The 56,863-nt window shown below is 68.7% G+C and carries 56 protein-coding genes; 31 read left to right on the forward strand and 25 right to left on the reverse strand.

The window, feature by feature from the left end:
• Positions 1-191: 191 nt before the first annotated feature.
• The gene (locus AB4Z27_RS14495; RefSeq protein ID WP_092296121.1) at positions 192-614 is read right to left on the reverse strand and encodes an organic hydroperoxide resistance protein; all 423 of its coding nucleotides are present in this window, start codon (positions 612-614) and stop codon (positions 192-194) included.
• A 61-nt stretch (positions 615-675) separates the two neighbouring features.
• Positions 676-1,146 (reverse strand): MarR family winged helix-turn-helix transcriptional regulator, encoded by a 471-nt coding sequence (locus tag AB4Z27_RS14500; protein ID WP_441592678.1) that lies wholly within the window; start codon positions 1,144-1,146, stop codon positions 676-678.
• A 183-nt stretch (positions 1,147-1,329) separates the two neighbouring features.
• On the opposite strand from AB4Z27_RS14500, the gene AB4Z27_RS14505 reads away from it, so the two are divergent.
• Positions 1,330-2,799, forward strand: coding sequence for a DegQ family serine endoprotease (locus AB4Z27_RS14505; RefSeq protein WP_092296115.1), 1,470 nt, complete (start codon positions 1,330-1,332; stop codon positions 2,797-2,799).
• Between the two features lie 224 nt (positions 2,800-3,023).
• A complete protein-coding gene (locus AB4Z27_RS14510; RefSeq protein ID WP_092296112.1) occupies positions 3,024-3,350 on the forward strand; it encodes a hypothetical protein in 327 nt (108 codons plus the stop codon).
• A 60-nt stretch (positions 3,351-3,410) separates the two neighbouring features.
• Here AB4Z27_RS14510 and AB4Z27_RS14515 read toward each other — a convergent pair whose 3' ends face one another.
• The 5 genes from AB4Z27_RS14515 to AB4Z27_RS14535 all read right to left on the reverse strand — a co-directional run bounded on the left by AB4Z27_RS14515 (position 3,411) and on the right by AB4Z27_RS14535 (position 9,487).
• On the reverse strand, positions 3,411-4,901 hold the full coding sequence (locus AB4Z27_RS14515) for an MFS transporter (protein WP_092296256.1): 1,491 nt from the start codon (positions 4,899-4,901) through the stop codon (positions 3,411-3,413).
• A 92-nt stretch (positions 4,902-4,993) separates the two neighbouring features.
• Positions 4,994-5,491 (reverse strand): MarR family winged helix-turn-helix transcriptional regulator, encoded by a 498-nt coding sequence (locus AB4Z27_RS14520; RefSeq protein WP_441644662.1) that lies wholly within the window; start codon positions 5,489-5,491, stop codon positions 4,994-4,996.
• An 81-nt stretch (positions 5,492-5,572) separates the two neighbouring features.
• Positions 5,573-7,576, reverse strand: coding sequence for a transglutaminase TgpA family protein (locus AB4Z27_RS14525; protein ID WP_441592676.1), 2,004 nt, complete (start codon positions 7,574-7,576; stop codon positions 5,573-5,575).
• Positions 7,573-8,550, reverse strand: coding sequence for a DUF58 domain-containing protein (locus AB4Z27_RS14530; protein ID WP_092296103.1), 978 nt, complete (start codon positions 8,548-8,550; stop codon positions 7,573-7,575). Before AB4Z27_RS14530 ends, AB4Z27_RS14525 begins: the two co-directional genes overlap by 4 nt.
• Positions 8,551-8,563: 13 nt before the next feature.
• Positions 8,564-9,487 carry an AAA family ATPase gene (locus AB4Z27_RS14535; protein WP_441644663.1) on the reverse strand — a complete coding sequence of 308 codons (924 nt, stop codon included), beginning with the start codon at positions 9,485-9,487 and terminating at the stop codon, positions 8,564-8,566.
• 225 nt (positions 9,488-9,712) lie between these two features.
• Here AB4Z27_RS14535 and AB4Z27_RS14540 point away from each other — a divergent pair, with 225 nt between their 5' ends.
• The gene (locus tag AB4Z27_RS14540) at positions 9,713-10,558 is read left to right on the forward strand and encodes a phytanoyl-CoA dioxygenase family protein (RefSeq protein WP_092296097.1); all 846 of its coding nucleotides are present in this window, start codon (positions 9,713-9,715) and stop codon (positions 10,556-10,558) included.
• A gap of 66 nt (positions 10,559-10,624) precedes the next feature.
• On the opposite strand, the gene AB4Z27_RS14545 is transcribed toward AB4Z27_RS14540, so the two are convergent.
• From AB4Z27_RS14545 to AB4Z27_RS14575, 7 genes are all read right to left on the reverse strand, one after another.
• Entirely contained in the window at positions 10,625-10,801 is a 177-nt protein-coding gene (locus tag AB4Z27_RS14545; RefSeq protein ID WP_177219928.1) for a hypothetical protein, read from the reverse strand.
• A 162-nt stretch (positions 10,802-10,963) separates the two neighbouring features.
• Positions 10,964-11,701, reverse strand: coding sequence for a GntR family transcriptional regulator (locus AB4Z27_RS14550; RefSeq protein WP_092296094.1), 738 nt, complete (start codon positions 11,699-11,701; stop codon positions 10,964-10,966).
• A gap of 132 nt (positions 11,702-11,833) precedes the next feature.
• A complete protein-coding gene (locus AB4Z27_RS14555; RefSeq protein WP_092296092.1) occupies positions 11,834-12,856 on the reverse strand; it encodes a 2Fe-2S iron-sulfur cluster-binding protein in 1,023 nt (340 codons plus the stop codon).
• 12 nt (positions 12,857-12,868) lie between these two features.
• The gene (locus tag AB4Z27_RS14560; RefSeq protein ID WP_092296089.1) at positions 12,869-13,348 is read right to left on the reverse strand and encodes a GlcG/HbpS family heme-binding protein; all 480 of its coding nucleotides are present in this window, start codon (positions 13,346-13,348) and stop codon (positions 12,869-12,871) included.
• A gap of 32 nt (positions 13,349-13,380) precedes the next feature.
• Positions 13,381-14,829, reverse strand: coding sequence for an aldehyde dehydrogenase family protein (locus tag AB4Z27_RS14565; protein WP_092296086.1), 1,449 nt, complete (start codon positions 14,827-14,829; stop codon positions 13,381-13,383).
• Positions 14,830-14,894: 65 nt separating this feature from the next.
• Positions 14,895-15,614 (reverse strand): TenA family transcriptional regulator, encoded by a 720-nt coding sequence (locus tag AB4Z27_RS14570; protein WP_441644664.1) that lies wholly within the window; start codon positions 15,612-15,614, stop codon positions 14,895-14,897.
• A 145-nt stretch (positions 15,615-15,759) separates the two neighbouring features.
• On the reverse strand, positions 15,760-16,686 hold the full coding sequence (locus AB4Z27_RS14575) for an ornithine cyclodeaminase family protein (RefSeq protein ID WP_441644665.1): 927 nt from the start codon (positions 16,684-16,686) through the stop codon (positions 15,760-15,762).
• Positions 16,687-17,017: 331 nt separating this feature from the next.
• On the opposite strand from AB4Z27_RS14575, the gene AB4Z27_RS14580 reads away from it, so the two are divergent.
• From AB4Z27_RS14580 to AB4Z27_RS14595, 4 genes are all read left to right on the forward strand, one after another.
• Entirely contained in the window at positions 17,018-18,556 is a 1,539-nt protein-coding gene (locus AB4Z27_RS14580; RefSeq protein ID WP_092296077.1) for a hypothetical protein, read from the forward strand.
• 43 nt (positions 18,557-18,599) lie between these two features.
• Complete coding sequence (locus tag AB4Z27_RS14585) at positions 18,600-18,953, forward strand: 2Fe-2S iron-sulfur cluster-binding protein (RefSeq protein ID WP_255370861.1); 354 nt, start codon at positions 18,600-18,602, stop codon at positions 18,951-18,953.
• On the forward strand, positions 18,944-19,249 hold the full coding sequence (locus AB4Z27_RS14590) for a ferredoxin (RefSeq protein ID WP_092296074.1): 306 nt from the start codon (positions 18,944-18,946) through the stop codon (positions 19,247-19,249). Before AB4Z27_RS14585 ends, AB4Z27_RS14590 begins: the two co-directional genes overlap by 10 nt.
• Positions 19,250-19,350: 101 nt before the next feature.
• Positions 19,351-19,644 carry a 2Fe-2S iron-sulfur cluster-binding protein gene (locus AB4Z27_RS14595; protein WP_441644694.1) on the forward strand — a complete coding sequence of 98 codons (294 nt, stop codon included), beginning with the start codon at positions 19,351-19,353 and terminating at the stop codon, positions 19,642-19,644.
• A 24-nt stretch (positions 19,645-19,668) separates the two neighbouring features.
• Here the strand turns inward: AB4Z27_RS14595 and AB4Z27_RS14600 are convergent, their stop codons facing one another.
• A complete protein-coding gene (locus AB4Z27_RS14600) occupies positions 19,669-20,490 on the reverse strand; it encodes an IclR family transcriptional regulator (RefSeq protein ID WP_092296068.1) in 822 nt (273 codons plus the stop codon).
• Between the two features lie 172 nt (positions 20,491-20,662).
• Between AB4Z27_RS14600 and AB4Z27_RS14605 the strand changes: the two genes are divergently transcribed.
• Positions 20,663-21,640 (forward strand): LysR family transcriptional regulator, encoded by a 978-nt coding sequence (locus tag AB4Z27_RS14605; RefSeq protein WP_255370860.1) that lies wholly within the window; start codon positions 20,663-20,665, stop codon positions 21,638-21,640.
• A gap of 69 nt (positions 21,641-21,709) precedes the next feature.
• Here the strand turns inward: AB4Z27_RS14605 and AB4Z27_RS14610 are convergent, their stop codons facing one another.
• A complete protein-coding gene (locus tag AB4Z27_RS14610; protein ID WP_092296065.1) occupies positions 21,710-21,988 on the reverse strand; it encodes a hypothetical protein in 279 nt (92 codons plus the stop codon).
• A gap of 164 nt (positions 21,989-22,152) precedes the next feature.
• On the reverse strand, positions 22,153-22,704 hold the full coding sequence (locus AB4Z27_RS14615) for a YggT family protein (RefSeq protein WP_092296062.1): 552 nt from the start codon (positions 22,702-22,704) through the stop codon (positions 22,153-22,155).
• Between the two features lie 174 nt (positions 22,705-22,878).
• Between AB4Z27_RS14615 and AB4Z27_RS14620 the strand changes: the two genes are divergently transcribed.
• Both AB4Z27_RS14620 and AB4Z27_RS14625 read left to right on the forward strand, forming a co-directional pair.
• Positions 22,879-23,331, forward strand: a complete 453-nt coding sequence (locus AB4Z27_RS14620) for a MarR family winged helix-turn-helix transcriptional regulator (protein WP_092296060.1) — start codon at positions 22,879-22,881, stop codon at positions 23,329-23,331.
• A 123-nt stretch (positions 23,332-23,454) separates the two neighbouring features.
• Complete coding sequence (locus tag AB4Z27_RS14625; RefSeq protein WP_441644666.1) at positions 23,455-24,204, forward strand: glycine zipper 2TM domain-containing protein; 750 nt, start codon at positions 23,455-23,457, stop codon at positions 24,202-24,204.
• A 7-nt stretch (positions 24,205-24,211) separates the two neighbouring features.
• Here AB4Z27_RS14625 and AB4Z27_RS14630 read toward each other — a convergent pair whose 3' ends face one another.
• The 3 genes from AB4Z27_RS14630 to AB4Z27_RS14640 form a co-directional block, all read right to left on the reverse strand.
• The gene (locus AB4Z27_RS14630) at positions 24,212-24,928 is read right to left on the reverse strand and encodes a dienelactone hydrolase family protein (protein WP_092296054.1); all 717 of its coding nucleotides are present in this window, start codon (positions 24,926-24,928) and stop codon (positions 24,212-24,214) included.
• A gap of 229 nt (positions 24,929-25,157) precedes the next feature.
• Positions 25,158-25,586 (reverse strand): hypothetical protein, encoded by a 429-nt coding sequence (locus AB4Z27_RS14635; RefSeq protein WP_092296051.1) that lies wholly within the window; start codon positions 25,584-25,586, stop codon positions 25,158-25,160.
• Between the two features lie 251 nt (positions 25,587-25,837).
• The gene (locus AB4Z27_RS14640; RefSeq protein ID WP_441644667.1) at positions 25,838-26,398 is read right to left on the reverse strand and encodes a phospholipase D family protein; all 561 of its coding nucleotides are present in this window, start codon (positions 26,396-26,398) and stop codon (positions 25,838-25,840) included.
• Positions 26,399-26,610: 212 nt separating this feature from the next.
• Here AB4Z27_RS14640 and AB4Z27_RS14645 point away from each other — a divergent pair, with 212 nt between their 5' ends.
• Positions 26,611-26,817, forward strand: coding sequence for a dodecin (locus tag AB4Z27_RS14645; protein ID WP_092296046.1), 207 nt, complete (start codon positions 26,611-26,613; stop codon positions 26,815-26,817).
• Here AB4Z27_RS14645 and AB4Z27_RS14650 read toward each other — a convergent pair.
• From AB4Z27_RS14650 to AB4Z27_RS14665, 4 genes are all read right to left on the reverse strand, one after another.
• Positions 26,792-27,598 carry a tetratricopeptide repeat protein gene (locus AB4Z27_RS14650; protein WP_441644668.1) on the reverse strand — a complete coding sequence of 269 codons (807 nt, stop codon included), beginning with the start codon at positions 27,596-27,598 and terminating at the stop codon, positions 26,792-26,794. The two genes, AB4Z27_RS14645 and AB4Z27_RS14650, sit on opposite strands and share 26 nt — an antisense overlap.
• A gap of 16 nt (positions 27,599-27,614) precedes the next feature.
• Positions 27,615-29,918, reverse strand: a complete 2,304-nt coding sequence (locus AB4Z27_RS14655) for a TonB-dependent receptor (protein ID WP_441644669.1) — start codon at positions 29,916-29,918, stop codon at positions 27,615-27,617.
• Between the two features lie 114 nt (positions 29,919-30,032).
• Positions 30,033-31,709 carry a ShlB/FhaC/HecB family hemolysin secretion/activation protein gene (locus tag AB4Z27_RS14660; protein ID WP_441644670.1) on the reverse strand — a complete coding sequence of 559 codons (1,677 nt, stop codon included), beginning with the start codon at positions 31,707-31,709 and terminating at the stop codon, positions 30,033-30,035.
• A gap of 136 nt (positions 31,710-31,845) precedes the next feature.
• Entirely contained in the window at positions 31,846-33,141 is a 1,296-nt protein-coding gene (locus AB4Z27_RS14665) for a collagen-like triple helix repeat-containing protein (protein WP_441644671.1), read from the reverse strand.
• A 484-nt stretch (positions 33,142-33,625) separates the two neighbouring features.
• Between AB4Z27_RS14665 and AB4Z27_RS14670 the strand changes: the two genes are divergently transcribed.
• From AB4Z27_RS14670 to AB4Z27_RS14765, 20 genes are all read left to right on the forward strand, one after another.
• Positions 33,626-34,720, forward strand: a complete 1,095-nt coding sequence (locus AB4Z27_RS14670; protein WP_441592668.1) for a collagen-like triple helix repeat-containing protein — start codon at positions 33,626-33,628, stop codon at positions 34,718-34,720.
• 443 nt (positions 34,721-35,163) lie between these two features.
• Positions 35,164-35,358: a Flp family type IVb pilin gene (locus tag AB4Z27_RS14675; protein ID WP_092296028.1), complete on the forward strand. Its 195-nt coding sequence runs from the start codon at positions 35,164-35,166 to the stop codon at positions 35,356-35,358.
• Between the two features lie 213 nt (positions 35,359-35,571).
• Positions 35,572-36,033 (forward strand): TadE/TadG family type IV pilus assembly protein, encoded by a 462-nt coding sequence (locus tag AB4Z27_RS14680; RefSeq protein ID WP_441644672.1) that lies wholly within the window; start codon positions 35,572-35,574, stop codon positions 36,031-36,033.
• 61 nt (positions 36,034-36,094) lie between these two features.
• Entirely contained in the window at positions 36,095-36,964 is an 870-nt protein-coding gene (cpaB, locus tag AB4Z27_RS14685; RefSeq protein WP_092296023.1) for a Flp pilus assembly protein CpaB, read from the forward strand.
• Positions 36,965-37,037: 73 nt separating this feature from the next.
• Positions 37,038-38,399 carry a type II and III secretion system protein family protein gene (locus tag AB4Z27_RS14690; RefSeq protein ID WP_369823445.1) on the forward strand — a complete coding sequence of 454 codons (1,362 nt, stop codon included), beginning with the start codon at positions 37,038-37,040 and terminating at the stop codon, positions 38,397-38,399.
• A gap of 4 nt (positions 38,400-38,403) precedes the next feature.
• On the forward strand, positions 38,404-39,636 hold the full coding sequence (locus AB4Z27_RS14695) for a pilus assembly protein (protein WP_441644673.1): 1,233 nt from the start codon (positions 38,404-38,406) through the stop codon (positions 39,634-39,636).
• Between the two features lie 30 nt (positions 39,637-39,666).
• Positions 39,667-40,983, forward strand: a complete 1,317-nt coding sequence (locus AB4Z27_RS14700) for a CpaF family protein (protein WP_092296014.1) — start codon at positions 39,667-39,669, stop codon at positions 40,981-40,983.
• 1 nt (position 40,984) lies between these two features.
• Positions 40,985-41,911: a type II secretion system F family protein gene (locus AB4Z27_RS14705; protein ID WP_441644695.1), complete on the forward strand. Its 927-nt coding sequence runs from the start codon at positions 40,985-40,987 to the stop codon at positions 41,909-41,911.
• Positions 41,912-41,933: 22 nt separating this feature from the next.
• Complete coding sequence (locus AB4Z27_RS14710; protein ID WP_441644696.1) at positions 41,934-42,914, forward strand: type II secretion system F family protein; 981 nt, start codon at positions 41,934-41,936, stop codon at positions 42,912-42,914.
• Positions 42,915-43,712 carry a pilus assembly protein TadD gene (locus tag AB4Z27_RS14715; protein WP_441644674.1) on the forward strand — a complete coding sequence of 266 codons (798 nt, stop codon included), beginning with the start codon at positions 42,915-42,917 and terminating at the stop codon, positions 43,710-43,712.
• Complete coding sequence (locus tag AB4Z27_RS14720; protein ID WP_441644675.1) at positions 43,709-44,035, forward strand: DUF3613 domain-containing protein; 327 nt, start codon at positions 43,709-43,711, stop codon at positions 44,033-44,035. The genes AB4Z27_RS14715 and AB4Z27_RS14720 overlap by 4 nt, the downstream gene beginning before the upstream one ends.
• A 10-nt stretch (positions 44,036-44,045) precedes the next feature.
• Positions 44,046-45,758, forward strand: a complete 1,713-nt coding sequence (locus AB4Z27_RS14725) for a TadG family pilus assembly protein (protein ID WP_441592665.1) — start codon at positions 44,046-44,048, stop codon at positions 45,756-45,758.
• A 22-nt stretch (positions 45,759-45,780) separates the two neighbouring features.
• On the forward strand, positions 45,781-47,145 hold the full coding sequence (locus AB4Z27_RS14730; RefSeq protein ID WP_092296006.1) for a sigma 54-interacting transcriptional regulator: 1,365 nt from the start codon (positions 45,781-45,783) through the stop codon (positions 47,143-47,145).
• A 119-nt stretch (positions 47,146-47,264) separates the two neighbouring features.
• Positions 47,265-48,410, forward strand: a complete 1,146-nt coding sequence (locus AB4Z27_RS14735; RefSeq protein WP_092296244.1) for an exonuclease SbcCD subunit D — start codon at positions 47,265-47,267, stop codon at positions 48,408-48,410.
• Positions 48,407-51,460, forward strand: a complete 3,054-nt coding sequence (locus AB4Z27_RS14740) for an AAA family ATPase (protein ID WP_441644676.1) — start codon at positions 48,407-48,409, stop codon at positions 51,458-51,460. The genes AB4Z27_RS14735 and AB4Z27_RS14740 overlap by 4 nt, the downstream gene beginning before the upstream one ends.
• Positions 51,461-51,813: 353 nt before the next feature.
• Positions 51,814-52,521, forward strand: coding sequence for a 3-oxoacid CoA-transferase subunit A (locus AB4Z27_RS14745; protein WP_092296000.1), 708 nt, complete (start codon positions 51,814-51,816; stop codon positions 52,519-52,521).
• Between the two features lie 16 nt (positions 52,522-52,537).
• On the forward strand, positions 52,538-53,185 hold the full coding sequence (locus AB4Z27_RS14750) for a 3-oxoacid CoA-transferase subunit B (RefSeq protein WP_441644677.1): 648 nt from the start codon (positions 52,538-52,540) through the stop codon (positions 53,183-53,185).
• Positions 53,186-53,213: 28 nt separating this feature from the next.
• Positions 53,214-54,416: a 3-oxoadipyl-CoA thiolase gene (gene pcaF / locus AB4Z27_RS14755; protein ID WP_441592662.1), complete on the forward strand. Its 1,203-nt coding sequence runs from the start codon at positions 53,214-53,216 to the stop codon at positions 54,414-54,416.
• A 206-nt stretch (positions 54,417-54,622) separates the two neighbouring features.
• A complete protein-coding gene (locus tag AB4Z27_RS14760) occupies positions 54,623-55,354 on the forward strand; it encodes an SDR family NAD(P)-dependent oxidoreductase (protein WP_092295991.1) in 732 nt (243 codons plus the stop codon).
• A 103-nt stretch (positions 55,355-55,457) separates the two neighbouring features.
• Entirely contained in the window at positions 55,458-56,462 is a 1,005-nt protein-coding gene (locus tag AB4Z27_RS14765; protein ID WP_092295988.1) for a Bug family tripartite tricarboxylate transporter substrate binding protein, read from the forward strand.
• Between the two features lie 167 nt (positions 56,463-56,629).
• Here AB4Z27_RS14765 and AB4Z27_RS14770 read toward each other — a convergent pair whose 3' ends face one another.
• On the reverse strand, positions 56,630-56,845 hold the full coding sequence (locus AB4Z27_RS14770; protein ID WP_092295985.1) for a hypothetical protein: 216 nt from the start codon (positions 56,843-56,845) through the stop codon (positions 56,630-56,632).
• Between the last annotated feature and the right edge of the window lie 18 nt (positions 56,846-56,863).

The following is a 56,863-nucleotide window of genomic DNA, read 5'->3' on the forward strand; positions in this document are numbered from 1 at the left end:
CGCTGTCTATTTCATGGCGTTTGGCGATCTCACCATAGCCTGCCTGACCGTCCAGGTAGCTCTGGATAACTGTCAGCCTGAACTGCTCCGAGTACCGATACATGAAAACACCCCAAAAGTTGGTGTCCAACTTTTGGGGTGCAGTTCAAATTTGCCGGCGTTTTTGTTTGTGATCGCAACTACAGTCAAACTCAGACTACCGTGAGCGTTACCTCGATATTGCCGCGGGTGGCATTCGAATACGGGCAGACCTGGTGTGCGGCTTCCACCAGCTTCTGGGCCGCTTCCTTGTCCATGCCCGGCAGCGAGATCTTCAGATCGGCCTGGATACCAAAGCCCTGCGGAATCTGGCCGATGCCGACGGCGCCTTCGATCTTGGCGTCCGGCGAGACCGTGATCTTCTGCTGGCTAGCCACGAAACGGATCGCGCCCAGGAAACAAGCCGAATAGCCGGCTGCGAACAGTTGCTCGGGATTCAGGCCATCGCCCTTGCCGCCCATTTCCTTGGGTACGGCCAGCTTCACGTCCAGTTGATTATCGGACGTCACGGCGCGGCCATCGCGGCCACCGGTTGCGGATGCGTGGGCGGTGTACAGGACTTTCTCGAGTTTCATTTGCATTCTCCTAGCGATGCCCGCTCGGGGGCGTTTTCAAAGTCATGCCGAAATCGGCAAATCAACCGTCGGACCGTGCATCCTCCAGCGTGGTCCGCATCTCATGCAGGCGCGCCGTCAATGTCTGGATCTCCTCGATCGAGCACTGCGTCGCGCACAACATCTTTTCCGGGATGCCTTCCGCCGATGCGCGCAGGCGCCGGCCGGCATCCGTCAGGCTGACCAGCACGCGTCGCTCATCCTCGTCATCGCGTGCCCGTGCTACGAACCCCGCCACCTCGAGCCGCTTGAGCAGCGGAGTCAGTGTTCCGGAGTCCAACGTCAACCGTTCTCCGAGCGCCGACACCGTCAGCTTGTCCGTCTCCCATAACACCAGCATGACCAGATACTGCGGATAAGTGAGCCCAAGCTCACCCAGGATCGGCTTGTAGATCTTGGTCATTGCCAGCGAGGTGGAATACAGCGCGAAGCAGAGCTGTTGATCCAGCCGGAGCCAGTCTTCGTTAGTGGAGGAGTTCGTTGCGTCAGCCATGGCTCTATCTTATACACAATTAAATTGTGTGCAAGATAAATTTTCTATCGTGACTATTGAGGATAGGTGACGCGGGMGAGATAGGTCGGAACTTTAAGTCTGGTTTAAGGATGGCTGCTTACGATGCTTCCATCGCGCCGCAACTCCTGCGTCCGCGCAAGAAGCCAACCAGAAGGAAAGACCATGATTCGCCAGACTTTTGCCCGCTCCGCCGTCGGTGTCGCCGCGCTCGTTGCGCTGGCCGGCGGTTATGCCTATCTCCAGAAGGACGCCATCACCCCCGGCTACGCCGCGCCGACGCCCGTCACGGCATCTGCCTCCGGCGCGCCCGTCGCCGTCGCCACGCCAGCCGACTTCTCGGGCATCGTCGACCAGTACGGCCCCGCCGTGGTGAACATCAGCGTGACCGCGCGCGCCCAGCGCACCTCCGCGCAGGCGCCGCAGGGCATCGACCCCGACGATCCGCTGTTCCAGTTCTTCAAGCGTTTCGGCCCGCAGTTCCAGGGTCCGCAAACCAGCCAGCCGCAGCTTGTGCGCGGCCTGGGCTCCGGCTTCATCGTCAGCTCGGATGGGCTGATTCTCACCAATGCTCACGTGGTCGATAACGCCACGGAAGTCACCGTCAAGCTGACCGATCGTCGCGAATTCAAGGCCAAGGTGCTGGGCGCCGATCCGCAGACTGACATCGCCGTGATTCGCATCGATGCGAAGGACTTGCCCACCGTGCGCCTTGGCGATCCGTCGAAGATCCGCGTCGGCGAGCCCGTGCTGGCCATCGGCTCGCCCTACGGTTTCGAGAACACGGTCACCGCCGGCATCGTCAGCGCCAAGTCCCGCTCGCTGCCGGACGACACCTACGTGCCCTTCATCCAGACCGATGTGGCGGTGAACCCCGGCAATTCCGGTGGCCCGCTGTTCAACCAGCGGGGCGAAGTGATCGGCATCAACTCGCAGATCTATAGCCAGACCGGCGGCTACCAGGGCCTGTCGTTTGCGATTCCGATCAACGTGGCGACGAAGGTGCAGGAGCAACTGGTGGCGCATGGCAAGGTCACGCGCGGCCGTCTCGGCATCTCGGTGCAGGAGGTCAACCAGGCGCTGGCCCAGTCCTTCAACCTACCCAAGCCGGCAGGCGCGCTGGTCAATGCGATCGAGCCGGACAGCCCCGCTGCCCGCTCCGGCCTGAAGGCAGGCGACGTGATYGTGCAGCTGGGCGACGACGTCATCGACCATTCGGGCGATCTGCCCGAGCACGTCGCGGACATGAAGCCCGGCACGCAGACCCAGCTCAAGGTCATCCGCAAGGGCGAGCCGCTGACGCTGACCGTCAAGGTGGGCACGGCCCAGGAAGGCGCCGTGGCGCAGAAGACGAATGGCGGCGATACCGGCGGCAAGCTTGGCCTCGCGGTGCGCCCGCTTACGCCGGCCGAGAAGCGTGACAGCGGCATCGACGGCGGGCTGGTCGTGGAGAACGTGGCCGGACCGGCCGCGCGCGTGGGCATTCAGCCGGGCGATGTCATCCTGTCGCTGAACGGCACGCCGATCAGTTCAGCAGAGCAACTTCGGGCCCTGGTGTCGAAGTCCGGCAAGCAGGTGGCGCTGCTCGTGCAACGCGACGACGCCCGGATTTTCATCCCCCTCGACCTCGGCTAACCGGGTCYGAAAAACCGGGTTTACGGTGCCCGGTTTACGTATACAGGCCGTATACCGTAAACCGGTATACGGCCCGCAAACCCTTGCCAGAGGCCGCATTCAGGGCGATAAAACATCCCAAAAACGCGTTTGAGCAGGTATGATCTCGACTGCGATGCATGAAGCGCGTGGTGGCCAAGGCCGCCACGTCTGGTTCTTGCTGAATCGACAGAACAAGGAAGTCTATGCAGTTGGATTTCACCCGCGCCCCCATCTCGCCGGGTACCGACCGAACGCGGCGCTTGACGCCTGCCACCACCAAGCCGACGACCCCGCGTCGCCGCAAGAAGGAAGCCGCTCCACACTGGGAGCGCGGCTACCGTTCTCATTTCTACCGTAGCGAACGCGGCGACAAGCTCGGTGAGGTCCACCTTTCCGATCGCGGCGAACTCCCCGTGGTCTACCGCTGGGCGGCCGGCAACTACTCCGGCGCAGAGGGCTCCCTGGCCCATGCGCGTGCCCGCGTGGAAGAAACCATCGGCTTCGGCATGCGCCAGCTGTCGCTGTTCTGACGGGCGGACACGCCTCCCGCCCCTAGTCGTATCCTCAACGCGCCGTCCCCAGTCTGGGCGCTAGTCCAGCCGACGCTGCGCGAACATGCCGATAGCCGCCACCAGCGCGAGCACGGCAATCAATCGATAGAGATCCTCGCAGGCAATTAGCCGCGCCTGTTGATCGGCAATTGTCGCCAACTGCGCCAGCGCGCCCACGTGCGCCTGCCCCGTATCGAAGCCGCGCGCCATCAGCGCCTTCTGTGCCGACTCCAACCACTGCGCCGCCTCAGCGGGACGTTGCCCGATGGCATTGGTCAAGCTGGTATGCACCGCGAACTGCCGGTTCTGCAGCAGCACGGCGCCGAGCGCCGACGCGAACGAGCTGGCAATCTGCCGCATCAGGTTCTTGCTGCGGTAGCCGTGGGCAAAGTCATCGTCGTCGGCCAGCGAGCGGAACGTCAGTCCAGCAATCGGGATGATGACCATCACGCCGAACAGCCCCTTGCCCACCAGCCCGGGCAGCAGCGCGACCGGTCCGACATCGGGTGGCATGATCGAAAACCACGCCATCGCGCCCGCCATCAGCAACAGGCCCGCCACCATGACCGGCTTCTTGTGCGTGAGGTGCCGCGCCACGCGCAGATAGCACCAGATGCCGGCGAGGCTGATGGTGGCGGCCAGCGTGTTGAGCCAGCCTGTGGTGGCCAGCGGGAAGCGCAGCGCCTGTTCGGCGTAGATCGGGAACACGTAGCCGCTCAGGTTGCTGATCATGTAGTAGACGAAATACATGGCCAGCCCCGTGAGGTAGACGGGATGGCGCAGCGCACGCAGTCGCAGCACCGGCGTGGCGTGGTGCCACTGGTGCCACAGGAAGCCGGCGAGCAGCGCCAGGGCAAGCGCGGCGACCAAGGCTACGCGGGCGGGATGCGAGAAGAGGTCGAAGCGCGCTTCGGTCAGGGACGCCTGGAGCGCCACGATGGCCACGCCGAACAGCAGCAGCGGACCGAGCGCCGGGCCGCCCACATCTTCGCGGGGTTCGGCGTCGGGCAGCAGCAGCCAGGCGCCGAGCGTGGCCAGCGCCGCGAACGGCAGCACGCCATAGAACACATCCTGCCAGACCCCGCGCTCGACCAGCTCTGCCGCGAACGCCGGCCCGAGCGCCGAGGCGCCGAAGATCCCCAGCATGAAGATACGCGTGGCGCGCGGCCGATCAGCCGGGCCGAACATCAGGTTCACGAGAATCCGGCAGCTGGTGAACAGCGCGCCGCCGCCCACGCCTTGCACGAAACGGGCGGCCACCATCTGCGCGAGGCCGGTGCTGGTGGCCGCGCCGAGCGTGCCGGCCATGAACAGCAGCAACGACCCTGTCAGGTAATAGCGATAGCCGAACCGCTGCGCCAGCCACTGCTGCTTGAGAATCATCAGCATGCTGCCCACGGCATAGGCGGCCTGCACCAGCGCAAAGCTGCGCGGGTCCGCATCGATGCCGCCGACGATATGGCTGGACGCGAACACGAACATGATGTTCTCGAGGAACTCCACGCCGGTGGCCAGCGCGAGCAACATCATCAGCAACGTCTGGCGCTGCGGTCGGCTCAACAGGCGACTCAGCGCGCCGGGCCAGCGGGCGCCGGCGCCCTTGCCCTGGGGGGCGGGCAGGTTCACGACCGCTGCGCGTCGAGYGCCGCGAGATTCTGGTGCAACTGCRCAAGGTCGCGCGTCACGTCGGCCAGCCGGTCCTTGCCCAGCGGCGCCCAGGCCTCGCCATAGGCGGCATGCACGGCGGGCGCGGCGCGCTCCAGCAACGCCCGGCCTTCCGCCGTCAGCGTCAGTTCCAGGCTGCGCCGATCCTGTGTCGAGGTCTTGCGCTGCACCAGGCCGCGYGCCTCCAGGCCGTCGATCAGGCGCGTCATCTGGGTGCGCGTGGCGTCGATGGCGACGCCAAGTTCCGACGGCATGGTCGGCTGTCCGCCATCGGCGACCAGCAGGCTCATGACCAGGTACTGGCCCATGTCGAGCGCGTGCGGCGCCAGTGCTCGCTCGATGTGATGYCGGAGCAATCTGGCGGAACGGAGCAGCAGGCGGGAGGCGAGCATGAGATCGCGCGGGGCTTCCGGATATTCCGCGCAAAACCGGGTGATACGCTGTTCGAACGGCATTTGTTACATCCGATATAGTTACGAACGTAACTATATGCGCGAGATGCGGGAATGGCAACCGGCCGATGGTGCGCGGGACGGCTAGCGCACCTGCCGCCGCACGAGCGTCAGCGCCCTGCGCATGCGCGCCATCGCTTGCAACCTGCCTGCGGCGTCCGGCGTACCGTAGCGCAGCGCGATGTAGTCGCGCGTGAATGCCTGCAAGGCGGTGGCGGCGCCCGGCAGCGCCTCGGCGGCGCGCATGGCGAAATCGGCCGGCCCTTCCGAAGCCCCGCGCGCGCAGCCATGACGCGCCAGCAAGGTGCAGAAGCGGGCATAGAGCGACTGGAGCGGATCGAGCCGCCGTTGCCGCAGCCAGAGCGGCAACAGCGCGACGAGGCTCAGCGTTGCCAGTCCGCCCGCCAGCAACGCTGGCAATTGGCCATCCATGCCAAGTTTCTGCAGCAGCCGGCCCTGTTGCGCGCGGTCGTACTGGAGCACCCAGCGCTGCCACGTATAGGTCAGTCCGTCGAGGCCCAGGCGCAGGTCCCGCAACCATGCCGGGCCGCGCAAGGCGCGTAGCGCCTCAGCCTCGTCGCCGCTCAGGGCGGCGTCCACGCCTTCTTCCACACGGCTCGGCGCCACGGCGCTGGTCGGGTCCACGCGCACCCATCCGCGCCCGGCGATCCACACCTCGGCCCAGGCGTGGGCGTCCGATTGCCGGATGATGTAGTGCCGGCCCATCGGGTTGTACTCGCCGCCCTGATAGCCCATCACGGCGCGCGCGGGCACGCCGGCGGCGCGCATCAGGAACACGAAGCTGCTGGCGTAGTGCTCGCAGAAGCCACGGCGGGTATCGAACAGGAAGCTGTCCACCTGCTGCTTGCCGAGCGGCGGCGGGGAGAGCGTGTAGGCGAAGGGCGCCGCGGCGAAGAGCCGCAACGCGGCCTGCACGCGCTGCCACGGGTCCGGATACTGCGCCATCCAGCTGGCTGCGAGTTCGCGGCTGCGCGGATTGCCGTCCGGCAGCGCGAGCGACAGCGCAAGTGTGCGCCGCGACAGGGGTTGGGGCGTTCCCGTCAGTGTCGAGTGGCCCCGGTAGCGCAGCGGCCGGTCCACCGGTGCGCGGGCGAAAAACTCATCGTCGGCGGAAACGCGGGCGTCGAGGCTGCCGGACACCGCAACGCCCCGGTCGAGCAGGTACAGCCAGGCCTGCTGGCTTGGCTCCAGCGTAACGTTGTACGCGCGCACGCCCGAGGGCGGTGGCGTGGCGTCGTCGCCGTCATCGTCGCGCAGCCCGGTGGCCGGGCGCGTGGGCCGCATCGACCCATCGGCGGGCCGCCACGCCAGTCCGTCATAGTTCCAGAGCACCAGCGCGCGCCAGTACAGCGCACTGGCGGGCAAGGGATCGCCGATGATATCGGCGCGGAACGCCACCTCGGGCGAGCGGATCAGCTCGCCGACGCTGCCGGGTTTCATCGTGTCCGAAATACCGGTGCGGCCCACCGGCTCCGACTGCGGCAGCCGCCACAGCGGATGGTCGAGCCGAGGAAACAGCACGAACAGGAACAGCGCCCACGGCAGGCCGATCAGCGCCATGCGGCCAAGCAGCGGCCAGATCGCCAGCCGCCCGCGCGCTTCCGGATGGTGGAGCAGCAGCCAGTTGCGCAGGATCCATGCGCCGATCGCCATGCTGTAGATCGCCAGCCAGAACGGCTGGTCGGCGAGGTAGAGCGTYAGCAGCAGGTAGAAGGATAGTTGGGTGACCARCGTGGCATCGGAYAGCGCCTTGGTTTCCAGCAGCTTGAGGATGACGAAGGCGCCCAGCAGCGCCACGCAGAGTTCGCGCCCGAGGCTGCCGCCCGAYTGCCATACGAGCGCGGCGGCGGTCACCAGTACCAGCACGGCCGATACGCCGAGCATCAGCTTCGATGGCAGCGGTGCGCGCTGGCGCCAGAGCAGCCAGCGCCAGGCCAGCAGCACCAGCAGCAGCAGGCTGACCGACACCGGCAGCGAGCGCGCCTGCGGCGCCAGCACCAGCGCGAGCTGGCCCATCAGCATCCCGTGTTCCTGATGCCCGAGCGGGCGAACTTCGTGCCGGGTCATGACGCGCGCCGCTCCGGCCACACGGCCAGCGCTTCCAGGCAGGCGCGGCGATGGGCGGCACCCTGGGCGGGCGGCAACGCCACGCCGGGCAGGCGCAGGCCGACCTCGAACTCGTCGCCGGCGGCCAGCACCCACGCGCACAACCGCGATAGCCGGGCCTCGGTGTCCATGCCCGGCGGCAGCGCATCCCAGTCGAGCCAGCAACCGGGCTGGCGCGGCGTGGTGCCGGTGCGGCTCAGCATGCGGCCCGTGCGGGCGCTGTGCTTCCAGGCGATGCGGTGCAGCGGGTCGCCGGTGCGATAGCGGCGCAACTGGTCGATGCCATCGTCCGACGCGACGGATAGCGTGCCGTCCTCGGCGTCGTCCGGGCGGGCCACCTGCGGCAGCGGCGGGGCGTTCGGCTCGGGCGCCGGATAGACGAAGGCCACCAGCGACAGGTCCGCATAGCTCCACACGCGAAACAGGCCGAACGGAAAGCGGCTGGAAAACGTGACGCGCGGCAGCTTCATGCGCCCGCGCGCGGTGGCCGGCACGCGGAGCGGCAAGGTGCCCCGGCTGTCGCCATCAATGGTCAGCGTGGCGGTTTCGGATTGCGGCGTGCGGGCCTCCAGGCCGATGCGGGCGGCTGGGTCGGCGTTGTCCACGTTCAGTGCGAAGACCGCCACATCGCCCACGAAGGCCGGCGAGGCGGCACCCGTGGACACCGCCAGTTCCAGCAGATTGCGATAGGCCATCCACATGCACGCCATGCCGATGCCGGCGAGCAGGAACGTGAGCGCGAAGCCGAGGCTGATGTTGTAATTCAGCGAGGTCAGCAGCATCGCCACGAGCAGCACGCCAAAGCCGGCCCCGCTGCGCGTGGGCAGGATATAGAGATGGCGCCGATCGAACGTCACCACGCCATTGACCGGCCCATGCTGCCGATGCAGCCAGGCGGTCAGCGGACGATGCGCGGTGGCGGAGGCTTGCCGCATGGCGGGACGGAAATCAGGGAATGGCGACGTTGGACAGCAGGCGGTCGAGCACCCCGGCGCCCTGGCCCACGCCATGGCCGGACGGCAGCAGCCGATGCCCCGCCACTGCCGCAAACACGGCCTGCACGTCCTCGGGAACCACCATCTCGCGCTGCTCCAGCAGCGCCCACGCCCGTGCGCAGGCCAGCAGCGCCAGCCCCGCACGCGGCGACAGGCCGGCGACGAAACCCGGTTCCGCGCGGGTGGCCTGCACCAGCGCCAGCACGTAGTCCACCAGCGCGGGGCTCGCGTAGACCTTGGCGGCGGCGGCCTGCAGCGCCATCACCTGCTCGGCGTCCATCACGGCAACGGGGCGCTGATCGTCGGCACCGCCGAGGTACAGCACCCGCTCGAAGGCCGGATCGGGGTAGCCGAGCGAAATCCGCATCGTGAAGCGGTCGAGTTGCGACTCGGGCAGCGCATGCGTGCCGATCTGCTCGAGCGGGTTTTGCGTGGCGATGACGAAGAACGGCGCCGGCAGCGCGTGCGTGGTGCCGTCGTGGGTCACCTGCCGCTCGGCCATGGCTTCCAGCAGTGCGCTCTGGGTTTTCGGGGGCGCGCGGTTGATCTCGTCGGCGAGCACCAGCTGGGCGAAGATCGGGCCGCGATGGAAACGGAACTCGCTGGCCTCGCGCAGGAAGACTGACACGCCGACCAGATCGGCCGGCAGCAGATCGCTCGTGAACTGCACCCGCTGGTATTGCAGGCCCAGCGTCTGGGCCAGCGCATGCGCGAGCGTGGTCTTGCCCACGCCCGGCACGTCCTCCAGCAGCAGGTGGCCGCCGGCCAGCATGCAGGCCAAGGCAAGGCGCACCTGGCGCGGCTTGCCCAGCACGATGCGGCCTAGCTGGGTTTGCGCCTCGGCGAGCGAGGCAACGATCCTGGGTCGGGCGGTCACGAGTTGCCTCCGGTGACGTGGCTGCGGGTGCAGAGTGCGGCCATTGTAGCGGCGTCGGGGTCGCATCGGACAGTGGGYTGCCGCACGCTTTCAGGGCGACAGATGTCCTGTTGTCTCATGCGAAATGGGCGGTATCGCCCGCCAGCCCGCGCCGGATCTCGCCGCTTCTGGCATCATCGATCTGTTGGCGCCTTGCCACTTTCAGAATGGTCTCATCCCTCCACGATGACTGCCTCGCAACACCGCGCCTCAGGCGCCTCGGCTTCCCTCGATTTCGACTCTTCCGCGCCCCTGGCCGACCAGGCCGGTCTGGCCAGCCTGGCGCGTGAATTCCACGCGGGCGGCTACATCGTGCTGCGCCGCTTTGCCAGCGAGGCCATGTGCGCCGCGCTGGAGGACATGACCCGCAAGCATCTGGCCGCCGCCGTGCCGCCGGTGGAGTTCGAGGCCGATCTCGGCTATCCCGGCGCGCCCACCTCGCGCAAGGCCGAAGGGGGCGGTACGGTACGCCGGCTGCGCCAGGCCTATGGCCGTGACGAGGTATTCCGCCGCTGGGCCAGCGATCCGCACGTGGTGGCCACGGTGGAGGCGCTGCTGGGCGAGCCCGCCCGCCTGACGCTGGCGCACCATAACTGCGTGATGACCAAGCATCCGCATTTCGGCAGCCAGACTGGCTGGCATCGCGATACACGCTACTGGTCGTTCGTAAAGCCCGAGYTGGTCACGGTTTGGCTGGCGTTGGGCGATGAAGACGAGCGAAACGGCGTCTTGCGTGTGATTCCGGGTTCGCATCAGGCCAAGCTGGCGCCGGAGCAGCTCGATCCGGCCGARTTTCTCATCGAGGCGCATCCCAATAGCCAGAGCCTGCTGAAAGGGGCGATGCCCCTGACGCTGCATCGCGGCGACGTGCTGATGTTCGACAGCCGCCTGTTCCACGCGGCSGGCCGGAATGACGCCGAGACGGTCAAGCTGTCGGTAGCGTTCGCTTACTTCGGTGCGAGCAACCGGCCGCTGGCCGGCACGCGGTCCGCCGAGTTCGGCAGCGTGGAGCTGCCGCCGGCCGCCTTGTAGACGTCCCTTCCCAGAAACACAAAAGCCGCCTGATGGCGGCTTTTTCATTGGCGCGCGTGGTGCGCGTCAGGCGGCGTTGCCGCGAGTCGTGCCCGAACGGAACAGGGCAAACAGATCGGCCAGACGGACGGGCAGCAGCGGGGTGGCGTGCCGAACCGCATCGCGGCGGGCAAAGTGCTTGCGGAGTTGCTCGCCGACCGGACGGCTGAGGTACGAAGCATCCGGGTATTGCATGATGGTCATTCCCTATTGTGGTTAACAACAGCCTACAGTATACACCGCGATGGTGCGGCGCGCCATTTGCTGGTGCGAACGGGGAATGCCATGCGCAGACGCCCGYGCGAGGGCGGGCGTCCGTGCACCGGAATGTGGCCGGAATGTGGTGTCGAGGTCAGGCGGCGGAGATTACGCGCCCTTGTCAGGCGTATCGACCGGCGCGTTTGCCGGGGTGCCGTTCATGTTTTCGACAGCTTTCGCCGCGCTGAACACATGGCGCGTGGCCAGCAGCGCRGCAAGGTCGGCATCGCCGGCAATCACGGCCTGGAGAATCTGGGCATGCTCGTCCCAGTTCAGGCGCGCGCGGCTCAGGTTGGCCGGCGCGAACAGCAGCCCGGTGCGCTCACGCAGCGAACGCATCATGTCCTGCAGCACGCTGTTGGCGGCGATATTACCGAGCAGTTCGTGGAACTTGGAGTTGAGTTCGACGAAGCGCTCGGTCTGGCCGCTGTTCACGGCGTCGTTGCCTTCCTTGAGAACCTTCTCGATTTCCAGGATCAGCGCGGGGTCGCGGCGTTGTGCCGCGAGCTTGGCGTTGAGACCTTCGAGGGTGGCGCGCACCTCGACCATTTCGCGGGCGATATTGGGCGACAGACGCGCCACCGATGCCCCACGGCGCGGCTCGATCTTGACCAGCCCTTCCGCCGCCAGCGCGCGCAGCGCCTCGCGCACCGGAATGCGGGACACGCCCAGCTCCAGCGACAGCGTGTTCTCCACCAGCCGCTCGCCGGGATCGTACTGGCCGTCGAGGATGCGCTGCCGCAACGTATCGGTCACAAGCGCGAAGAGCGGGGAATGCTGGGCGCCCAGGCTGGCAGCCGGGGTGTCCGGATTCGGGCTGAAGGCACTGGTGGTGGCGTCGTTCATGGTCGGGATCGGCCGTGGAAATCGTGGATCGCGCAAGAAACTTGAGCGTTGAAGCACCGGCCCATTGGGATGCATGGGCCCGGCGTGAATGCCACTATTGTATACCGTCAACCTTTGCGACCAGACATTCCACTACATCGTCGGATGCTGAAAAGTGAACCCGTCGGCATACAGGAACGGGACCTGCGCGCCGAGTCCGGTGAACAACTGCTTTGCATCGTGGATCATGTTCGGCGAGCCGCAGAGATAAATCGCATGCTCGGACAGGTCGCCCAGGTCCGCCGCCACGGCTTCGTGCACATAGCCGCGCCGGCCCTGCCAGTCCGCGTCCGCGCGGGACAGCACCGGCACGTACTGGAAATCGTAAAGCCGATCGCCCCAGGCGCGGATCTCGTTGTCGAGGTAGAGGTCCGATGCGGACCGCATGCCCCAGTAGAGCCACACCGGCGGGCAATCCGGGTCATCCATCAGGGACTCCAGCATGCTCTTGATGGGCGCGATACCGGTGCCGGTGGCTACCATCAGCAGCGGGCGGTAGTCCTCCTTGCGCAGTGCGAAGTTGCCGAGCGGCACTTCCACGTCGAGCCGGTCGCCCGGTTGCAGGCGCGGCAGTTGCCCCGCCGTGAAGCGACCGCCGGCAATGCGGCGCACGTGGAAGTCCACCTCGTTGCCGCGCGGGGCGGACGCCATCGAGAAGCTGCGGTGGCTCCCGTCGTCTAGCAGAATCTTCATGTACTGGCCCGGCGCGAAGGCCAGCGGCGTGTCGTCGGGCAGGGCCATGCGCAGGTGCAGCACGTCGGCGGCGAGCGGCGTCACCGCCTGTACGATGGCTGACGCGCGGCGTGCCGGCACGGCCGGCTCCCGGCCGCGCGCGGTGCTGATGACGAGGTCGGCCGTGGGCCGCGCCTGGCAGGCCAGGGCGAAGCCGGCGGCGTCCTCGTCCTCGGTCAGTCCCATCGGAAATTCTTCATAACTGACCGATCCTTCCACCACGCGCACGCGGCAGGTGCCGCATCCGCCGAACGTGCATTCGTGGGCCAGGCTGACGCCCGTGCGCAGCGCGGCATCGAGCACGGACTCGCCGGGCTGCGCCGTGAACGACTGCTGCGTCTCGGCAATCTCGATGCGATAGAGGGGATGGGTACCGTGGGACATGACCGCTCCTGCTTACTTCTTGATGTCGGCCTGCGCCAGCACGGTCAGGTCCTCGCCGGCCAGCAGGTCGCGCAATGCTTCCAGCGCGGCCACGCCGCACGCGGTGTCCTGCTCGCCGTTGCCGCCGGACAGGCCCACGCCGCCGACCACCTCGCCGTTGACCACCACCGGGTAGCCGCCGACGAACACCGCGAACTTGCCTTCGAAGCTCCACTGGATGCCGAACGCCTCGTTGCCGGGCAGCGCGGGGCCGTTGGGCGCCGTATTGAACAGGTGTGTGGAACGCTTRTGGCCGGCCGCCGTGAATGCCTTGTTCCAGGCGATCTGCGGGCCGGTGATGCGGGCGCCGTCCATGCGTTCGAGCAGCAGCGGATAGCCGCCCTCATCGACGATGCAGATGGACTCCAGCACGCCGATTTCCTCGGCCTTCTTTACCGCCGCCGCCACCATGTGGCGGGCTTCCCGCAGTTCGAGCTTGATTGCCTTTTTCATCGTGAAATCCTTAATAGCCGGGTAGTCGCCGCTTAGCAGCCGCGATAGATGGTCTTGATCTGGGTGTAGAACTCGAGCCCCGCGCGGCCCGATTCCCGGAACGTGGAGGTGCTCGACCGCTTCAGCCCGCCGAACGGCGCGTTGACGAGGTTGCCGGTGGTGGTGCGGTTGATCTTCACCGTTCCGGACTCGATGTCATGCGCAAAATCGTGCATATAGCGCGGATTGCGCGTGGCGATGGCCGCGGACAGGCCGTACTCGGAGTCATTGGCAACGGCGATGGCCTCGGCGTAGCTGCCCACTTCGAGGATGGCGAGCACCGGGCCGAAGATTTCCTCGCGGGCGATGCGCATGGTCGGCGTGACATCGGTGAACACGGCCGGCGAGACGTAGTAACCGTGCGAGAAATCGCCATCCGTCAGCGCTTCGCCACCGCACAGCAGCGTGGCTTCAGCCTTGCCGGCGGCGATGTAGCCGAGCACGGTTTCCAGTTGCTTGCGCGTGGCGAGCGGGCCAAGATCCATGCCGGTGGCCATGCCGCTGCCGATCTTCAGCGTCTTGACCTTGGCCACGAGCTTGTCGGTGAATGCCTGCTTCACCTCGCGCATCACGAGGATGCGGCTGGTGCCCGTGCARGCCTGGCCGGACAGCGACAGGCCGCCCTTGATGGCCAGGTCCACGGCCTTGTCGAGGTCGGCGTCCTCCATCACGATCAGAGGATTCTTACCGCCCAACTCCATCTGCGTGCGCGTGGTCATCGGCACGGACTTGTGGATCTGCTCGCCCGCTGCCGTSGAGCCGGTGAAGGACACGGCCCGTACCGCGCGCGATTCGACGATGGTCGGGCCCACCTCGGCGGCGCTGCCGGTCACGAAATTAAGCACGCCCTTCGGAATGCCCGCCTTGACGAAGGCTTCGGCCAGTCGGTAGCCGGAGAGCGGCGCGTCCGACGAGGGTTTGAAGACCACCGTGTTGCCGGTGATCAGCGCCGGCGCGATCTTGCGGGCCGGAATCGACACCGGGAAGTTCCACGGCGAGATTACCGTCACCACGCCCAGCGGCTCGCGCTGGCTGTAGACCAGCATGTCCGGGTCATCGTTGGGATACGTCTCACCGCCGTAGGTCTGTCCTTCCACGGCGTAGAAACGCAGCGTCTGGGCGGAGCGCATGACTTCGTCGCGCGCCAGCGACAGCGCCTTGCCTTCCTCGCGGGTCAGCTCGGCGGCGATGGCGTCGGCGTTGGCTTCCAGATGCGCGGCGGCATCGTTGAGAATTTTCGCGCGCTTGCCGATGGGGGTCTTTTTCCAGCTGTCGAAGGCGGCCGAGGCGGCGGCCACGGCGGCGGCGGCGTCACGCGCGTCCGAGGCGGCGTGCCGGCTCACGATGTCGCGCGTGTCGGCGGGGTTGAGGTTGTCGGTGGTGCGGCCGCTGGCGCTGTCGCACCATTCGCCGTCGATGTAGTTGCGGTACGTCTCGGTCATGACTGTGGCCTTTGCGAACGGGGGCGGGGCGCCCGGCACGGGGGCCGGGCAGATGCGGAGGCCGCTCAGGCGRCCACGGTCTCGCGCGTGCCGTCCACGTAGTCGTAATAGAGCGCGGTGGTGTACAGCAGTCGCATCTGGGCGCCAACCTCGCAGATCTTCAGGCAACGCTGCTGCAATTCCGGCGTATTGGCGTGCTCGAGCACGATCTGATAGCCGCGTTCGCCGTGGATCTCGTCGGAGACGATGTGYAGGTCGAAGAATTCGACTTCCTCGTCCGTGAAGCCGTACTTCTCGCGCAGCGTGGGGGTCTGCTTGCGGTAGATCGACGGCACCTGCGACTCCAGGCCTACGACCAGGCCGGCCACGGCCACCACCGGGTCTTCGCGCATGGCCACGGCGTAGCACCAGCTTTGCAGGCCGCGCGTGGTCGGCGACATGTTGTCCGCATCCACCACGCGCTCGCGGGTGGTGCCGCAGGCTTCGGCAAAGCGGATCAGCAGGTCGGTGTGGCGGTCGCCGCCAATCTCTTCCTCGTACATATTGGCCAGCAGGAAGTCCTTGGCCTCGGTCATGTGGTCCGGCGTGCGGGCATAGATATAGGCGAGGTAGTCGGCGAACGGGCCCACGTAGTGATAGTGGTTCTCGGCCCAGCGGGCGAGGTGGTCGCGCGACAGCGTGCCGCCAGCCCATGCCTTGCTGAAGGGTGCCTGGTTGGCGCTCTTGCCCTTGATTGCGTTCTCGAGGGCGGCGCGGAAATCTTCACGGTTCATCAGTTCGGCCATTTGGGGGCTCCTGTTTTGACGAGGGGTGGTTGTGAGCCGCGACGTGAGAGACGTCTTATCTGCGGCGGGTTTGAATCAGGATGAAATTTGTATACTTTCTGCAATCGAATTTGGGCGACAAAGAGCTGACCGGGCGCAGCACGCGTCAGGCTTTTCCAGCCTCCGCTTCGGTAATCCGTCGATAGGCGACACCAGCCAGGGCGATGTCCTCCAGACCGACGCCGACCGACTTGTAGATCACGATGTCGTCGGCGTGGCGGCGCCCCGCCTTGCCCAGCAGAACATCGGCCAGCTCCACGATCTTGCTGTCGGGCAGCACCGCCTTGTCGGCGAGCACCAGGTCGCCGGCCTCGCGCAGCGACTGCGGCCGCCACTCCACCACCACGGTGGCGGCGCGGGACAGCGCGGTGTCGTCGAGTTCGCGGGTATGCGGCAGGCTCGATCCGATGGCGGCGATGAAGGTGCCCGGCTGGATCAGTTCGCCGGAGAACAGCGGTGTGGTCGAGCGCGAGGCAGTGACGATGATGTCGGCCTGCGCGGCGGCCACGGCCGGATCGGCAAAGGTCACGGGAATGCCGCACTGTGCGGCGAGCCGGTSGGGCAGGCTCGCGTCGGCATAAGGATCGACCACCAGCACGCGGCGCAGCGGCAGCGCGGCGGACAATTGCGCCGCATGCTGCACACCCTGCGTGCCGGCGCCGAACAGCGCAAGCGTGGCGCTCTCGGGCCGGGCCAGCCGCTGCGCGGCCAGTACCGTGCAGGCCGCCGTGCGCAGCCGCGTGATCGCGCCGGCGTCGAACGAAGCCAGCGGCCGGCCGTCAACGGTTGAAAACAGCAGGATGACAAATGAGAACTGTCCTGCGATCGTCGTATATACCTTGGCCCCCGCCACCTCCTGCTCCGGAATCACCGCGCCAAGCGTGGAAAGCTTCACACCACCCGCCTCCGTCCGGATCCGTTCCTGCATCGCGGCCTCGCCGCGTCCAAAACTCTGGAAGGCCGCCAGCATGGCCTGCTGGGCGTCCTGGGCCGTCACGTGTCGGTCGATCAGTTCGTCGGTGATATGGAGCATGGTCGATGGGGGCTCAGGGCTGTYTGTGGCTCGATTCGGTATACAGTCTACACATGGCCGGAAAAATTGCYAGCGTTGATGCATCGATATTTTCCCGRGGCGTGCCTTCCAGAGTGGTGCTTGATGCGCTGAAACCGTGCACTGATGCGGCTTTCCGCACCGCATTGGGGGATTACCCCAAGCCGTGCAGGTTTCGCTTGTTCGGAAGCGTCAACGGGATATAGTATACAAATTAGATCGACGCCCAGCGCTGCACGCAGCCAAGAGGTCGACGGCAGGTCTTATTCATCCGCCCCCACAAGGGCCCCAAGATCAGGATCAGGGGAGCCTCATGCAACAAACCGTAGAAATCGGCCTGGCACATTGGGTGTATTTGCTAGGTGTCGCAGTCATCGTCTTGACGATGATCCTGCGGGCCAACGTTGTCGTGCCGTCTATCGTCGGCACCTTCCTCGTGATCCTGGCCATCACGGGCAATCCGGTCAGCGCGTTGGGGGGCATCTTTGGGGCCAGCCTCGTCGCGGCGAAGGAGCTGTTCAATATCTTCCTGGTGATCGCCTTCATGACGGCGCTGCTCAATGCGCTGAAATCGTTGCGATCCGATATCCGCATGGTGGAGCCGTTCCGCCTCGTCATGAAGAACGGGCATAGCGCCTACTTCATCCTGGCGGGCATCACCTATGTGATTTCGCTGTTCTTCTGGCCCACGCCGGCCGTGCCGCTGGTGTCGGCCATCCTGCTGCCCGCGGCCATCGCCGCCGGGCTGCCGCCGCTGGCCGGCGCCATGGCCATCGCCATCGCCGGGCAGGGCATGGCGCTCTCGTCGGACTACGTGATTGGTGTGGCGCCRGGCATCAGCGCCAAGGCGGCGGGCGCAGCGGTCAGCGCGGCCGTGGTGGCGGACCGGGCGCTGATCCTGTCGATCATCACCGGCACCATCGCGCTGACGCTGGCTTATCTGTCGATGCGCCGTCACATCGTGCCGGCCAACGGCGCGCTGCTGGACCGCTGGCAGGCCCGCGCCACGGGCGTGGACACGGCCATGGAAGCCACCGGCACCTTCGACAAGGCGGAGATTGCGCGCGGCACGTCGCACCCGGAGCCGCTCGTCACGGACGCCAATATCGAACAGAGCCTGGCGATGGTGGCCAAGCGCCGCATCAAGTGGTCGAAGTTCTTCGCGGTGCTCACGCCGGTGGCGTTTATCTGCGTGGTCTCGCTGATGGTGGCGCCCAAGCTGGCCGCCGGCATGCCGGATCTCAAGGGCGGCGCGGCAGCGGCACTGGTGGGCGGCGTGGCCGCGCTGTTGATGATGCTGGCCACGCTGGCCGCCGAAGGGCCGCGCAAGATGCTCGATGTCTGCCCGGAGCACATCACCGATGGCTTCGTGTTCGCGTTCAAGGCGATGGGCTCGGTGCTGCCGATTGCCGGCTTCTTCTTCGTGGGCGCCGGCGAGACCGCCGCGCAGATCCTGGGCGTGGACGCCGGCAAGGCGCCCAGCCTGCTGTTCGAGCTGATCCAGGCGTACCAGCACATGATTCCGGACAACCACGTGTTCGTGGCMTTCGGCGTGCTGTTGGTGGGCATGATCACCGGCATCGATGGCTCCGGCTTCGCCGGCCTGCCGCTGACCGGCACGCTGGCCGGCGCGCTGGGTCCGGTAGTCGGCTTCGACTCGGCCACGCTGGCCGCAGTGGGTCAGATGGGCGCGGTCTGGACCGGCGGCGGCACGCTGATCGCCTGGTCCTCCCTGATCGCCGTGGCCGGGTTTGCGCGCGTGCCGGTGCTCGATGCAGTGCGGGCGTTGCTGCTGCCCGTGCTGGCCGGGCTGTTCGTCTCCACGATCTGCGCGATGCTGCTCTGGCACTGACGCCGGGCGCTTCCTTTTTTTCGATTTCAGCGAAGTCACCAACATGCCGAAAGTCGTCTTTCACAAGCACGGGCAGGTTTTCGTGGACGAGGTCAAGCCCGAGACCAACCTCGTCGTCCGCGCCGGCATCAAGCAGTTTCCGTATCCGAACCTGCGCTACGAATGCGGCATGGGCAAGTGCTCCAAGTGCGCGTGCCGGGTCCTGGCGGGCGCCGAGCACCTGCCGCCGCCGAACTGGAAGGAAAAGAAGCAGCTGGGCGAGCGGATCGACCAGGGCTTCCGGCTTGCCTGCCAGATCTGGCTGACGCATGACATCGAGCTGGAGCAGGAGGATCAGCAGCCTGAGACCCCGGCACAACCTCAGGCCAACACCCAGGCCCAGACCTCATGTTCGTGATCCTGACCAGCAAGCCGGGCCAGTTCCGCACGGAGGCCGTGCCGGGCGTGGAGCCGGTGGAAACCTACGAGTACCTGTTCTATGGCCGCCCGAAGGCGATCTTCGTGATCGCCACGCTGCATGCGGCGGTGAAGGTGCCCGTGATCGACGAAACCGGCGGCCCGGATGCGCCGCCGGTGGTCAACCACGTGCCATCGAAATTCCTCGAGCGCTTCGACACGCTCGACGCTGCCCGGGCCGCGCTGCAGGCGCTGGCGCACTTCGGCAGCATGGACCTCTCTTTAAGGAAGCAATGATGCGGGCAGATATCGAGACGGCTGCCGCCGACACCACCGAGGACACTGGCGGCGGCAGCGCCGCGCCCGCCGCACCCGCTGCGGCGCCGGAGGTCCGCAAGGTGGAAATCGAATTCGTGACCAATGGCGGCAAGACGGTTACCGCGCCCGCCAACAGCAACCTGCTGCGCGTATCGCTGCGCGAGCAGGGCGGCATCCCGTTCAAGTGTGGCGGCGGGCTGTGCGGCACCTGCAAGTGCCACATCGATCGCGGGCTGGAGCATACGGACGCGGTCAAGCCCAAGGAGCGCAAGCATCTGAGCGATGACGACCTGGGCGCCGGCTTCCGCATGGCCTGCCAGACCTTCGTCAACGGCGATATCGCGGTGTCGTGGGAGCCGAAGGCGCGGGTGTAAGCCCGTCTTCGACCGAGGGCCGACCTAGGTCCGCAGGCCGACCAGCCCGGAAATCTTCTCGGAGGCCTCCAGCAGCGGTGGCAGGAATCGATCCGACATCTCCTGCGCGCTGGTGCGGTTGGCCTGCCCGCTGATATTGATGGCGGCGATGATCTGCCCGGTGCGGTTGCGGATGGGCGCGGCCAGCGAGACCAGCCCTTCCTCCAGTTCCTGATCGTTCTGCGCCCAGCCGCGCGTGCGGATGTCGGCAATCAGCGACTTCAACTGGTCGATGTCGGTCACGGTGCGGCGCGTGCGCGCTTCCAGCGCGGTGTCGCGCAGCACGCGGTCGAGCGTGTCGTCATCGAGCCCCGACAGCAGCACGCGCCCCATCGACGAGCAATAGGCCGGCAGCCGGCTGCCGATGGACAGGTTGATCGTCATGATCTTGCGTGCCGGCACGCGCAGCACGTAGACGATCTCGGTGCCATCGAGCACGGAGATCGAGCAGCTTTCATGCACCGACTGCGAGAGCGCCTCCATGATCGGCTCGGCCAGGTTCCAGAACGGCATCGAGGTCAGGTAGGCGAAGCCGAGGTCGAGGATCTTGGGCGTGAGCCGGAACTGGCGGCCATCGGCCTGCACATAGCCCAACCCCACCAGCGTGAGCAGGATACGGCGCGCGCCGGCGCGGGTCAGGCCGCTGGCCTGGGCGATTTCGGTCAGCGTCTGGGTGGGGTGGCGGGCGTCGAATGCGCGGATGACGGACAGCCCGCGTGCGAAGGACTGCACATAGCTGTCGCTCGGCTTCTCGGCGGGCGGGGTGCCCGGCGTGCGGGATGATGCGGGATCGGCAGGGCTCGCCATTGCGGAATGGGCTCGAAATTGGCTCGGAAAGGCCGAAAGGGTAGTGGAAATGCGTCCAAATCGCTAGTCCGGGGCCATCGGCAATACCCCGCCGCGACTGACCGCCACGCTGACGGACGCCCCGCTCTCCCTCATAATGTGCGATCGCAAAATGTCGCAGGTCATCGGGTCAGTGAACGAAACAATTCAGTGGAATGATTGGGAGGCGTTCTGCTGCGTCGTCGAGCAGGGCACCTTCACGGCGGCAGCGGCGGCGCTGGACTGCCCCAAATCCAGAGTGTCGGCCGCCGTGGCGCGGCTGGAAACGGCCATCGGCGCCAAGCTGCTCGAGCGCACCACGCGCCGCATGCGCCTCACCGATGCCGGGGGCGCGGTCTATCGCGACGTGGCCCCGCTGTTCGCGCGGCTGCGCGAGATCCGCCAGGAAACCCTGGCGCGCGAGGAGCGCGTGCAGGGCATGCTGCGCATCGCCACGCCGTACGAGTTCGGCGCCCAGCAACTGGGCGGTGTGATCTGCCGAACACTTGCGGCGCATCCCGCACTCGATATCACGGTGGAGATTTCCCAGGGCTTGGTCGATCCGATCCGCGAGGGCTTCGACATCGCCTTCGTCACGGTGGAGACCGAACTGCCCGACTCCGGCACCATCGCCCGGCGCATCTGGCACGTGGAACGCGGCCTGGTGGCCGCGCCCTCGCTGGCGGCGAGCCTGCCGGCGCAGATGCATCCCGAGGATCTCTCGAACATGCCGACGCTGGCCACGCCCGGCGTCTCGGTCTGGGAGTTCGCGCGCGATGGCGAGCGCATTTCGGTGCCGATCCGCCCGCGCATGCAGACCTATAACGCCGAACTGCGCATGCAGGCCGCGCTGGCCGGGCTGGGCATCGCCCGGGTGCCGATGACGGCCGCCGAGACCGAGATCGCGCAGGGCCGGCTGGTGCGGGTGATGCCCGACTATCCGCTGCCGCCGCTGCGCGTCTTCGCGCTGCTGCCCGACCGGCGCCTGCAACCGCGCAAGGTGCGCGCGTTCATGGAAGCCATCGAATCGATGATGGGCGCGGATCTGGGCGATCTGGCCGAGCCGGCGGCGCGGATGGCGCCCGCTGGACGGGTGGAAGCCTTCGAGCGGATGGAGCAGGGGGAAGTCTAGCGGGGCGTGGGGAGCGCCCCGGGGGTGCTGCCGGGCGGCATTGCGCCGCCCTTGGTACTGCTACGCGGCTCAGGCGCCTTCGCTGAACTGGTCGCGCTGCTCGGTCACGGTGCGGGCACCTTCCGAGTACACGTCGCGCTTCTCGGTCACGCCGCGCGCGCCTTCCGAGTACACATCACGCTTTTCGGTCACGCCACGGGCGCCGTCGGTGTACGGGTCAGCCTTGCCGACGCGGCCGATGCTGCCGTCGAGGCGGGCCAGGTCCGTGATCGATTGCGAAGCCTGGGCAGAGGCGGCGCCGGCGGCCAGGCCGAGGGCGAGGAGGGTGAGGGCGAGGGTCTTCTTCATGGTCGTGCTGTTCCTACTTATTGGCAGAGATCGCGGTGGGTCCGCGGTGGCTGTAATGTAGGCTTCGGCACGCACAGGAAAAAGGGTAAATCCTCGAAAGACTGTCCAGTCAGCTGGAYAATAAGGGTTAACCCTAGGGGGTCGATCTGTGCTAGCCTTGCGGCTCAGATCACGCCACGGCTCACGCTGGCGATGACCATCAGCAGGATCTGCGCGATCACGAACAGGATCAGCGGCGAGATGTCGAAGCCGCCCAGGCGCGGTATCACGCGCTGGAGCGGGCGCAGCATCGGCGCGGTCAGGTGCCACAGCGCCGGCGCCATCGGCGATTGCGGGTTGACCCACGACAGGATCGCCATCAGCAACGTCACCCACATCACCATGCTGATGCCCCACTTGAGCACGTTGAGCAGGCTGAGGGCGAGGATCACCGGCAGGAAGGCCAGCGGATCCGCATCCAGCACCAGCGCACGGCAGACCAGGAACAGCACGGCGGTCAGGTAGGCCGCGATCAATGTGGCCCAGTCGATGCCGCCGAAGCCCGGAATGATGCGGCGCAGCGGCCGGACGATCCAGTCCGTGACCTGGAACACGCCCTGCGACACCGGATTGCGCGACGGCAGCCGGGTCAGTTGCATCCAGAGGCGCAGCAGCAGTGCCATGCCGAACAGCGTGAAGACGGTATCAAGCAGGAACAGGACAATTTCCGTGAACATCGGGCGGATTTCCGGGTTGGCGGTGTTAGGGTGTCGGTCTCCGCACAGATTCTGCCATACCCCGTCCGGCGCGCATGCGGAAATGCGCGCCAGCGCACCGGAGGATGCCTGCGSGCACAAGGGGTGCTTTTATAATGAGCGCCGGATTTCCCCCTCTGCAAAACTGATTCTTCAATGCCACGCAAGCCCGCCGCGCCCCAAGCCGCCCTGACCAAGCAGGATTTCGAGGCGCTGTCCGATTTCCGATACCAGTTGCGGCGTTTCCTGCGGTTTTCCGAAGACGCCGCGCGCGCCGAAGGCGTGACGGTGCAGCAATACCTGCTGATGCTCCACATCCGCGGCTCGGCGGAGCGGAACTGGGCCTCGGTGGGCGAGCTGGCCGAGCGCCTGCAGGCCAAGCAGCATGGCGTGGTGGCGCTGGTGAACCGCTGCGAGGCGGCCGGGCTGGTCAGCCGCAAGGTGAATCCCGACGACCGCCGCGTGGTGCAGATCCACCTGCTGGCCAAGGGCGAGCGCTGCCTGAACCGGCTGGCGATGCTGCACCGGGCCGAACTCGAGTCCCTGCGCAATACCTTCCGCGTGGCCCGCATCACGGCGTTCAACGACGACGGCGCTGATCGGCTCTGATTCGTCCACGGGCGGCGTTACAGCCCGTTACCCATCACAATCTYCCGTGACACCTGCCGCCGAGCCCCGGCTCTAGACTCGCGCGCATCATCCACACGCGCATTGGCCGCAGGAGTCTCCACCATGTCTTTCCCGTTTCGTTCCACGGCGTTGGCCGTCATCGCCGCCGGCGCGCTGGCCGGCTGTGTCACCGCGCCGTATGGCAATGGTTATGCCGACGGGTACGGTATCGGCTATGGAGGCGGCTACGGCAGCAACTACGGCGGTGGCTACCCGCAGCAGGCGGGGTATGGCACCAGCGGCACCAGCGGCACCAGCGGCACGCAGATCAGCGGCGGGTATCCGGCGCAGTCGTATCCCCAGTCGGGCTATCCCCAGCAGCCAGCGTACCAGCAGCCGGGCTACCCGCAGCCAGCGTACCCGCAGTCGGGCTATCCGCAGTCCGGCTATCCCCAGGCGTCCTACCCCCAGCAGCCCGGTTACGACCAGTACGGCTATCCGGCGACACAGCCGGGCGATGGTGCCGACCCGTACGCGGTGCGCTACGGCTGGGTGGAATCGATCGAGATGGTGCGGGGCCAGCCTGCGGACACCAGCGGCGTCGGCGCAGTGATCGGCGGCGTGGCGGGCGGGCTGCTCGGCCATCAGGTGGGCGGCGGGCGCGGCAATACCATCGCCACGATTGGCGGCGCGGTCGCCGGCGCCGTGGCCGGCAACGCGGTGGAGAAGCAGACCAACACTGGGCCGGCGGCCTACCGGGTGCGCGTGCGCACCAACGACAGCGGCTACCTGACCCTCACGCAGGCCAGCCCRTACAACCTGCGTTCGGGCGACCGCGTGAAGATACAGAACGGCGTGGCCGTGCCTTACTGAGCGGGGCTCAGGACAGCGCGTTGGCCAGGAAGGTCAGCGCGCGACCATGGGCCAGCGCCGCCGAGCGCTGATGGAACGAGGCGCGTGCCCAGCAGTTGAAGCCGTGATCGGCCTGATCGTAGACGAAGACCTCGGTGCCGCGCTTGCCGGCCACGGCCTGGCGCACCTGTTCGACATGCTCGGGCAGGATGTGCTTGTCCAGCGCGCCATAGTGGAACTGCACCGGCACGTTCAGCGCGGCGGCCTCGTGCAGCTGGTTCTGGATGCCGCCGCCGTAGTACGGCACGGCTGCATCGACCAGACCCCGCGCCGCCGCCAGGTACGACAGCAGCCCGCCGAAGCAGTAGCCCACTGCCGCCACCTTGCCGCCCGTGCCAATCTCGGCACGCAGCGCGGTGGCCGTGGCGCCGATGTCCGACACCGCGGCTTCCAGGTCCACGCTGGTGCGCAGCGCCATCGCCTGTTCCCAGTCCGGGCCGCTGTAGCCCAGCTCCACGCGCGGCGCCTTGCGCCAGAACACGTCCGGGGCCAGCACCACGTAGCCGTCCGCCGCGTACTGGTCCGCCACCGAGCGGATGTGCTCGTTCACACCGAAGATCTCCTGAATCAGCACGATGCCGGGATTGCCGGGCTGCTTGCCGCCCGGCGGCAGGCTCAGGTAGGCGTCAAAGCTGCCATCGGCGGTGTCGATGCGAATCCAGCGGCTGTCGGGCTTGGTCGTCATGATGCGAACTCTCCAGGGTTTGAGGCACTCCACAATAGAACCCGGAAGTGTGCCATTCCTGTTGCATTCATGCAGGCCGTGGCCGAAAACCGTGGGCAACTACGTGGGCAAAAACGSGGGCAAAAAAATATGCCGGCCCCGCGGGGACGGGGCGCGGCATGGGGCCGCGCAGGGGATGGCGGCTCAGGGCTGCATATCTATATAGATAGAGGCCGGTTGGGGCGGTTCCCTACCAACGCAACTGCACGTTCTTCTCGCCAGGGCTCAGGGTGGTCCGCTTGGACGTCCCCTCGAACGTGGCCACTACCTGGTACGACGCGCGCGGGCCCTTGATCAGGCAGCGCGGGCCGGTGGACGTGAACTCCGCCACCTGCTTGCCGTTCCGCATCAGCTTCACGTTGACGTCCGAGAGGTACTCGCCCCGGCCGCCYTGYGTGAAGAGCAGGCCCATGTCGTACTCGCGGGCCGCGCTGTTCATTTCCGCCTGTTCGTCCGCCGCCACGCCACCGCATACATAGGTGAACGGGCCGGCGCTGGACGTGCTCATGTCGGCGCGGGCGCCCATCGACAAGCCCAGCGACGCCACGGCCACGCCGATGACGCAAAGCGCGCGCGCCCCTCGGCGCACGGGTTTATCGGTGTTCTGATTGGTAAGCATATTTCCTCCTGCCAGGTTGGCCGGCGGCGCGCGAGGGGGCGATCGGACGATGCGAGAGGGCAGGCTCGAAACATCGCCGGAGAGGGTCTGGCGGGGGATCATGGCTGGCATGACCCCGGGCAATCGCCGTTCGCGGCATCCGGGGATACACACCTGAAGTAGACACCGGCGCGGGCGGCCGGTCTGTCAGCGTTTGGCTGATCCTGCTGCGGGAGGATGCCGAGGGGCCGGGGGAGGCCCCTGGCGTGTGATCAGTACGCGGAGGACTGCTCGAAGCGGGTGCGCCAGTTCTCGGTATAGGCGCGCACCACGGCGGCGTCGCCCCGGATCAGCATGCCGTTCTCGGCGTTACGCTGCTCGGCGGACTTGGTGAAGTTGAACGAGCCGGTGAAGACCGCCTGGTCGTCGAACACCATGACCTTGTTGTGGGCGATGGCCGGCTTGGTATCGATCACCACGGGAATCCCCGCATTCTTGAGGAAGGTGGCGCTGGTGTAGCGCTCGGAGACCTGGCTCTTGTCCACGATCACGCGCACGTCCACGCCGCGCTGGTGCGCATCGGCCACGGCCTTGGCGATCTGCGCGTTGGTGAACGAGTACGCCTGGATCAGCAGCTTGCGGCGGGTGTTGTGGATGGCATCGATCAGCATGTCCTGGCAGCTCGGGCCGTCCGGCACGAAGCAGAGCGTATAGGTGCTGCCGGCCGCGAACGCGCTCGGGCGCGCGGCGGGCGTGAGCGCATCGGCCAGACGCYCGAGCGTGGAGGTGGTGCGGGCCTGGGCCACGGCGGCGAGGCCGGTGGCGGCAACCATCAGGCTCGCCAGGGCGAGCCGCTTGCAACGGTGAAGRRAAGTAAACATCAGGTTACAGAGTGGTGGCAGAAGTTCAGCGGCCCGCAGCGTAACAGTGGAAGCGGCCCTTCCGCAACCCGCGCGGGGGGCCCTGCGGCGTCCGTGGCCCTTGGGCTTGCCGGACATGCTGCCTATGATGGAAGGCACAACGCCAGATGCGACAGGAGACCACCATGACGAACCACACCTACAAGCTGGTCGAAATCGTCGGCTCATCCGCCGACGGCTGCGACGGTGCCATCCGCAACGCCATTGCCAAAGCCGGTGAAACCATCAAGAACATCGACTGGTTCGAAGTGATCGAAACGCGCGGCCATGTGCAGGACGGCAAGATCGCGCACTTCCAGGTCATGATCAAGGTGGGGTTCCGGGTGAACTGAGGCGCACCGCCCGGGCGCCCCGTGCGCCCGGGGCGCCTTGCACCGCATCCGCCAGCGCGCGTAGTGCGGGTTGCGGTGCCGCAACCAGCCAGGCCAGCATCTTGTCGACGAACGGCGCGTTGGCCGTCAGGGCCGCGCGCCGGACCCATGCGCGCGCGGGTATCTCGTGCCCGGCCAGCGCCAGCATGCGCGCGTGGTTGAAGCAGCCGCGGAAGTCCCCGCCCGCCGCGGCGCGACGGTAGTGGTCCGCCGCGCAGGCGAGGTTGCGCGCCACGTGCCAGCCATCTTCATAGAAGCCCCCGACGACGTTGAGCGACTTGGCATGGCCGCGTGCCGCCGCGCGCTCGAACCACGTGAAGGCGGCGGCGCGGCTGGCGGCCATGCCGCGCCCGAGCGCCAGCGACGTGGCGAAGTTGTACATCCCCCAATCGGAGCCGCGCAGGGCGGCGGTGTGGAACCAGTGCGTGGCGGCGCGCGCATCGGCCGCCGTGCCCCAGCCGTTCTCGTAGCAGCGGCCGACGAGGTTGGCGGCGCCGGCGTGCCCGCACAGCGCCGCCCGCTTGAACCAGTAGTGCGCGCGGGCGGCATCGGGCGGCAGGCCCCGCCCGGCGAGGAACCACTGGCCGAGCGTCATCTGCGCATCGAGCTGGCCGCTGACGGCTGCCGCGCCGAGCCAGCGTAGCGCCGGTCCGGGCGGGCCRGCCAGCACGTSGCGCAGGGYATCGGGCGCMAGCTGGCCCAGCTCCAGCGCGGAGGCCACGCGGAATGGCAGCGTATCCATCCTCCGTCTCCGGCTGTCAGTAGCGCAGCGTGAGGGTCAGCGTGGCGGCGCGGCCCGGCGCCATCGTGGCGTAGTGGTTGCGGTGCGCCTGCGCGTAGTAGGACTTGTCGGTCAGGTTCTGCAGATTGAGCTGCACGCTGGCGAACTTGCTCAGCCGGTACGCGGCCATCGCGTCGAAGCGCCAGTAGGCCGGCACCCACTTCGTATTGGCCTCGTTGCCCCAGACCTTGGACACGTAGTTGGCGCCGCCCCCGAGGATCAGGCCCGGCAGCACCTCGTAGGTGGACCAGAAGCTGAAGCTGTCAGCCGGGGTGTTCGGGAACGCGTTGCCGTCGGTGGCGCCGTTCGCCGTGCCCTTGCCGCCGTTCCGGCGCAGCGTGGCCTTCTGGTGGGTGTAGCCGCCGTACACGGCCCATCTGGCCGTGACGTTGCCGGCGAAGCCAAGTTCCACGCCATCCACGCGCCGCTCGCCGGCCATGCGCGCCGTGCCGTCCTGCTCGAGGATCCGCGTATTGTCCGTGTCGATGCGGAACACGGCGGCGGTCAGGGCCAGCTTCTCGCCCAGCACATCCCACTTGGTGCCCAACTCGAAAGCGCGGCTTTTCTCGGGCGCGAGCTGGTCGCCGCGATTGCCGGCGGCGTCGGTCGCCAGCGAATTGGATTCCGCCCCCTGGCCGAGGAACGAGCCCGCCGGCGTGGACGACGTGCCGAAGCTCGCATACACGCTGCCCCACGTCACCGGCTTGTAGACCGCGCCGAGCTGGTAGTTGACCAGCGTGTCCTGCCGCGAGAACTGGTTGCGCACGCCGCTGGCGTTGGGCGCCTGCGTCAGCGTGGTGTCATAGCGATCGAGCCGCAGGCCGGCATTGACCAGCCATTGCGGCGTGATCTCGGCTGAGTCGAACAGGTAGGCAGACAGCGTCCGGGTGCGCACATCGGTCGGCCGGTGGTTGCGCTGGATCGCGCCTGCCCACGGATCGGCCGGATTGGGATCGAACACGGTCGTGCAGTTGTAGCCGCTGGCCGCGCCGGCGCCATTGGCGCAGCGGCGGTCGCCGGTATCGACCTTGTAGGTATCCCAGTTGGCCTTCTCCTCGGAGAATTCGACGCCCGCCACGTACTTGTGGCCGATGGCGCCGGTACGGAAGGTGCCGGACAGGTCGGTCTGGTTGGCCACCGTGTCGACGGTGCCCACGCGGGTGTTGGCGCGCCGCCAGAGCAGGTTGTAGTAGGTGTTGCCGAGGTTGGAGTCCGGCTGGGTCCAGATGAAGTCCTGCTGGGTGCGCGCGAGCCGCGTCTGGTTTCGGAGCTTGAGCGCGGGGCTGAAATCGTGCTCGATACGCAGCGTGCCGGTGTCGTTCTGCTCCTTCTGGAAGTCACGGTTCAGCAGGCCGTAGTRGGTCTCGCGCGGCACGTCGAGCGGCCGGCCATCGCCGGTCGGGCGCACCCGGGGCCGCCCGTCCTTGCGGGCGGTGTGGGGCGCGTTGTTGTAGGGAATGCCGATGTCGGGCTGGTCGTCGGTCTGCAAGTGATACCAGGAGGCGGTGACGCGCGTGGCGGTGCCCAGCCCGATGGCGACGGACGGCGCCACGCCCCACCGGCTCACGCGCGCGGCGTCGCGCCCGGGGATGTCGCTGCTGTGGGACATCGCATTGAGCCGCACGGCGGCATGCTCGCCGATGCGCCAGTTGCCATCCACCGTCGCGCGCACGTACTCGGCATTGCCCACGCCGAGGGTGCCTTCGGCGAAGCGCTCCAGCCGGGGTGCTTTGCTCTGGATGTTGATCGTGCCGCCAGCGCCGCCCCGTCCGTCATAGGCGCCGGCCGGCCCCTTGTTGACCTGCACCGACTCCACGTTGAACATCTCGCGCGACTGCGCGCCGATGTCCCGGAAGCCATCGAGGAAGGTGCTGGCCTGCGCGTCATAGCCACGGATGAACGGCCGGTCGCCGATGGGATTGCCGCCTTCGCCCGCGCCGAACGTGATGCCCGGCACGGTGCGCAGCACCTCGGTCAGGCTGGTGGCGGCCGTCGTGCGGATGACCTCCTGCGGAATCACGCTGACCGAGCGCGCGGTGTCGCGCAGCGCTTCGGGGTCCTTGGGCGATCCGGTGGACGCGGCGCGGAAGCCGTCGTGGCGGTCTTCGTTGACGGTGACCGGTGGCAGCTCCACCTGCGCCAGCGCCGCCACGGGTGCGGCGGCGAGGGCCACGCCCACGGCCTGCGTCAGCCGGGGCAACGACGCCCCGGCACGGCCTTCTGATGCTTCGTCGGATTGGGACAATGTGGCCGATCCGGCCACGACGCGTGAGACCTGCATGACAACCCCCTGGTACGTGCTGATGTGTACAAATGCGAGCCATTCTCATTTGCGGGTGACGCGGGGGTCAAGGATCGAACTGCACCAAACCGCCTCAGCGGCTGGTGCGGTGACTCAATCGAACTGGTACGACCACAGCAGGTTGAAGCGCGGCGAGCGATGGCTCGCATTGGTGGGTTTGTCGCCCACCGGCTGGGCCACCGAGACGTCCATCGTGTAGTAGCGCCGGTCCGAAAAACGTAGGCCGATGGCCAGCGACTGCAGCGTCCGGTGCGAGAGCGACACGCTGTTCGAAACCACGCGCGCCATGTCCGCCACCAGGAACGGCTGGAGCGTCTTCAGGTAGGTGAAATCCACCGTGAACAGCCGGTTGAGTTCCGCCGAGGCGCCCCAGCCCTTGTCCCCGGCCACCTCGCCCGCCGGATAGCCGAGGCCGAAGAAGCGCCCGCCGAAGCTGATCTGCTCGCTCGACGCCAGCCGCTGGTCGCTGAACTGCCCGGCCGCCGAGAGCGCGATGCCGAAGCCGAACGGCAGGTCGTTGGCCTGCGAGACCAGCAGCCGGGTGCGCAGGAAGTTCAGATCATTCTGATTGTTTTCCCGATTCGCGCCGAGCGCGTCGAAGCCCTTGTAGAGGCCGAGCGTGGCGCTGCGCGTGACACCCTCCGCGCGTTGGACGTAGCCCATCTCCAGGCTCGCCACGCGCACGCTGGTGGACAGCTCCACCTGGCGGCCCGCGCCCGGCTGCACGGCCTGGGTGTAGCGCTCGAACTGGCTGTTCGCGTACATCCCGCCGGTCAGCGTCAGCGCGTGGCGGTTATTGAGGATGAGCGGATAGCTCAGCGTGCCGCCGAGCCGCTTCGAGTCGTTCACGTAGCGCGATTCGAAGCCGATTGGCGCCAGCGCGGCGTTCTCGGGCACGCCACGGTAGTGGGAGGCGGTGAGCTTGGCGMGCATGCCCTCGGTGCCGATCGGCTGCGCGTAGCTGGCCGCGTAGTACTCCTCGTTATCGCGCCCTTTCGGGAACAGCGTGGAGACCGAGAGCTGCTCGCCCAGCGGCGTCAGGCTGTTGGTGGTGGCCGTGGCGATGGCCCGCACGCCGGGGGACATCCACTCCACGCCGGTGCCGAACGTGAACGGCTTGCGCTTGACCTCAAGCACCATCTCGCAGGCGCCGTCCGTGGTGGTGGGCGGCTGCACGGTGGCCGCCACCTGCATGCCGGGCTGCTGCGCCAGCACGTTGACGTAGTGCTCGAAGCGCTCCTGGCGCAGCGGCCGGTCCTGCTTGAGCTGCTCGGCGATCTTGCGCAGCCGCGCTTCGGCGGGACCGGGCTTGCCTCGCACCGTGACGTTGGCGACGTAGCCCTCCACCACGGTGACCAGCACATCGCCATGCTCGAAGGACTGYGCCGGCACGAAGGCGAACGAGAGCGGGTAGCCGGCTTCCTTGTATAGCTGCGTGACGGACTCGGCGGCCTGGAGCAGTTCGGCGACGGTGATCTCGCGGTTGGCCAGCGGCGCAAACTTGGCGGCGATCTGGTCGAAGGGCAGCGTCCTGGCGCCCTCGATGCGGAAGTGGCGCGGCGTCAGGCGCGAGGCCAGCAGGTTCTGCAGGGCGGCGTCGGGCCGCTCCACCTGCACCGTGACGTTGCTGTCGGCCGGCTTGCTCGGCGCTATGCGCGGCAGGGTCTGGGTCGGGTCGCCTTGTACCGGGCCCCGTTCGGCAAAAGTGAGACTGCTGTGGCAGGCGCCGGCGCTGAGCAGCAGCGCGGCAACACGGACGCGTGGTCGCATGGCAATACCCCAAGGCAAGAAAGCACAGCTTCGCGGCTATGCGTGGCGTGCCACGGCGGGCGGGGATGCCGCTATCCCCGCCGCCTTGCGGTGGCCGCTACGCTTGTGTGTGCAGTGCGATGTCGATGGGAGGCCGTCAGCGYCGCGCGCCGGCGCCCGCGCCGAGGGCGCCWGTCAGGCCGCCGACCAGCCCGCCGACGAGGCCGGTGACTGGGGCGGTGATCGGGGCAAGCGGGTTYGCCGGCTTGCTTCCGCCCGTGCCGCCGCTGGGCGTCGGCGTGGTCGGCGCAGGGGTGGTCGTCGCCGGCGCGTTGCCGCCGGTCAGCCCGGCAACCAGGCCCGTCACCGGCGCAAGCGGGCCGGACGTCCCGGAGCCGCCGCCAGCGTTACCGCCCGTCAGGCCAGACGTGATGCCGCTGACCAGYCCCGTCACCGGCGCCAGCGGGCCAGCGCCGCCGCTGGSCGGGCCGTTCACTGCGCCACCGAGGGACGCCACCGTGTTGCCCGTGCCTGTGACGATGCCGCCCACGCCGGACACCACGGGCTTCTGCGTCGATTGCAGCGAGGTGCCGGCCGTCGCCAGCGCGCCGCCCACCGTGGTCAGCAGRTTGCTGACCGGCTGGCCGAGGCCGGTGGCCGCGCCGAGCGTCTGGGTGCTGCTGGTCAGCGTGGACGTGAGCGGCACGATGGCCTTGCTCACGCCGCTGGTCAGCTGCTCGACCGGGCCGGTGGAAAGCGCGGTGCCGAGCTTGCCGCCGGTATCGGTCACGGCGCCGCCGACTTGCGAGACCACGCCGCCGAGCGGGTTGGTGAGCGCCCCGAGCGGCGCCAGCGGGCCGCTGCCGAGGCCGCTGACCGCGCCGCCGGCGTTCGTCACCGCRTYGCCGACCTGSGCGACCACRCCACCGGTRCTGGCCACCGTGGTGCCCAGCGGGTTGGTGGCGTTCGGCATATTGCCGAGCCCGGCCTGCACGCCGTTGCCCAGCGTGTTCACGGCGCTGCCGAGCGAGGTCACCACGCCGGCCAGGCCGTTCTGCGTGGCCGGCGACACCACTGGCAGGTTCGCATCCTTGATGGCCGTGCCGACGTCGGTCACGGTATCGCCCACGCCCTTCACCACGCCGCCGGCGTTGCTGACGATGGTGCTGGTGGGCGTGAGCGCCACCGTGCTGCCGCCGCCGCCGTTGTCTCCACCTCCACCGCCGCCACCGCCGCCACCACCACCGCCGTTGTTGGCCGTATCCGTGCCGGTGCCGCCCGTACCACCCGTGCCGCCGAGGCCGGCGTTGTTGCTGCCCGAGCCATTCGAGCCACCTGAGCCGCTGGTGCCCATCGACGTGGAGCCGCTGCCGCTGGCGCAGCCGCCCAGCACGATGAGCGACCCGAGCAATGCCGACAGGGCGATGTGCTTCGCGAACGTTTGATTGCGCATGACCTTTTCCCTTTTGGTTTTTTCCCGACCTGCCACGAATGCGTGGCGGTACATGCCATGGCGCAAACGGTGTGCCATGGCCGGGAATGGCCGGCAACGGCCTGCGGGCATGCCATGCGAAGGGAGGGAAGGGGGCGCGGAGAGGCGCGTCAGGCAAGCGTTTGCGGGCGGCGGGCTCAAACGCCCGCATGAAGCGGGCGGGGCTGGCGCGCGGCGGCGGCGTGTGGCGTGGGCGGGAACACGTTACGTAGCACGTAACACGCCACACGGCGTTCCGGCAGCGTTCGGCAACGCACGCCGGGGCGCGACGCGATGGCCGGAGCGCCGCGCCGGGCAACGGTCTCCGGGCGGTGGCGAGGGCGTGCGGAGCGCCCGTATTGAACGTGCGCTTGATGCTGGCACACCGCTTGCGCGCATCGGCAAGCCCGAGGGATTCGAGCACACCACACCAGCACACCATAGGAGAYAGATCATGAGGTCAACGATGCAACGCGAACGTTCGGTGTCGGTCATCACCATCGCCTGTGGCGCCGTGCTGGCGCTGCTGGCCGGCTGCTCGTCGGGAGGTTCCGGCAGCGGCGCCTCGCCGAACGGGAACAACAACGTCACGCCGCCGCCGGCCACGCCGACCCCGGCTGCCTCGGTGGACACCACGCCCACCGCCAAGGTGACCGAAGGCGCCGGCAATACCGTGGTGGCCACCGGCAATGCCGTGAGCCAGATCGGCCAGCAGGTCAAGGACGCGAATCTGCCGGTGGTGCCGGATGCCGCGCAGAACGCTACCGGCGACGTGGTGATGAAGGCCGGCGACACCGTGGCCACGCTCGGCGTGGGCGTGCGGGAGGGGCTGGGCAAGATCGGCAGCGTGGACAACCCGCTCGGCGTCACTGTCGGCAACACCGGCAACGTGGTCACGCAGGCCGGCAAGACTGTAGTCAGCGCGGGCGATCTGGTCCAGTCGCTCGGCACGGAACAACTCTCGCCGCTGGCGCCCGTGACCCAGCCGGTGGGAGGCGTGGTGCAGACCGTGGGCGGCACCGTCATGCAGGTGGGCGGCAAGCTTGGCGACACCTTGTCCACCGGCCCCGTGGCGCAGCTCACCGGCAGCGCGAGCAAGGCCATCGTGCCGCTGACGACCAAGCTGACCGATACCACGCAGACCGTGGGCGGGGCCACCGGCCTGGGCGTCCCGGTCGACAACCTGCTGACCAAGCTGGGTAACACCGTGGCGACTGGCGGCAGCATGCTGACCAACGCCGGCAAGCCGATCGTCTCGCCGCTGGGCGGCGTGGTGACGGAGACCGGCAAGACCGTGGCCGCCGCCGGCGTGCTGCTGAACAACCGGAACGGCACGGGGGGCGGCACGGGCGGCAATCCGCTTGGCGGGCTGCTCAACAGCCTGCCGGTCGCCAATGCCAGCGGCAGCGGCGGCACCAATCCGCTGGCCCCGGTGACCGGCCTCGTCGGCACGGTAACCGGCGCGCTGACCAATGCGACCAACGGCACCGCCACCAGCGGCAATGCCGGCTCCCCGCTCAATGGCGTCACCGGCCTGCTGGGCGGCCTGACGCAACACTGACCCCCCCGAGCCTGAAGGTGGCTCGGGACTTTCCCTAGCCATCGCCCGGCTACTTTATGGTGCGCTGTCGTCCTTACCCCGCGCGGCGCATCCTTTTATTTCGTGCCGTGCAGCATCCCGCATCAGAACGTGCAGGACGCCGCACGGCACATTCGCTTTTATTGCCAGCGCGCGAACAATTCGGATCACGCTTTGCGCGGGGTTGCGTTGTTTCAAACGTCTGTCCCACTTTAAGCTAGGCCCCATTGGCATTCCCTTAGTTCCTATGGGGGGTATGGCTGGAGACATAGCATGTCTTATAAATGTTCTACCAGCGCCAAAAACAACAAAATCGCCGCTCAATGAAGCGGCGAACACAACCGGCATCCGGGCAGTGGCGCTGGCGGTCACGCGCAACACCCATCGGGATCGGAACTTCTTTTTTGTCGCTTCGGGAGTGCATCATGAAGAAGAACGTGCTGGCACGTTTCAGCCGCTACCAACGCGGCGCCACCGCCATTGAATATGGCCTCATCGTGGGCCTCATTGCCCTCGGCATCGTCACGGGGGCCACGGCCCTCGGCGACGGCCTCAGCCAGGGCTTCACCCAACTTTCCACCAAGGTCACCACGCTGTTCGGCGTGAAGAGCGGCAGCTAGCGGCCGCCGGCAATTCTCGACCCCTGTTGGCCACGCCGATCGCATCGGCGTGGATCGTCATGGCAATGCACCGGCCGCGGGCAGCACACGGACGGCCGGGCAAGCAACAGTGAGAGTGGTACCAAGTCGCGAAATGGCTGTCGGCGAACCTCCCCCGGCAACGGGGGAGGCCGCGCCTCCGGTTTGGCGCTAACAGAAGAGACCGGGTGAAGCATGTCATTACGGGCGAAGGCGACCCGACGCGGCCACATGGGGGTGGCGGCGCTCGAGTTCGCGATTGTGTTCCCGCTCCTGCTGACGCTGGTGCTGGGCATCGTGTACTACGGCATGGTGCTCGCGCTGCAGCAGGTGCTCACGCTCGCCGCCGAGGAAGGCGCGCGGGCCGCGCTGCGTTATCCGTTGACGTCGAACGGGGGCACGCTCGCCACCACCATCGACCTGCGGGTGTCCGCCGCGGCGCAGGCCGCGCGCGCCACGCTGCCCGATTCCCTCGCCACGCTGGTGCCCGCCGCCGATGTCGCGCAGGCCGTCGCCTGCTCCGCCCCGGCCGGTACCACCTGCGTGCGCGTCACGCTGAACCTGCCCACTACRTCGCTCCTGCCCAGCGTGCCGTTGGTGCSGGTGCCCGCCACGCTGACCGGTTCGGCCGTGGTGCAGATCTCCCCAGACATCTGAGAACGATCGCCGAGAAGAATTCCGAGAACCCAGCCATGTCGATGACACCCGGAGCACCCACATGAACAGCAGGCAGATACGGATGGCGGCCGTCGCGCTGCTGGTGCTGGCGGCGCTGCTGGCGCTGCTGGCCTGGCAGGTGGCGCGTCAGGCCGCGGTGCCGCAGCCGGTGCAGGGCGCCGCGCCCATGCATGCCGTGGTGGTCACCACGCGCGCGGTGGAGGCCGGCAAGCCGCTGCCCGCCGACGCGCTCAAGGTCATGCAACTGCCGATCGACCCGACCGGCGCCTACCAGGACGTAGCGCGCGTGACCGGSCAGGTGCCCGTGGTGGCGCTCGGCGCCAAYGTGCCCGTGCTCGAAGGCCAGTTGCTGGCCGGGCTGGCGCGTCAGGTGCCCGAGGGCCAGCGCGCCATGGCGGTGGCGGTGGACGAGGTGATCGGCGTCGGYCATCAGGTGCAGCCGGGCGACTATGTCGATGTCTTCGTCGTCCTGCGCCGCGACAGCCAGGAAATTGCCGACAGCCAGGCGCGCATGCTGCTCTCCCGGCTGCGCGTGCTGGCCTACGGCGCCAGCGCGGTCAACGAGGCGAAGCGAGCCGAGGGCGGCGAGCAGATGATGGCCCGCCGCGAGGGCGCCAAGACGGCGGTGCTTTCGGTGCCGCTGGAACAGGTCAGCAAGCTGGTCATGGCGCAGCAGGCCGGACGCCTGACGCTGGCGCTGCGCAACCCCAGGGACGAGACCATGCCAGGCGATGGCCTGCTCGCCGAGCCGCTGGCAAGGCTGGTCGGCACGGGGCCGGTGCGGCCTGCGGCGCAGGCCGTGGCACCCATTGCCCCCTCCATGCCAGCCCCCGCCGTGGCGCGGCCGGCATCGAACGACACCCGAAGCGGCGTGGAGATGATCCGCGCCGGCCGCCGAGACATCGAATAACGGACCCCACGGCATGCCCACCCCCACGCGTTACCGCGCCCTCGCACGCCCCGAGGCCTATCTATATAGAAGGATGATTCTGGCGATGGCGCTCGCGCTGGCCGCCGGCGCGGCGCTGCTGCCCGCCCGCGCCCCGGCGCAGGAGTCGCCGCCAGCCCCCCGCACGCTGCGGCTGCTGGCCGGCGCGCAGCAGGAAATCCGCCCCGGCCAGCCGCTGGAGCGCGTGGCGGTGGGCAACCCCGCCGTGGCGGACGCGCTGCTGCTCAAGCATCGCGACGGCCCGCCCAGCGTGCTCGTGGTGGCGAAGAAGCCCGGCGCCACCGACCTCAAGCTCTGGACCCGCAACGCCGCCCCGGTCAGCTACACGGTGCGGGTGGACGCCGTGGCGGCCGACGCCGATGGCGCGCAGGTCGATGTCTCGGCGGCCGGCGCCACCATCAGCGGCCAGTCGCCGGACGCCGCCGCCGCGTACCGGGCCCAGCAGGCCGCCCGCGCCGCAGTAGGTGGGACAGCAAGCGGAGCCGACGGCAAGCCGGGTGGCGTGGTCGTCGATCGCTCCACGCTGCCGGTCTCGGGCACGGTGCAGGTCGATGTGAAGGTGGTGGAGATCAGCAAGACCGTGCTCAAGGAGGTGGGCCTCAACTTCATCCGCAACAAGGGCGGCTTCACGTTCGCGCAGTTCAGCCCGTCGTCGCTGACCAAGGTCGATTTCACGTCCGGCGTGGGCACGGCCGGCGAGATGGTGTCGCCGATCAGCAGCGCGTTCAACCTGATCGCCGCGTCGGCCTCGAAGGGCATTTTCGCCAACCTGAGCCTGCTGGAGGCCAACGGCATGGTGCGCGTGCTGGCCGAGCCGAGCCTGGTGGCGCTGTCCGGGCAGAGCGCCAGCTTCCTGGCCGGCGGCGAGATCCCGATTCCGGTGCCGCAGGCGCTGGGCACCACCACCATCCAGTTCAAGCCGTTCGGCATCGGGCTGACGGTGTCGCCGACGGTGTTGTCCGGCCAGCGCATCGCGCTGAAGGTGGCGCCCGAGGCCAGCGACCTCGACCCCTCGCGCGGCATCCAGATCAACGGCGCGTCGGTGCCGGCCATCGTCACGCGCCGGGCGGACACCACCGTGGAGCTCGGCGATGGCGAGAGCTTCGTCATCGGCGGGCTGGTCAGCCGCAACACGGTCAGCAACGTCAGCAAGATTCCGTTTCTGGGCGACCTGCCGATCCTCGGCAGCTTCTTCAAGAACCTGAACTTCCATCAGGAGGACCGCGAGCTGATGATCGTCGTCACGCCGCATCTGGTGAAGCCGCTGGCCAAGGATGCGCCGGCGGTGGCGGGCGTGGGTGGCGACGACGGCCGCACCAGCAGCGACCCCAACGTCTGGGGCCGCTTCATGCTCGGCGAGTTCGCCGACCCCACGCTGCCCGGCTTCTCGAGGTAAGACCATGGACGCCCAGACCGAGGTCTTCCTGCTCAACACCGCGCGCGAYGAYGTGCGCCACTGGCTGGCCGGCGCGCTGGTGGGGCTYGGCACGCTGGTGGTGGAGGCCAGCTCGCAGGAGGCGGTTGCCGACCAGATCAGCGCGCTCCGGCCCGGACTGGTGTTTCTCGATTTCACGGCGCCGCACGCGGTGGCCTCGACGCGCCTGGCCGAACAGGTGACGCGCCTGTTCCCGCAGGTGCCGCTGGTGGCCGTGGGCCACGCCACCGAGCCGGACACCATGCTGGCCGCGCTGCGCGCCGGCGTGCGGGACTTTATCGACCTGCACGGCGCCACCACGCAGGCCAAGGGCGCCGTGCAGCGGCTGATGGTGCCGCGCGCCGCGCTGCGCACCGACGTTCGCGCCGTGGAGCCGGCGCGGCACGGCAAGGTGGTGGCGATGCTGGGCGCGCGTCAGGGCGTGGGCGTGACCAGCGCCGCCGTGAACCTCGCGGCGGCGGTGCGCCAGCGCRGCGCCAGCGAGGTGCTGCTGCTCGACCTCGGCCTGCCGGCGCGCGACGGCGCGCTGTACCTCAATATCGCCCCCGAATTTCATTTCGCCGAGGCGGTGCGCAACCTGCGCCGCTTCGATCAGGTGTTCGTGCGCACCGCGCTGGCGCGCCACGCCAACGGCGTGTCCGTGCTGCCGCTGCCGGGCACGCTGTCCGAGCTGCGCGATGTCTCGTACTCGGAGGCCCTGACCCTGCTGGACCGCCTGCGCGCCTTCTTCGACCTCCAGGTGGTGGACCTCGGCGGCTTCTCCAATGCCGAGTTCATGGCCCAGATCGTCAAGGCGGCCGATGCCGTGGTGATCGTCACCGAGCAGAGCGTGGGCGCCATCGTCTCCGCCGTGGAGCTGGTGCAGGAGCTGCGCAAGCGTGAGATCGAGCGGGACGACCTGCACCTGCTGGTGTCCCGCTTCGACCCGCARCTGGGCGTGGACGCCGCGCAGGTGGCCGAACGGGTGGGTGTGGCATCGGTCRGCACCCTGCCGGAACGGCGCGGCGCGCTGCTGCGCGCGGCCAACCGGGGCGCGGTGCTGGCGGACGACGACGCGGCAGACCCCTACGTGCGCGCGCTGGGCACGCTGATGGCGCGGCTGGGCTAYGCCGCCGCGCCGGGCGAGGCACGCAGCATCCTGGCGCGGATGAAGGACAGGCTGCCGGAGGCGCTGCGCGCCGTCCGCACCGGCACCTGATCAGGAAGCTGGAATCAAGCTGGAACTGACATGACCCAAGCGATCGAATTTTCGGACAACGCCGCCGCACCGTTTCCTGTCTCGCAGGAGTTCCACACGATCAAGGAAGCGGCGCACGAACACCTGCTCACGCGCATCGAGGAACTCGGCGCCGAGTTCGGCCGATGGTCGCGCACGGCGATTCATCGGTTCGTGGACCTGGAGCTGGAGAGCTTCACCCGGCTGCGCCGCATCCCGATCAACGAGGCCGAGCTGCGCCAGATGGCCGAGGCGCTGACCAAGGAGCTGGCCGGCTTCGGCCCCATCGAGGACCTGCTCAACGACCCGGCCGTGGAAGACATCCTCGTGAATGGGCACCTGGACGTCTACGTGTCGCGCCACGGCGTGCTGGAGCGGATTCCGGTGCGTTTTGCCGATGGCGGACACCTGCTGCGCATCGTGCGCCGCATCCTGGCGCCGATTGGCCGGCGGCTGGACGAGTCCAATCCGATGGTGGATGCGCGCCTGCCGGACGGCGGGCGCATCAACGTGATCATCCCGCCGCTGGCGCTGGAAGGCCCGGTGGTGTCCATCCGCAAGTTCCGCAAGGACCCGCTGACGCCGGCCGACCTGCAGGCGCTGGGCACCATGAGCCCGGAGATCAGCGAGCTGCTGGACGCCGCCGTGCGCGCCCGCTGCAACATCCTGGTCAGCGGCGGCACCAGTTCGGGCAAGACCTCGCTGCTCAACGCGCTGGCCACCTTCGTGCCGGCCACGGAGCGTGTGATCACCATCGAGGACACCGCCGAGCTGGCGCTCAACCACCCGCACGTGGTGCGGCTGGAGAGCCGGCCCGGCGGCTTCGAGGGGACCGGCACGGTCACCATCCGCGACCTGCTGCGCAACAGCCTGCGCATGCGGCCAGACCGCATCATCGTGGGCGAAGTGCGCGGCGGCGAGGTGCTGGAGATGCTCCAGGCCATGAGCACCGGGCACGATGGCTCGATGGGCACGATCCACGCCAGCAGCCCGCGCGAATGCCTGTACCGGCTGGAAATGCTGGCCGGCTTCGCCGGCTTCCAGGGCAGCGAGGTGAGCCTGCGCCGGCAGATCGCCAACGCCATCGACTTCATCGTGCAGATCGGGCGGCTGTCGAGCGGCAAGCGCCGCATCCTGTCGATTACCGAGGTGACCGGCCTGGGCGACAACATCATCTCCACGCAGGAACTCTACCGGCACGAGCCGGTGCAGAACGCGGACGGCACCGAGGGCGACCGCTGGCAGTCGCTCGGCATCCTGCCGCACTCGCCCAAGCTCGCGCGCATGCGGCCCGCGAACTTCGGGCTCGATGACCGGTTCGACCTCTGACATGGCGGTCGCCGGCCTGCTCATCGCCTCCATCGCCCTGGTGCTGCTCGGCACCGGGCTGCTGCTGCTCGCCACGGCCCGCGCGCGCGGGCAGGCGGAGCACGCGCGCGCCCATCTCACCGCCCAGACCGAGCAGGTGCGGGCGCGCTACGCCACCGCCGCCGACCCGGCCCCGCAAGCCGGCGCGCGCGACCTGCGCCGCCGCGGGACCGACCTGTTGCGCCGCGCCGACCTCGCGCCSACGCGCGCCACGGCGCTGCGCTGGGGCRCCCCGGTGGCCACGCTGGTGCTGTTCGGCGGCCTGATSGGCGGYGCGSTGGGCGCGGGSGCGATGTTGGTGACGGGCGTGGCGCTGGCGGCYTTCCTGCTCTGGGTGCGCATCCGGCGCGTGCGCGAGAAGATGCTGCGCCAGTTGCCCGGCTTTCTCGATGGCGTGGTGCGGCTGATGACCATCGGCAGCAGCGTGCCGGCCGCCTTCCAGAACTCCGTGGCGAACACCGAGGCGCCGCTGCGCCAGTGCCTGGTGCAGGCCATCCACCTCCAGCGCGCCGGCAAGGAACTCGAYCAGGCGGTGCTGATGGTGGGCCGCGCCTATGACCTSKCCGAACTSGTGATCGTGTCGTCGGTGCTGCGCCTGTCCGTGCGCTACGGCGGCCGGGCCGATGTGGTGATGGAGCGCACCGCCACCTTCATGCGCGACCGCGAGGAAGCGCAGCGCGAGCTGATGGCGCTGTCGGCGGAGACGCGGCTGTCGGCGTGGGTGCTGGGACTGCTGCCGCTGGTGGTGGCCGGCGGCCTGTTCGTGATGAACGCCGGCTACATCCTGCTGATGTGGCGCGACCCGATGGGCAAGGCGATGCTGCTGACCGCGCTGGGGCTGGAGGTGGTCGGCGCCCTCCTGCTGTATCGGCTGGCCAAGTCGATATGAGGGCGCGCGCATGGGCATGACKATCGACATGACGACCCTGCTCTCGATGAGCCTGCTGGCCGCCGCCGGGGCGGCGGGGCTGCTCGCGTGGCCGCTGGTGCGGCAATGGCGCCAGCGCCGCGCCACCACGCGCACGCTGGACGCCGCGCTGGACCGGCAGGCGGCACGCGCAGCGGCCACGCCARCTTCGCCACCGGCCGCCGCGCCCGCGACAGCGCCTGCCGCATCGCCCGATCCCGCTACGCCGGGCGCACGCTTCGGCGAGATCTGGCTCAGCTCGAAGCTGGGCCGCGCCGTGATCACCGCCGAGGAACAGCGGCTGCTGGAGCAGTGCGGCTACTACGGCGTGCGTCCGCGCGCAGTGTTTGGCGGGCTGCGCGTGGCGGTGCCCGTTGCGCTGGCGCTGGCGGTCTTCGCCTGGCGGCTGCCGGTGTCGCTGGCGGGGGCCATCGGCTGGGGCTTCGTCACCTTCGCGGTGGGCTTCCTGCTGCCCAAGCTGGCCCTGCGCCGCCGCGCGAAGCAGCGGCTGGCGCGGGTGGCGGACGAACTGCCGGTGCTGATCGACATGCTGCGGCTCCTGCAGGGCGTGGGGCTGTCCATCGACCAGAGCCTCCAGATCATCGTGGTCGAGTTCGGCAGCATGCTGCACGTGCTCGGCCCCGAGTTGCAGCGCGCGAACCAGCAGTTCGCCTCGGGCCGCTCGCGCGAGCAGACGCTGCAGCGCATCGGCAAGCTGTTCGACGATGAAGACCTCAAGGGCCTGATCACGCTGCTGACGCAGGTGGACCGCCACGGCGGSGCSGTGCAGGAGCCGCTGCGCCAGTTCGGCGAGCGGCTGCAGACSGCGCGCAAGGCGCGCATGAAGGACAAGATCGGCCGGCTCACGGTGAAGATGACCGGCGTGATGGTGGTCAGCCTGCTGCCGGTGCTGCTGATCCTCACCGCCGGCCCGGGCTTCCTGGGCGTGATTCGCATGCTGGCGCGCATGAACGGAGGGCACTGAATGACGAAACCGATGATCGCCATGGTCGTGACACTGCTGCTGGCGGGCTGCGCGAGCCAGAGCCAGCAGAGCGCCGAGGCGCTGGCGCAGCAGGCGGAGGCGCAGATCGCGCTGGCCAAGCTGCGCGACAAGGAGGCCCGCGCCGAGTACAACGACCAGGCCGTCTACCTCGGCCTGATCGCCCGGATGCAGCAGGAGGGGCTGTATTTCGCCTCGCTGGCGCATATCGACGCCTTCCAGCGGCGCTTCGGCACCCAGCCGGGCGTGCAGTTGATGCGCGCCGCCGCGCTGCGCGAGACCGGCCAGGACGACGCGGCGCTGGCCGCCTACCGCGAGCTGCTGAGCACCGACCGCGCCGCCGCCGCGCATCACGGCATCGGACTGGTGCTGGGACGGCAGGGCGATTTCGTGCGCGCCGCCGTTTCGCTGCGGCAGGCCGCCACGCTCGATCCGGTGAACCCGCAGGTGGCCAACGACCTCGGCTACGCGCTGATGCGCGGCGGCGCGCTGCAGGACGCGCGCATTCCGGTGATGCAGGCGCTGCAGCTGGACGGCAGCAACCCCCGCATCGTCAGCAATGCGGCGGTATGGCTGTGGGCGAGCGGCAAGCGCGCCGAGGCCAACGCGATGATGCAGCGGGCCGCCATGCCCGAGACCACGCGGACCGCCATCCGCAAGGAAGGCGACCGAGTCGCCCGCGCGGCGCTGGCCCGCGAGCGCACGCCCGCCACCAAGCCGCTGGCGCTGCTGGCCCCGGCCAACGCCATCGCCATCGCTGCTTCAGGAGCCGCACAATGACCATCCGTCGATTTTCCAGTGTCGTGGCGCTGCTGGCGCTGCTGATCGCCGCGCCGGTATCGGCCCAGCCCGCCGCCCCCCAGCCAACGACCGCCCAACTCCCGGTCGGCCAGCAGACGCGCACGCTGTTGGAGATCCAGCGCAACGGCTCGCAGGCCGGCGCGGCGATCCCGCTCGGCGGCGAGCAGGCCGCCATCGGCTATGAGCGATATATGCGCAGCTTCCGCTACGAGCTGCCGGAGTTTTTCACCAGCCAGGCCACCGGCAGCCCACTGCGCGGCGGCGCCGGCAGCGGTACGCCMGCCGTGCCCAACGGGCAGTAAGGCCACGGCCATGCGTCCGCTCCGAGCCCATCGCCACGCGCGCGGCGCCGTCAGCCTGATGGCGGCGCTGCTGATCGCCACGGTCGGCGTAGCCGCGCTGGTGTCGATCGACGTCGGCCATGTGTTCTACAGCCAGCGCCAGTTGCAGAAGATGGTCGATCTGGCCGCGCTCTCGGGCGCGCAGCAACTCAAGCGGGCCGCCGACCTGCCCACCACCACGGCCAGCGTGCTCGGCAGCGTGACGGCGGCGGCGGCGCAGAACGGCTATGCGTCGGGCGTGAGCGCCAATTGCGCCGATGTGGCCGGCGGCGGCGCCGATGGCCTGCGCGCTTGCCTGGGCCTGTGGGACCCGGCCAACCCGGCCAACGGCGACAGCGTGCGCCACTTCAACGCCGCCTATCCGGCCGCCACCGTCTCGCCCAACGCGGTGCGCGTGCAGGCCACCTACACGGTGCCGGTGCTGTTCGTGCTGCCTGGCACGGCATCCCGGCAGTTGCGCGCGGAGGCCATCGCGGCCGGCAGCCCGCCCGTGGCGTCGTTCACGCTCGGCAGCGGCGTGCTCGACGTCTCCACGGCCAGCGGCATGCTCGGCCTGCTGCTCGGCAACACGGTGACCCTGTCCGTGCTGGACTGGAGCGGGCTGGTCGGCGCCAAYGTCACGCTGGAGCAGCTTCGCCTGCAAGCCGGCGTGGGCACCATCGACCAGCTGCTCAACGCCACGCTGTCGATCCAGCAGTTCTACGCGCTGGTGCTCGGCGCGGCGGGCAAGAGCGCGCTGCTGAACGCGGCGCTTGGCAGCCCGGTGACGCAGCTGGGGGTGAGCGGGATTGGCACCACGGTGACGCTGGCGAAGATGCTCGATCTGGGCGTGCTCACGCCGGCGGCCTCGTCGGCGGCGGAGGTGGCCGTGAACGTGGCCTCGCTGCTGACCACGGCGGCCTACGTGGCGCGCGGGACCAGTGCGATCGACCTGGACAAGATCTCGGTCAACGTCGGCCTCGGCTCGGTGGGCGGCAAGCTCTATATCGTGCAGCCGCCGCAGGTGGCGGTGGGGCCGGCGCGGCAGTTGCCCGGCGGCACGTGGCAGACCACGGCCACCACGGCGCAACTGGGGCTGTGGCTGGCGGTGAAGGCCAATCTGCCCGTGCTGGGGCTGGCCAGCGCAGACGTCAACCTGCCGGTCTGGGTGCGCGTGGGGCAGGCGCGGGGCGACCTGACCAACGTCCAGTGCGCGGCCAACCCGGCGCAGCGGCGCGCCACGGTCAACGTGATCCCGGACGTGCTGACCACCTGCGTGGCCGATGGGGCGAAGCCGCAGTGCGCGCCGGCGGCGACGGTGGTGGAGCTGGCCTCGGTGAAGGTGCTTGCCGGCGTGCTGTCGACCAGGGTCGTCGCCAATCCCAAGCCGGATGTCACGCCGATGAACCCGCTCAACGACGTGGTGCTGGCGCCGGGCGGCAGCGCCACCACGTCATCGACCAAGCCGTTGTCCCGCGCCATCACGGACATGGTCCGCAACCTCAACCCCGATGTGACGGTGGGCCTTGGCGTGCTGGGCATCCCGCTGAACGTCGGGGCCTTGCTCGATGCCCTGCTGCCTCCCATCGCGGGCCTGCTGGACGCCCTGCTTATCCCGCTGACGTCCACGCTCGGCATCCGGCTCGGCAATGCCGACCTGTGGCTGAACGGGGTCGATTGCAACAACGCCGAACTGGTCTACTGAAGGTCTACTGAAGCGAACCATCATGAAAGCCGACCGCTGGGCCTACGAGACCCTGGAAGTCTATGTCTGGGAAGGCAAATACGAGATTGCCGACCGCGTGGCGCGCTTCCTGACGCCGCTGGGCGTGGAGGTGATCCGCGCCGGCGCGCTGGACGCGCTGCCSGCCGAGCCGCGCGTGAAGCCGTGCATCGCYGTSATCAGCGCCTCGGCCATCGGCGCGGCCAAGTTCACGCTCGACTGGGAGGCCGCSCACGGCATGCCGGTGATCTGGGTGGGCGCGCCGGACCGGGAAGTCGACCCCGGCCGCTTTCCGCCCGAGTACGCGCACATCCTGCCGCACGACTTCACCGGCGCCGACCTGCGCACGCAGATCGGCAAGCTGATGCCGCAACTGCTGGCCGCCGCCGCTACCGGCCCGGACGTGGCCGACCTCGTCGCCGGCTCGCCGGCCATGCTGCAGCTGATGTCGCACGTCGACACCTACGCGGACTTCGGCAGCAACGTGATGCTGTACGGCGAGACTGGCGCCGGCAAGGAGCGCATCGCGCGGCTGTTCCACGAGCGCAATACCCGCTACGGCAAGGGGCCGTTCGTCGCCGTGAACTGCGGGGCGATTCCGGACGGGCTGTTCGAGTCCCAGTTCTTCGGCCACGCCAAGGGCGCGTTCACGGGGGCGATGTTCGCCCACCGGGGCTACTTCGAGCAGGCCACCGGCGGCACGCTGTTCCTCGATGAAATCGGCGATTTGCCGCTGTTCCAGCAGGTCAAGCTGCTGCGGGTKCTGGAGGAAAACGCGCTGACGCGGCTGGGATCGACCATGCCGGTGAAGCTGGACTTCCGGCTCGTGGCGGCCACCAACAAGGACCTGCGCGAGGCGGTGAGCCAGGGCCGCTTCCGCGCCGACCTCTATTTCCGGCTGGCCGTGATCGAGCTGCGCATCCCCAGCCTGGAGGACCGTGGCGCGGCGGACAAGGTGGGCCTGCTGGTSTCCTTCCTGCGCCATATGCTCGGCCCGGCCGGCTTCGACGCCCTGCCGCCGCTGCCGGACTGGCTGCGCGGCGCCGTAGGCACGGCGTTCTTCATCGGCAATGTGCGGGAGCTGCGCAACCTGGCCGAGCGGATCGGCATCACCGTGCAGCAGTGCGGCCATTGGGACGAGGAACGCATCCGCCCGCTGTTCCGCGCGCTGCGCCCGGGTGCCTTCGACGGCACCGAGCGCGCCGACCCGCGTGGCGACGCCGAGGAGCGCCGCCGCATCATCGCGGCGCTGGACGCCAACGGCTGGCGCCGGCAGGACACCGCCGCCTGCCTCGGCATCAGCCGCAAGGTGCTGTGGGAGAAGATGCGCAAGTACCAGATCGCCGACAGCGAAGCGGAGCCGGCCTGAGGCAGCGACCACACAGGGGAGGGGATACAGGGGGATGCGGCGCCGGGGGCTGCAACGTTATGATGCGGGACCGCGCGGCCCGGCCGTGCTTCTCGCGCCACGGCGCCGAAGGATTCAGATTGCGTTTTCTCCACACCGCCGACTGGCATCTTGGTCGGCTGTTCCACGCCCGCAGCCTGCTCGAAGACCAGGCTCATGTGCTCGACCAGTTCGTCGCGCTGGTCCGTGACGTACGGCCAGACGCCGTGCTGATCGCGGGCGATGTCTACGACCGCGCCGTGCCACCGCCCGAGGCCGTGGCGCTGCTGGACGACGTGCTGGCGCGCATCGTCGTGGAGGCGGGCGTGCCCGTGGTGATGATCGCCGGCAATCACGACAGCGCGCACCGGCTCGGCTTCGGCGCTCGCCTGATGGCCGCGCAGGGGCTGCACGTGGCGGGGCGCACCGGGCCGCAGGCCAGTTGCGTGACGCTGCACGACGCCGAYGGCGAAGTGCGCATCTATGCGCTGCCCTACGCGGAGCCGGCCGCCGTGCGCGATGCGCTCGGGCTGGACCTGCCCAGCCACGAAGCGGCGCTTCAGGCACAGCTGGCGGCCATCCGCGCCACCCATCCGGCCGGTGTGCGCGCCGTGGCGGTGGCCCACGCCTTCGTGGTGGGCGGGACGGTGAGCGAGTCGGAGCGGCCGCTTTCCGTCGGCGGCAGCGGGGCGGTGGCGGCGGAGGTGTTCGCCGGCTTCGATTTCGTCGCGCTCGGTCACCTGCACCGGCCCCAGACCATCGGCGAGCGGGTGCACTACTCGGGCTCGCTGCTCAAGTACTCGCTGTCGGAAACCGAGCACATGAAGTCGGTGTCGCTGGTGGAGATAGACGGCGCCGGGCAGGTGACGATCGAGCCGATCGCCCTCCAGCCGCTGCGCGACCTGCGCGTGCTCCAGGGCGAACTGGCCACGCTGCTGGCGCAGGGCATGGACGACCCGCGCCGCGACGACTATATCTATGCAGTGCTGTCCGATACCGGCGCGCTGCTGGACCCGATGGCGCGGCTGCGCCAGGTCTACCCGAATGCGCTGGCGATGGAGCGCACGGTGCTGGCGCGCACCGGGCAGGCCAGCGCGGCGGGGCGGCAGTTGCGGGAACTCGATACGGGCACGCTGTTCGCCAACTTCTTCCGCGAGGTAGCGGACGCGGATCTTGACGGCGATCAGCGCCGGACGCTGGACGACCTGCTGGCCGACATGGCCGCGGCGGAAAGGGAATCGGCATGAAACCGCTGCACCTGACGCTCCAGGCATTCGGCCCGTTCGCGGCCACGGAGACCATCGACTTCACAAAGCTGGGCGATCAGGCGTTCTTCCTGATCCACGGCCCCACGGGCGCGGGCAAGACCACGCTGCTCGACGCGATCTGCTTCGCGCTGTACGGCGACACCTCGGGCGGCGAGCGCAACCCGCAGGACATGCGCAGCGCCAACGCCGATCCGGCGCTGCGTACCGAAGTCACGCTGGAATTCTGCCTGGGCGCCACGCGCTACCGGGTCACGCGCTCGCCCACGCAGGACCGGCCGAGCCAGCGCGCGGCCGGCGGCTTCGTCAAGGAGGCCGCCAAGGCGCAGCTCGACGTGATGATGGACGACGGCTGGCGGAGCAAGGCGACCCAGCCGAACCGCGTGGGCGATGCCGTGCGCGACCTGCTCGGCTTCGACAGCGCGCAGTTCCGGCAGGTGATCGTGCTGCCGCAGGGGCGCTTCCGCGAACTGCTGACGGCGGACTCGCGCGCGCGGCAGGCGATTCTGGAGCGGCTGTTCCGTACCGAGCTGTATCGCCGCGTGGAGGAGCACCTCAAGGATCAGGCGGCAGGCATCCGGCGCGAGGCCGACGAGATCGGGCTGCGCCGCCGCACGCTGCTGGAGCAGTACACGCTGCCGTCGACGGAGGCGCTCGCGGAGCGCATCGCCACGCAGCAGGAGGCGCTGCTGGGCTTGCAGCAGCGTGAAGCGCTGGCGCGCGCCGCGAGCGAAGCGGCGCAGGCGTCGCTGCGCAAGGGCGAGATGGAACAGGCGCAGCGCACGGCGTGGCAGGAGGCCGAGGCCACGCACGCGCGCCTGAGCGCCCGTACGCCGGCCATGGATCTGGAGCGCGCCCGGCTGCGGGCGGCCCAGCGCGCGGCGCACATGACCCCGGTGGCGCGCAATGCTGAGGCGGCGCGCCGCGAGCAGGGCGCCTCCCGCGAGGCGCTGGCCCGGGCCGAGGCCGCCGCCGCGCGCGCCCGGCTCGAGGCGGATGCCGCCACCGTCGCCCTGCGTGCCGAACTGGCCCGCGCCGAGGAACGGCAGGCGGCGCAGCGGAGCGCGAGGACGCTGGAAGACCTGCTGCCGCGTGCGCGGCAGCTTGGCCTGCTGCAACACGCGCTGGCGCAGGCCAATGCCACCCTGACCCACGCGCAGGCGGCGCACGCCAAGGCTGTGGCGGCGCTGGATGCCGGCACCAAGCGCCAGCAGGCGCTGGACGAGGCGCTGGCGCAGGCGCGCGCCACGGCGGCCCCGCTCGACGTCACGCGGCTGCAGCGCGACAACGCGCGCGAGCGCCTGGCGCGCATCGGCAAATATCGACAGGTGGAAGTTGCCCTGCCGCCGCTGCGCGCGGCGCAGACGGCTGCCCAGACGCAATGGACCCGGGCCACCGCCGCACGCGACAMCGCGCGGGCCGCGCTGGCGCAGTCGGAAGCCGCCTGGCGCGTGGGACAGGCCGCGCGGCTGGCTGCCGGGCTGCATCGTGGCGATGCCTGCCCGGTGTGCGGCGGCACCGATCACCCGGCGCTGGCGCAGCAGGTGCTGGCGCTGGTGACCGATGACGACCTCGACGCGAGCCGCGCCGCGCTCCAGCGTGCCGACGAGGCACTCGCCGAGGCCACGGCGGCACGCCAGAAGGCCGATGCGGACGTCGCGCAGGCCCAGCAGCGGCTGGCCGATATCGCTGAATCGATCGACGATGGTTCGGAAGACGGCGCGCGCCGGCTGGAGGCCGACGTGGCTGCACTGTCCGCCGCCGTGACGCAGGCGGAGGCGGCAGCGCGCCGAGCGCAGGAACTGGAAGCGGCGGCCACGCAGGGCCGGGCGGCGCTCGCCACCAGCGAGGCTGCCGCCAGCGCCGCCGATGCGCAGGCGCGCGCCGCCGCGCAGGATCAGGCCAAGCGCGAGGGCGAATGGCAAGCCGCCAGCGCGCAGGTGCCAGCCGAATCGCGCGATCCCGATGTGATCGCCACATCGCTCGAAGCGGCCCGCCGCCATGCCGGCGCGCTGGAAGCGGCGTTGGAAGTGGCACAGGCTGCGGACCGGCAGGCAGCGGCGACGCTCTCCGGCAGCCAGGCCGCGCTGGCATCGGCCCAGCAGCACGTGGCCCAGGCCGACGCGCGTACGGTCCAGTGCGACACCGAGTTGGCCGATGCGCTGGCGCAGGCCGGGTTCGCCGATGTCACGGCCTATGCCGCCGCCACGCTCGCGCCGGACGCCATCGCCACACTCGACGAAGCCGTGCGCCGTTTCGATATCGATCTGGCCACCGCTGCCGAGCACCGCGCGCGCACCGCCGCCATCGCCCAGGCCATCGCCGCGCCGGACCTGCCCGCGCTGCTGGCTGCGCGTGACACGGCGGCCGTGCAGTTGGAGGATGCCATCCGCCAGCGCACCGAACTCGCCGCCGCGCGCGACGCGCTGCTGCAATGCCAGGCCCTGCTCGATGCGCTGGCCGAGGACAGCCGCGATGTGGAGGCGCGCTACGCCGTGCTGGGCCGGCTCTCGGAGGTGGCCAACGGCAACAATCCGCGCCGCATGACGTTCCAGCGCTTTGTGCTGGCGACCCTGCTGGACGAGGTGCTCGAGGCGGCGTCGCTGCGGCTGATGCGCATGAGCCGGGGCCGCTACGCCTTGCAGCGCGTGCGCGAGCAGGGCGACCAGCGCGTGGCGGGCGGGCTCGATCTCGAAGTGTTCGACCATGACACCGGCAGCGCGCGGCCCGCCAATACGCTGTCTGGCGGGGAGGGGTTCCTGGCCTCGCTGTCGCTGGCGCTGGGGCTGGCCGATGTGGTGCAGTCGCGCGCCGGCGGCATCCAGCTCGACACGCTGTTCGTGGACGAAGGTTTCGGCACGCTGGACCCGGAAAGCCTCGATTTTGCGATCCGCACGCTGCTGGACCTCCAGCAGGCGGGCCGGCTGGTCGGCATCATTTCGCACGTGACCGAGTTGCGCGAGCGCATCGATGTGCGGCTGGAGGTACGCCCCGGTGTGAGCGGCAGTCAGGCCGTGCTGCGTCTACCCTGAAGGGATGGCGGCCACCCCTCGCGGGCGGGTGCGATTATCGCCCGCCACGGGACCGGCCGCCTTGACCCTGTTTCCGCGCCGGGTGTAACCTTTGTTCAGTCTGCGAATTGGAGTTCGAATAGCGAACTTTCAGCAGGATTCGCAGGTTTCAGATGCACTCATGGCCGCACACAGACGGCCGCCAAGACAACACCAAGATTGTTGGACCCGGTCTGCGCCCGCCACCATGCCCCAGGCATGGGACAGACGGCGCGGACGCCCCGTCCTGCATGACGCCGGAGACAGTTTTGCGTGCCGCCCCCTTGCGGCTGGTCCCGGCCCTCGCTGCCGGACTTTTCCGTACTGGAACGCAAGTGATCAACAAGCTATATGACTCGGTGGAAGCGGCAGTGGCCGGTATCCACGACGGCGCCACGATCCTGATTGGCGGCTTCGGCATGGCCGGCATGCCGGCCGAGCTGATCGATGCGCTGATCGCACAAGGCGCACGCGACCTCACCATCGTCAACAACAACGCCGGCAACGGCGACACCGGCCTGGCCGCGCTGCTCAAGACCAAGCGCGTGCGCAAGATCATTTGTTCGTTCCCGCGTCAGGTGGATTCGTACGTGTTCGACTCGCTCTACCACGCCGGCGAGATCGAGCTGGAACTGGTGCCGCAGGGCAACCTGGCCGAGCGCATCCGCGCCGCCGGYGCCGGCATCGGCGGGTTCTTCACCCGCACCGCCTACGGCACCCCGCTGGCCGAAGGCAAGGAAACCCGCATCATCGACGGCAAGGGCTATGTGTTCGAGTCGCCGATCCACGCCGACTTCGCGCTGATCAAGGCCGACACGGCGGACCGCTGGGGCAACCTCACCTACCGCAAGACCGCCCGCAACTTCGGGCCTATCATGGCCATGGCCGCCAAATGCGCCATTGTGCAGGTGAGCCACATCGCGGAACTGGGCGAGCTGGACCCCGAGCACATTGTCACGCCGGGCCTGTTCGTCAAGCGCGTGGTCAAGATCGAAGGCGCCGCCCAGGCCGCCAAAGCCGCCAACGCCGATCAAGCCGCCTGAAGCCAAGGAGATCACAATGAACCGCCTGACCCGCGACCAGATGGCCGCCCGCGTGGCCCAAGACATTCCCGACGGTGCCGTGGTGAACCTCGGCATCGGCCTGCCCACCCTGGTGGGCAACCACCTGCCGGCCGACCGTGAAATCCTGCTCCAGAGCGAAAACGGCCTGCTCGGCATGGGCCCCGCGCCCGCGGCCGGCCAGGAAGACGGCGACCTGATCAACGCCGGCAAGCAGCCGGTGACGATCAAGGCCGGCGGCTCCTACTTCCACCATGCCGACTCGTTCGCGATGATGCGTGGCGGTCACCTCGACTTCTGCGTGCTGGGCGCGTTCCAGGTCTCGCAGACCGGCGACCTGGCCAACTGGCACACCGGCGCGCCGGGCGCCATCCCCGCCGTGGGCGGTGCGATGGACCTGGCCATCGGCGCCAAGCAGGTGTTCGTGATGATGGAACACCAGACCAAGCAGGGCGAAAGCAAGGTCGTGCGCGAGTGCACCTACCCGCTGACGGGTATCGGCTGCGTCACGCGGATYTACACCGACCTGGCGACCATSGACGTGACGCCGGACGGTCTGGTCGCCCGCGACCTCGTCGACGGCCTGAGCTTCGACGAACTCCAGCGCCTGACCGGCGTGCCGCTGCTGCARCCCGTGGCCGCCTGACCCATACCAAAGACGAGTGAGACAGAACATGACTGACGCTTTCATCTGCGACGCCATCCGTACCCCCATCGGCCGTTATGCCGGCAGCCTGTCCGCGGTGCGCCCGGACGACCTCGGCGCCGTGCCGCTGCGCGCCCTGATGGCGCGTAACCCGAACCTGGACTGGTCCGCCATCGATGACGTGATCTACGGCAACGCCAACCAGGCKGGCGAGGACAACCGCAACGTGGCGCGCATGTCGTCGCTGCTGGCGGGCCTGCCTGAGGCCGTGCCCGGCGCCACCATCAACCGCCTGTGCGGCTCCGGCATGGACGCCACCGGCACGGCCGCGCGCGCCATCAAGTCCGGCGAAGCCACGCTGATGATCGCCGGCGGCGTGGAAAGCATGAGCCGCGCCCCGTTCGTGATGGGCAAGGCCACCTCGGCCTTCTCGCGCGATGCGCAGATCTTCGACACCACCATCGGCTGGCGCTTCATCAACCCGGCGATGCGTGCCGCCTACGGCGTGGACTCGATGCCCGAGACCGCCGAGAACGTCGCCACCGACTACAAGATCAGCCGCGAAGACCAGGATCTGATGGCGCTGCGCAGCCAGGAGAAGGCTTCCCGCGCCCAGGCCGACGGCACGCTGGCCCAGGAAATCACGGCGGTCACCATTCCGCAGAAGAAGGGCGACGCCATCGTGGTGGAGCGCGACGAACATCCGCGTGCCACCAGCATGGAAGCGCTGGCCAAGCTCCGCGGCGTGGTCCGCGCCGACGGCACGGTCACCGCCGGTAACGCCTCGGGCGTGAACGACGGCGCCTGCGCCCTGCTGCTGGCCAGCGAGGCCGGCCTGAAGCAGCACGGCCTGACCCCGCGTGCCCGCATCGTCGGCATGGCGACTGCCGGCGTGGCGCCGCGCGTGATGGGCATCGGCCCGGCSCCGGCTACCCAGAAGCTGATGAAGCAGTTGGGCATGTCGCTGGACCAGATCGACGTGATCGAACTGAATGAGGCGTTTGCTGCACAAGGGCTGGCCGTGCTGCGCCAGCTCGGCATCGCCGACGATGACAAGCGCGTGAACCCCAACGGCGGCGCCATCGCGCTGGGCCACCCGCTCGGCATGAGCGGTGCCCGCCTGGTGACCACGGCGATGTACCAGCTGCATCGCACCGGCGGCCGCTACGCGCTGTGCACGATGTGCATCGGCGTGGGCCAGGGCATCGCCATGGTGATCGAACGCGTCTGACCGTTGCTGAACGTGTCCTGACGGGCTTGAGGGGCGCCGGGCGCCCCTCAAGTTTCGTCCGCTTCCTGCCGTTTACCCGGATGGGAAGTTTCAGTGGTGTCTCTTCCCCAACGAGGTAGAGCAATGCGGCCGGGCCGACGGGCTCGCCGGCTGGCCGCATCTTTTTCTGACGGACCCGGCTGAAGTTGCCGGTACGGAGTACCGAGATGTCCCTTCCCGTTGCCACGCTTATCACCGGCGCCAGTTCTGGTATCGGCCGCGCCATCGCCGAAATGCTGCTTGCCGATGGCGTGACCCAGGTGGTCAATGTCGATTACGCGGAACCCGCGTGGTCGCACCCCAACATGACGTTCTTCCAGGCCGACCTGACCAACGCCGACGCCACGCGCGCGGCGGCGGCGCAGGTGACGTCGCGCTTCGCCGTGACGCGGCTGGTGAACAACGCCGGCGCCACCCGCCCCGGTACCGCCGACACGGCCACCACGGCCGACCTAGACTACGTAGTGGGCCTGACGCTGCAGGCCACCATGCTGCTCACCCAGGCCTGCCTGCCCGCGATGCGTGCGGCCGGCTTTGGCCGCATCGTCAACATGGCCTCGCGCGCGGCGCTGGGCAAGCCCGACCGCGTGGTGTATTCCGCGGTCAAGGCCGGGCTGGTTGGCATGACCCGAACGCTGGCGATGGAGCTGGGCGGCGACGGCATCACCGTCAACGCCGTGGCACCGGGTCCCATCGCCACCGAGCTGTTCCGCCGGAGCAATCCGGAGGGCAGCGAACAAACACGGCGCATCCTGGCAAGCATCGCCGTGAAACGAATGGGAACGCCGGAAGACGTGGCGCGTGCCTCGCTCTTCTTCCTCTCGCCCGAGAATGGTTTCGTGACCGGACAGGTGCTGTACGTCTGCGGCGGAACCACGCTGGGCGTGGCGCCCGTATAAGAAAGATGCCCGCCCTGGCACGGGGCGGAAATAGCGATTCAAAGCTTGGCGCCGGCGGCACCTATCCCAGCCGTTGGCGAGCATTTCAATCCTGGAGCACAAGATGAGCATGACCAATCAACCTTCGAAGGCGCGCAGACGCCTGCTGGCCGCTGGCGTGGCACTGGCCGCCGGCATTGCCGCCGTGGGCGGCGCGCAGGCACAGGGCACCTATCCGACCAAGCCGATCACGATGATCGTGCCGTTCTCGGCCGGTGGCACCACCGACATCCTGGCGCGTATCGTCAGCCTGCAGCTGGGCAAGGCCCTGGGCCAGCCCGTGGTGGTGGACAACCGTCCGGGCGCGGGCGGCAACATCGGCGCTTCGCTGGCCGCCAAGGCCCCGGGCGACGGCTACACGCTGTTCATGGGCACCATCGGCACGCACGCCATCAACCAGTCGCTGTACTCCAAGCTGCCGTACGATCCGGTGAAGGATTTCGCGCCGATCACGCGCGTGGCCATGGTGCCGAACATCGTCGTGGTGAACCCGAAGGTGCCGGTGCACAACGTGAAGGAACTGATCGCCTACGTGAAGGCCAACCCGGACAAGCTGTCGTACGGCTCGTCGGGCAGCGGCTCGTCGATGCACCTCTCGGGTGAGCTGTTCAACTCGATGACCAACCTGCACATCCAGCACATTCCGTACAAGGGCAGCGCCCCGGCCGTGAACGACCTGCTGGGCAACCAGATCGGCCTGATGTTCGACAACATGCCGTCGTCGTACCCGCACGTGAAGGCCGGCAAGCTGCGCGCCATCGCCGTGACCTCGGGCAAGCGCTCGCCGGCCCTGCCGGACGTGCCGACGGTGGCCGAAGCCGGCGTGCCCGGCTACGAAGCCACGTCGTGGTTCGCGCTGTACGCCACGGGCGGCACGCCGCAGCCGATCGTCGACCGCCTGAACGCCGAAGTGGTGAAGATCCTCGCCATGCCGGAAGTGAAGAAGCAGATGGCCGAACAAGGCGCCGAGCCGAACCCGGAAAAGCCGGCCCAGCTCGCCGCCTTCATGAAGTCCGAGTCCGCCAAGTGGGCCAAGGTCGTGAAGGCCTCCGGCGCGACGGTGGACTGATCGTTGCAGCACTGAAGCACGCAGTACGCAGTAAGCAGTACTGGGAACCGGCCCGATGGGCCGGTTTTTTTATGCCCAAGAAAAAGCCCGCAAACCAGTTGCGGGCAGAAATCCCAGGTCCCGGAGGGACAGGAGGAGACAACCGACACGGGCCGGTGTGCGGGAAATCAGGCCAGGCTGTACTTGACCACTTGTTCCTCGACACCGACAAAGCGCACGAGCTGGCGCAGCCCGCTCGCGTATTCCTTGATGTGATGCCCTTCCGGCGTGTCGGGCAGCCGGTAGTAGATCGGGGCCGAACCGGCGCGGGCGCGGGCCGCGAGGACAGGCGCGGCGGCCTCGCCAGCGGCGGAGCCTTCGGTGAATTCCGGTCTTGCGTTCATAGACAACTCCCGGGAGAC

Origin of the sequence: Cupriavidus sp. KB_39, from assembly GCF_052114485.1 — a bacterium.
Lineage (GTDB): Bacteria > Pseudomonadota > Gammaproteobacteria > Burkholderiales > Burkholderiaceae > Cupriavidus.

What these genes read in the sequence shown, in the direction of transcription:
- AB4Z27_RS14495 (WP_092296121.1), bottom strand. Translation starts at nt 614, where the DNA reads ATGAAACTCGAGAAAGTCCTGTACACCGCCCACGCATCCGCAACCGGT.
- AB4Z27_RS14500 (WP_441592678.1), bottom strand. Translation starts at nt 1,146, where the DNA reads ATGGCTGACGCAACGAACTCCTCCACTAACGAAGACTGGCTCCGGCTG.
- AB4Z27_RS14510 (WP_092296112.1), top strand. Translation starts at nt 3,024, where the DNA reads ATGCAGTTGGATTTCACCCGCGCCCCCATCTCGCCGGGTACCGACCGA.
- AB4Z27_RS14515 (WP_092296256.1), bottom strand. Translation starts at nt 4,901, where the DNA reads ATGATGTTGCTCGCGCTGGCCACCGGCGTGGAGTTCCTCGAGAACATC.
- AB4Z27_RS14530 (WP_092296103.1), bottom strand. Translation starts at nt 8,550, where the DNA reads ATGCGGCAAGCCTCCGCCACCGCGCATCGTCCGCTGACCGCCTGGCTG.
- AB4Z27_RS14545 (WP_177219928.1), bottom strand. Translation starts at nt 10,801, where the DNA reads ATGACCATCATGCAATACCCGGATGCTTCGTACCTCAGCCGTCCGGTC.
- AB4Z27_RS14555 (WP_092296092.1), bottom strand. Translation starts at nt 12,856, where the DNA reads ATGTCCCACGGTACCCATCCCCTCTATCGCATCGAGATTGCCGAGACG.
- AB4Z27_RS14585 (WP_255370861.1), top strand. Translation starts at nt 18,600, where the DNA reads ATGCCGAAAGTCGTCTTTCACAAGCACGGGCAGGTTTTCGTGGACGAG.
- AB4Z27_RS14590 (WP_092296074.1), top strand. Translation starts at nt 18,944, where the DNA reads ATGTTCGTGATCCTGACCAGCAAGCCGGGCCAGTTCCGCACGGAGGCC.
- AB4Z27_RS14600 (WP_092296068.1), bottom strand. Translation starts at nt 20,490, where the DNA reads ATGGCGAGCCCTGCCGATCCCGCATCATCCCGCACGCCGGGCACCCCG.
- AB4Z27_RS14610 (WP_092296065.1), bottom strand. Translation starts at nt 21,988, where the DNA reads ATGAAGAAGACCCTCGCCCTCACCCTCCTCGCCCTCGGCCTGGCCGCC.
- AB4Z27_RS14615 (WP_092296062.1), bottom strand. Translation starts at nt 22,704, where the DNA reads ATGTTCACGGAAATTGTCCTGTTCCTGCTTGATACCGTCTTCACGCTG.
- AB4Z27_RS14620 (WP_092296060.1), top strand. Translation starts at nt 22,879, where the DNA reads ATGCCACGCAAGCCCGCCGCGCCCCAAGCCGCCCTGACCAAGCAGGAT.
- AB4Z27_RS14630 (WP_092296054.1), bottom strand. Translation starts at nt 24,928, where the DNA reads ATGACGACCAAGCCCGACAGCCGCTGGATTCGCATCGACACCGCCGAT.
- AB4Z27_RS14645 (WP_092296046.1), top strand. Translation starts at nt 26,611, where the DNA reads ATGACGAACCACACCTACAAGCTGGTCGAAATCGTCGGCTCATCCGCC.
- AB4Z27_RS14670 (WP_441592668.1), top strand. Translation starts at nt 33,626, where the DNA reads ATGCAACGCGAACGTTCGGTGTCGGTCATCACCATCGCCTGTGGCGCC.
- AB4Z27_RS14675 (WP_092296028.1), top strand. Translation starts at nt 35,164, where the DNA reads ATGAAGAAGAACGTGCTGGCACGTTTCAGCCGCTACCAACGCGGCGCC.
- AB4Z27_RS14690 (WP_369823445.1), top strand. Translation starts at nt 37,038, where the DNA reads ATGATTCTGGCGATGGCGCTCGCGCTGGCCGCCGGCGCGGCGCTGCTG.
- AB4Z27_RS14700 (WP_092296014.1), top strand. Translation starts at nt 39,667, where the DNA reads ATGACCCAAGCGATCGAATTTTCGGACAACGCCGCCGCACCGTTTCCT.
- AB4Z27_RS14715 (WP_441644674.1), top strand. Translation starts at nt 42,915, where the DNA reads ATGACGAAACCGATGATCGCCATGGTCGTGACACTGCTGCTGGCGGGC.
- AB4Z27_RS14760 (WP_092295991.1), top strand. Translation starts at nt 54,623, where the DNA reads ATGTCCCTTCCCGTTGCCACGCTTATCACCGGCGCCAGTTCTGGTATC.
- AB4Z27_RS14765 (WP_092295988.1), top strand. Translation starts at nt 55,458, where the DNA reads ATGAGCATGACCAATCAACCTTCGAAGGCGCGCAGACGCCTGCTGGCC.
- AB4Z27_RS14770 (WP_092295985.1), bottom strand. Translation starts at nt 56,845, where the DNA reads ATGAACGCAAGACCGGAATTCACCGAAGGCTCCGCCGCTGGCGAGGCC.